This is a genomic window from Serpentinimonas raichei (genome assembly GCF_000828895.1).
Taxonomy (GTDB): Bacteria; Pseudomonadota; Gammaproteobacteria; order Burkholderiales; family Burkholderiaceae_C; genus Serpentinimonas; species Serpentinimonas raichei.
Map to the genome: position 1 here is coordinate 949,084 of NZ_AP014568.1, position 54,953 is coordinate 1,004,036.

At 66.9% G+C, this 54,953-nt stretch carries 53 protein-coding genes and 2 pseudogenes (2 of these 55 only partly in view); 30 read left to right on the plus strand and 25 right to left on the minus strand.

Features of this window, described 5'->3' with window-relative positions:
- Window positions 1–516 carry the 3' end of a YihY family inner membrane protein gene (locus SRAA_RS04500; RefSeq protein WP_231849335.1) on the plus strand. The gene continues 744 nt to the left of window position 1, outside the view, so only the last 516 of its 1,260 coding nucleotides appear in the window; the start codon falls outside the window, past its left edge; the stop codon is at window positions 514–516.
- On the opposite strand, the gene SRAA_RS04505 is transcribed toward SRAA_RS04500, so the two are convergent.
- Both SRAA_RS04505 and SRAA_RS04510 read right to left on the minus strand, forming a co-directional pair.
- The gene (locus SRAA_RS04505) at window positions 517–1,329 is read right to left on the minus strand and encodes an alpha/beta fold hydrolase (RefSeq protein ID WP_045531204.1); all 813 of its coding nucleotides are present in this window, start codon (window positions 1,327–1,329) and stop codon (window positions 517–519) included. It abuts the gene before it with no gap.
- Between the two features lie 4 nt (window positions 1,330–1,333).
- The gene (locus tag SRAA_RS04510; RefSeq protein ID WP_045533269.1) at window positions 1,334–2,635 is read right to left on the minus strand and encodes an O-acetylhomoserine aminocarboxypropyltransferase; all 1,302 of its coding nucleotides are present in this window, start codon (window positions 2,633–2,635) and stop codon (window positions 1,334–1,336) included.
- Window positions 2,636–2,734: 99 nt separating this feature from the next.
- Here SRAA_RS04510 and SRAA_RS04515 point away from each other — a divergent pair, with 99 nt between their 5' ends.
- Window positions 2,735–3,196, plus strand: coding sequence for a CBS domain-containing protein (locus SRAA_RS04515; protein WP_045531205.1), 462 nt, complete (start codon window positions 2,735–2,737; stop codon window positions 3,194–3,196).
- 40 nt (window positions 3,197–3,236) lie between these two features.
- A complete protein-coding gene (gene aroC, locus SRAA_RS04520) occupies window positions 3,237–4,337 on the plus strand; it encodes a chorismate synthase (RefSeq protein ID WP_045531206.1) in 1,101 nt (366 codons plus the stop codon).
- Between the two features lie 25 nt (window positions 4,338–4,362).
- Here the strand turns inward: aroC and aroQ are convergent, their stop codons facing one another.
- From aroQ to SRAA_RS04550, 6 genes are all read right to left on the minus strand, one after another.
- Window positions 4,363–4,818: a type II 3-dehydroquinate dehydratase gene (aroQ, locus tag SRAA_RS04525; RefSeq protein ID WP_045531207.1), complete on the minus strand. Its 456-nt coding sequence runs from the start codon at window positions 4,816–4,818 to the stop codon at window positions 4,363–4,365.
- Complete coding sequence (locus SRAA_RS04530; RefSeq protein ID WP_045531208.1) at window positions 4,815–5,711, minus strand: DMT family transporter; 897 nt, start codon at window positions 5,709–5,711, stop codon at window positions 4,815–4,817. Before SRAA_RS04530 ends, aroQ begins: the two co-directional genes overlap by 4 nt.
- 75 nt (window positions 5,712–5,786) lie before the next feature.
- Window positions 5,787–7,661 carry a glutamine--tRNA ligase/YqeY domain fusion protein gene (locus tag SRAA_RS04535; protein ID WP_045531209.1) on the minus strand — a complete coding sequence of 625 codons (1,875 nt, stop codon included), beginning with the start codon at window positions 7,659–7,661 and terminating at the stop codon, window positions 5,787–5,789.
- Window positions 7,662–7,741: 80 nt separating this feature from the next.
- On the minus strand, window positions 7,742–8,863 hold the full coding sequence (gene lpxK, locus SRAA_RS04540) for a tetraacyldisaccharide 4'-kinase (RefSeq protein ID WP_045533270.1): 1,122 nt from the start codon (window positions 8,861–8,863) through the stop codon (window positions 7,742–7,744).
- A gap of 43 nt (window positions 8,864–8,906) precedes the next feature.
- Complete coding sequence (locus tag SRAA_RS04545; RefSeq protein ID WP_045533272.1) at window positions 8,907–9,326, minus strand: ExbD/TolR family protein; 420 nt, start codon at window positions 9,324–9,326, stop codon at window positions 8,907–8,909.
- Between the two features lie 22 nt (window positions 9,327–9,348).
- Window positions 9,349–9,987: a MotA/TolQ/ExbB proton channel family protein gene (locus SRAA_RS04550; RefSeq protein WP_045531210.1), complete on the minus strand. Its 639-nt coding sequence runs from the start codon at window positions 9,985–9,987 to the stop codon at window positions 9,349–9,351.
- Between SRAA_RS04550 and SRAA_RS12440 the strand changes: the two genes are divergently transcribed.
- From SRAA_RS12440 to SRAA_RS04560, 3 genes are all read left to right on the plus strand, one after another.
- The gene (locus SRAA_RS12440) at window positions 9,974–10,195 is read left to right on the plus strand and encodes a hypothetical protein (protein ID WP_144318704.1); all 222 of its coding nucleotides are present in this window, start codon (window positions 9,974–9,976) and stop codon (window positions 10,193–10,195) included. The two genes, SRAA_RS04550 and SRAA_RS12440, sit on opposite strands and share 14 nt — an antisense overlap.
- Window positions 10,196–10,273: 78 nt before the next feature.
- On the plus strand, window positions 10,274–11,446 hold the full coding sequence (xseA, locus tag SRAA_RS04555; protein WP_045531211.1) for an exodeoxyribonuclease VII large subunit: 1,173 nt from the start codon (window positions 10,274–10,276) through the stop codon (window positions 11,444–11,446).
- A gap of 94 nt (window positions 11,447–11,540) precedes the next feature.
- Window positions 11,541–12,122 carry a superoxide dismutase gene (locus SRAA_RS04560; protein ID WP_045531212.1) on the plus strand — a complete coding sequence of 194 codons (582 nt, stop codon included), beginning with the start codon at window positions 11,541–11,543 and terminating at the stop codon, window positions 12,120–12,122.
- 54 nt (window positions 12,123–12,176) lie between these two features.
- Here the strand turns inward: SRAA_RS04560 and smpB are convergent, their stop codons facing one another.
- Entirely contained in the window at window positions 12,177–12,662 is a 486-nt protein-coding gene (gene smpB, locus SRAA_RS04565; RefSeq protein ID WP_045531213.1) for an SsrA-binding protein SmpB, read from the minus strand.
- 59 nt (window positions 12,663–12,721) lie between these two features.
- Between smpB and SRAA_RS04570 the strand changes: the two genes are divergently transcribed.
- Both SRAA_RS04570 and SRAA_RS04575 read left to right on the plus strand, forming a co-directional pair.
- Entirely contained in the window at window positions 12,722–13,165 is a 444-nt protein-coding gene (locus SRAA_RS04570; RefSeq protein WP_045531214.1) for a type II toxin-antitoxin system RatA family toxin, read from the plus strand.
- An 8-nt stretch (window positions 13,166–13,173) separates the two neighbouring features.
- On the plus strand, window positions 13,174–13,572 hold the full coding sequence (locus SRAA_RS04575; RefSeq protein ID WP_045533274.1) for an RnfH family protein: 399 nt from the start codon (window positions 13,174–13,176) through the stop codon (window positions 13,570–13,572).
- 53 nt (window positions 13,573–13,625) lie between these two features.
- On the opposite strand, the gene SRAA_RS12445 is transcribed toward SRAA_RS04575, so the two are convergent.
- Window positions 13,626–14,219 carry a DUF4124 domain-containing protein gene (locus SRAA_RS12445; protein ID WP_045531215.1) on the minus strand — a complete coding sequence of 198 codons (594 nt, stop codon included), beginning with the start codon at window positions 14,217–14,219 and terminating at the stop codon, window positions 13,626–13,628.
- Window positions 14,220–14,280: 61 nt separating this feature from the next.
- Between SRAA_RS12445 and guaB the strand changes: the two genes are divergently transcribed.
- The 9 genes from guaB to arfB all read left to right on the plus strand — a co-directional run bounded on the left by guaB (window position 14,281) and on the right by arfB (window position 25,454).
- Window positions 14,281–15,750, plus strand: coding sequence for an IMP dehydrogenase (gene guaB / locus SRAA_RS04585; RefSeq protein WP_045531216.1), 1,470 nt, complete (start codon window positions 14,281–14,283; stop codon window positions 15,748–15,750).
- Between the two features lie 11 nt (window positions 15,751–15,761).
- Window positions 15,762–16,052 (plus strand): nucleotidyltransferase family protein, encoded by a 291-nt coding sequence (locus SRAA_RS04590; RefSeq protein WP_045531217.1) that lies wholly within the window; start codon window positions 15,762–15,764, stop codon window positions 16,050–16,052.
- Window positions 16,049–16,387 carry a HepT-like ribonuclease domain-containing protein gene (locus SRAA_RS04595; RefSeq protein ID WP_045531218.1) on the plus strand — a complete coding sequence of 113 codons (339 nt, stop codon included), beginning with the start codon at window positions 16,049–16,051 and terminating at the stop codon, window positions 16,385–16,387. Before SRAA_RS04590 ends, SRAA_RS04595 begins: the two co-directional genes overlap by 4 nt.
- Window positions 16,388–16,411: 24 nt before the next feature.
- A complete protein-coding gene (guaA, locus tag SRAA_RS04600) occupies window positions 16,412–18,028 on the plus strand; it encodes a glutamine-hydrolyzing GMP synthase (protein WP_045531219.1) in 1,617 nt (538 codons plus the stop codon).
- Between the two features lie 104 nt (window positions 18,029–18,132).
- Entirely contained in the window at window positions 18,133–19,605 is a 1,473-nt protein-coding gene (locus SRAA_RS04605; protein ID WP_045533276.1) for a DUF3375 domain-containing protein, read from the plus strand.
- 18 nt (window positions 19,606–19,623) lie between these two features.
- Window positions 19,624–20,328, plus strand: a complete 705-nt coding sequence (locus SRAA_RS04610) for a DUF4194 domain-containing protein (protein ID WP_045531220.1) — start codon at window positions 19,624–19,626, stop codon at window positions 20,326–20,328.
- A complete protein-coding gene (locus SRAA_RS04615; RefSeq protein ID WP_045531221.1) occupies window positions 20,321–23,737 on the plus strand; it encodes an ATP-binding protein in 3,417 nt (1,138 codons plus the stop codon). The genes SRAA_RS04610 and SRAA_RS04615 overlap by 8 nt, the downstream gene beginning before the upstream one ends.
- On the plus strand, window positions 23,734–24,942 hold the full coding sequence (locus SRAA_RS04620) for a DUF3322 domain-containing protein (protein WP_045531222.1): 1,209 nt from the start codon (window positions 23,734–23,736) through the stop codon (window positions 24,940–24,942). Before SRAA_RS04615 ends, SRAA_RS04620 begins: the two co-directional genes overlap by 4 nt.
- Before the next feature lie 113 nt (window positions 24,943–25,055).
- Window positions 25,056–25,454 carry an alternative ribosome rescue aminoacyl-tRNA hydrolase ArfB gene (gene arfB / locus SRAA_RS04625; protein ID WP_045531223.1) on the plus strand — a complete coding sequence of 133 codons (399 nt, stop codon included), beginning with the start codon at window positions 25,056–25,058 and terminating at the stop codon, window positions 25,452–25,454.
- A gap of 39 nt (window positions 25,455–25,493) precedes the next feature.
- On the opposite strand, the gene SRAA_RS04630 is transcribed toward arfB, so the two are convergent.
- The 9 genes from SRAA_RS04630 to SRAA_RS04670 all read right to left on the minus strand — a co-directional run bounded on the left by SRAA_RS04630 (window position 25,494) and on the right by SRAA_RS04670 (window position 37,972).
- On the minus strand, window positions 25,494–26,246 hold the full coding sequence (locus SRAA_RS04630; protein WP_045531224.1) for a glutathione S-transferase family protein: 753 nt from the start codon (window positions 26,244–26,246) through the stop codon (window positions 25,494–25,496).
- A 36-nt stretch (window positions 26,247–26,282) separates the two neighbouring features.
- The gene (gene ppc, locus SRAA_RS04635) at window positions 26,283–29,039 is read right to left on the minus strand and encodes a phosphoenolpyruvate carboxylase (protein WP_045531225.1); all 2,757 of its coding nucleotides are present in this window, start codon (window positions 29,037–29,039) and stop codon (window positions 26,283–26,285) included.
- Window positions 29,040–29,097: 58 nt separating this feature from the next.
- On the minus strand, window positions 29,098–30,732 hold the full coding sequence (pgi, locus tag SRAA_RS04640) for a glucose-6-phosphate isomerase (protein WP_052467485.1): 1,635 nt from the start codon (window positions 30,730–30,732) through the stop codon (window positions 29,098–29,100).
- Window positions 30,733–30,765: 33 nt separating this feature from the next.
- Window positions 30,766–31,479, minus strand: a complete 714-nt coding sequence (gene eda, locus SRAA_RS04645; RefSeq protein ID WP_082039911.1) for a bifunctional 4-hydroxy-2-oxoglutarate aldolase/2-dehydro-3-deoxy-phosphogluconate aldolase — start codon at window positions 31,477–31,479, stop codon at window positions 30,766–30,768.
- A gap of 63 nt (window positions 31,480–31,542) precedes the next feature.
- Complete coding sequence (gene edd / locus SRAA_RS04650) at window positions 31,543–33,381, minus strand: phosphogluconate dehydratase (RefSeq protein WP_045533282.1); 1,839 nt, start codon at window positions 33,379–33,381, stop codon at window positions 31,543–31,545.
- Between the two features lie 2 nt (window positions 33,382–33,383).
- Window positions 33,384–34,202 (minus strand): 6-phosphogluconolactonase, encoded by an 819-nt coding sequence (pgl, locus tag SRAA_RS04655; RefSeq protein ID WP_052467486.1) that lies wholly within the window; start codon window positions 34,200–34,202, stop codon window positions 33,384–33,386.
- Window positions 34,199–35,662 carry a glucose-6-phosphate dehydrogenase gene (zwf, locus tag SRAA_RS04660; RefSeq protein WP_045531226.1) on the minus strand — a complete coding sequence of 488 codons (1,464 nt, stop codon included), beginning with the start codon at window positions 35,660–35,662 and terminating at the stop codon, window positions 34,199–34,201. Before zwf ends, pgl begins: the two co-directional genes overlap by 4 nt.
- Window positions 35,663–35,786: 124 nt before the next feature.
- Window positions 35,787–37,304 carry a sensor histidine kinase gene (locus SRAA_RS04665; protein WP_231849336.1) on the minus strand — a complete coding sequence of 506 codons (1,518 nt, stop codon included), beginning with the start codon at window positions 37,302–37,304 and terminating at the stop codon, window positions 35,787–35,789.
- A complete protein-coding gene (locus SRAA_RS04670; protein ID WP_045531227.1) occupies window positions 37,301–37,972 on the minus strand; it encodes a response regulator transcription factor in 672 nt (223 codons plus the stop codon). Before SRAA_RS04670 ends, SRAA_RS04665 begins: the two co-directional genes overlap by 4 nt.
- 276 nt (window positions 37,973–38,248) lie before the next feature.
- Here SRAA_RS04670 and SRAA_RS04675 point away from each other — a divergent pair, with 276 nt between their 5' ends.
- The 8 genes and pseudogenes from SRAA_RS04675 (at window position 38,249) to glk (ending at window position 46,344) form a co-directional block, all read left to right on the plus strand.
- Window positions 38,249–39,517: an ABC transporter substrate-binding protein gene (locus SRAA_RS04675; protein ID WP_045531228.1), complete on the plus strand. Its 1,269-nt coding sequence runs from the start codon at window positions 38,249–38,251 to the stop codon at window positions 39,515–39,517.
- A 119-nt stretch (window positions 39,518–39,636) separates the two neighbouring features.
- Window positions 39,637–39,993 (plus strand): annotated as a pseudogene (locus tag SRAA_RS04680) (carbohydrate ABC transporter permease); the annotation flags it as partial.
- A gap of 101 nt (window positions 39,994–40,094) precedes the next feature.
- Window positions 40,095–41,468, plus strand: coding sequence for an IS1380 family transposase (locus tag SRAA_RS04685; RefSeq protein WP_045533290.1), 1,374 nt, complete (start codon window positions 40,095–40,097; stop codon window positions 41,466–41,468).
- A gap of 264 nt (window positions 41,469–41,732) precedes the next feature.
- Window positions 41,733–42,263: pseudogene (locus tag SRAA_RS04690) on the plus strand (carbohydrate ABC transporter permease); the annotation flags it as partial.
- On the plus strand, window positions 42,260–43,117 hold the full coding sequence (locus tag SRAA_RS04695) for a carbohydrate ABC transporter permease (protein WP_045531229.1): 858 nt from the start codon (window positions 42,260–42,262) through the stop codon (window positions 43,115–43,117). The pseudogene SRAA_RS04690 and the gene SRAA_RS04695, both read left to right, overlap by 4 nt.
- Before the next feature lie 3 nt (window positions 43,118–43,120).
- Window positions 43,121–44,191, plus strand: coding sequence for an ABC transporter ATP-binding protein (locus SRAA_RS04700; protein ID WP_045531230.1), 1,071 nt, complete (start codon window positions 43,121–43,123; stop codon window positions 44,189–44,191).
- A gap of 4 nt (window positions 44,192–44,195) precedes the next feature.
- Window positions 44,196–45,284, plus strand: a complete 1,089-nt coding sequence (locus SRAA_RS04705; protein ID WP_045531231.1) for an oxidoreductase — start codon at window positions 44,196–44,198, stop codon at window positions 45,282–45,284.
- 58 nt (window positions 45,285–45,342) lie between these two features.
- Window positions 45,343–46,344: a glucokinase gene (gene glk / locus SRAA_RS04710; RefSeq protein ID WP_082039912.1), complete on the plus strand. Its 1,002-nt coding sequence runs from the start codon at window positions 45,343–45,345 to the stop codon at window positions 46,342–46,344.
- 12 nt (window positions 46,345–46,356) lie between these two features.
- On the opposite strand, the gene SRAA_RS04715 is transcribed toward glk, so the two are convergent.
- The 3 genes from SRAA_RS04715 to aroE form a co-directional block, all read right to left on the minus strand.
- On the minus strand, window positions 46,357–47,205 hold the full coding sequence (locus tag SRAA_RS04715; RefSeq protein WP_045531233.1) for a MurR/RpiR family transcriptional regulator: 849 nt from the start codon (window positions 47,203–47,205) through the stop codon (window positions 46,357–46,359).
- Between the two features lie 84 nt (window positions 47,206–47,289).
- A complete protein-coding gene (gene tal / locus SRAA_RS04720; RefSeq protein ID WP_045531234.1) occupies window positions 47,290–48,249 on the minus strand; it encodes a transaldolase in 960 nt (319 codons plus the stop codon).
- 23 nt (window positions 48,250–48,272) lie between these two features.
- A complete protein-coding gene (aroE, locus tag SRAA_RS04725; protein WP_045531235.1) occupies window positions 48,273–49,112 on the minus strand; it encodes a shikimate dehydrogenase in 840 nt (279 codons plus the stop codon).
- A 73-nt stretch (window positions 49,113–49,185) separates the two neighbouring features.
- Between aroE and SRAA_RS04730 the strand changes: the two genes are divergently transcribed.
- The 4 genes from SRAA_RS04730 to SRAA_RS04745 all read left to right on the plus strand — a co-directional run bounded on the left by SRAA_RS04730 (window position 49,186) and on the right by SRAA_RS04745 (window position 51,705).
- Window positions 49,186–49,827, plus strand: a complete 642-nt coding sequence (locus tag SRAA_RS04730) for an HNH endonuclease family protein (RefSeq protein ID WP_052467488.1) — start codon at window positions 49,186–49,188, stop codon at window positions 49,825–49,827.
- A 106-nt stretch (window positions 49,828–49,933) separates the two neighbouring features.
- The gene (vapB, locus tag SRAA_RS04735; RefSeq protein ID WP_082040082.1) at window positions 49,934–50,170 is read left to right on the plus strand and encodes a type II toxin-antitoxin system VapB family antitoxin; all 237 of its coding nucleotides are present in this window, start codon (window positions 49,934–49,936) and stop codon (window positions 50,168–50,170) included.
- Window positions 50,170–50,580 (plus strand): type II toxin-antitoxin system tRNA(fMet)-specific endonuclease VapC, encoded by a 411-nt coding sequence (vapC, locus tag SRAA_RS04740; protein ID WP_045531237.1) that lies wholly within the window; start codon window positions 50,170–50,172, stop codon window positions 50,578–50,580. The genes vapB and vapC overlap by 1 nt, the downstream gene beginning before the upstream one ends.
- A 240-nt stretch (window positions 50,581–50,820) precedes the next feature.
- Complete coding sequence (locus SRAA_RS04745) at window positions 50,821–51,705, plus strand: DODA-type extradiol aromatic ring-opening family dioxygenase (RefSeq protein WP_144318706.1); 885 nt, start codon at window positions 50,821–50,823, stop codon at window positions 51,703–51,705.
- Between the two features lie 52 nt (window positions 51,706–51,757).
- Here SRAA_RS04745 and SRAA_RS04750 read toward each other — a convergent pair whose 3' ends face one another.
- On the minus strand, window positions 51,758–52,168 hold the full coding sequence (locus tag SRAA_RS04750; protein ID WP_045531239.1) for a PaaI family thioesterase: 411 nt from the start codon (window positions 52,166–52,168) through the stop codon (window positions 51,758–51,760).
- Window positions 52,169–52,326: 158 nt separating this feature from the next.
- On the opposite strand from SRAA_RS04750, the gene SRAA_RS04755 reads away from it, so the two are divergent.
- Complete coding sequence (locus SRAA_RS04755; protein ID WP_045531240.1) at window positions 52,327–53,400, plus strand: asparaginase; 1,074 nt, start codon at window positions 52,327–52,329, stop codon at window positions 53,398–53,400.
- 18 nt (window positions 53,401–53,418) lie between these two features.
- Here SRAA_RS04755 and adk read toward each other — a convergent pair whose 3' ends face one another.
- Window positions 53,419–54,075 carry an adenylate kinase gene (gene adk / locus SRAA_RS04760; RefSeq protein ID WP_045531241.1) on the minus strand — a complete coding sequence of 219 codons (657 nt, stop codon included), beginning with the start codon at window positions 54,073–54,075 and terminating at the stop codon, window positions 53,419–53,421.
- Window positions 54,076–54,192: 117 nt separating this feature from the next.
- Window positions 54,193–54,953 carry the 3' portion of a 3-deoxy-manno-octulosonate cytidylyltransferase gene (kdsB, locus tag SRAA_RS04765; RefSeq protein ID WP_034111657.1) on the minus strand. 31 nt of this gene lie beyond the right edge of the window, so only the last 761 of its 792 coding nucleotides appear in the window; its start codon lies beyond the right edge, outside the window; its stop codon occupies window positions 54,193–54,195.

A 54,953-nucleotide genomic window follows, 5' to 3' on the forward strand; every position in this document is an offset into this window, starting at 1 on the left:
GCTTGGTATCTGGTGGCCATGCCCACGCTCTCGCTGCTCTATGGCACGCTGGCCACGCTGCCCATTTTGCTGTTCTGGGTCTATCTGGTGTGGGTGATCGTGCTGCTGGGCGCGGTGGTGGCGGCTTATCTGCCCAGCCTGCTGGCCGGGGTGGCGCGGCGCGGCGACGCACCGGGCTGGCACATGCAACTGGCGCTGGAGGCGCTGGCGCAGCTGCAGCTCGAGCGCCAAGCCGGGGGGCGCGGCCTGCCGCTGGACGCGCTGGCAGCAAGGCTGCGCGTCGATACGCTGCAGCTCGAAGCCCCGCTGGAGGCGCTGCAGGCGCTCGACTGGGTCGGGCGGCTCGACGAAGGCGGTGAGCGCTTCGTATTGTTGGTCGATCCGGTGCAGACCGCTGCCTCGCCGCTGCTGCAAAGCCTGCTGCTGCCGGTCGAGCCCAGCACGCTGGCGCTGTGGCAGCGCAGCCGCTGGAGCGAGGCGCGGCTGGCCGATCTGCTGCCGCAGCACGGTGTCTGATCAGGGTGGCGGCAGGTAGTCGCGCAGGCCTTGCAGCACCGCCTCGGGGGCTTCGCTCATCAGGGCGTGGCCCGCAGCCAAACGCAGCACGCGGCTGCCCGTTGGGGCGGCGTCGATCAAACTTTGCGCCGCTTTGGGTGGCGTCATCTGGTCGTGCTGGCCCAAAATGAACAACACCGGGCGGCTCAGGCGCTGCAGCGCTTGCAGGCCTTGGTCGTAGCGGTCGCAGGCCGCAAAGCCCCGTTGCAGCAGGTTGGTTTGGGGGTTGCTGGCCAGCACGCGGCGCATCAGGGCGCGCGCGCAGCCGCGCAGCCACGTGCCGGGGCCGAGCACCGACGGCCCGCTGGCCAAGCTGCTGTGGCTGTACTGGTTGATGCGCTCGATGGCTTGCAGCGGCTGCTCTTGCGCTTGCTGCAGCAGGGCGGGCGCGACGCGCATGGGGTAGGCGCTGCCCACCAGCGCCAAGTGGCTGATCCGCTGCGGCGCCGTGGCGCTGGCGTGCAGCGCGATCAGCGAGCCCCAGCTGTGCCCGACCAGCGCCGCTTGCTCGATCTGCAGCGCATCCAGCAGCGCCAGCACGCTGGCGGCGGCTTCCTCCACGCTCGCCGGCGCCGCGCCGCCGCTGCGGCCGTGGCCAGGCAGGTCGATGGCCAGCACGTTGAAGCCGTGGTGCGCGAGGTAGCGGCTTTGCAAAATCCAGACGCTGTGGTCGTTGAGCACGCCGTGGATGAAGACCACGGTCGGGCGCTGCGGCGCCAAGGGGCGGCCGCCGGTGTAGGCGTACAGGGGGCCGCTGGGCAGGTCGATCAACATGGTTTTAGCCTCCTGCCTTTTCTGCCACCTTGAGGGCGCGCTTGAGGTCGTCGATCAGGTCGGCTGGGTCTTCGAGCCCGATCGACAGCCGGATGGTGCCGGCGCCGATGCTGGCCGCCGCCAGTTCGGCGTCGTTGAGGCGAAAGTGGGTGGTGCTGGCCGGGTGGATGACGAGGCTGCGGCAGTCGCCCACATTGGCCAGGTGGCTGAATAGCTGCAGCGCCTCGATGAAGGCGCGGCCTTGGGCGCGGCTGCCCTTGAGGTCGAAGCTGAACACGCTGCCAGCCCCGCGTGGCAGCAGCCGCTGGGCCAGCGCGTGGCTGGGGTGCGACTCCAGCAGCGGGTGCCCGACCCGGCCCACAAAGGGGTGGCGCGCCAGAAATTGCACCACTTGTTCGGTGTTGCCCACATGGCGCGCCATGCGCAGCGGCAGGGTTTCGATGCCTTGCAAAATCAGCCAGGCGCTGTGCGGGCTCAGGCAGGCGCCAAAGTCGCGCAGACCCTCGCGGCGCGCGCGCAGCAAGAAGGCACCGACGGTGGCTTCCTCGCTGAACACCATGTCGTGAAAACCGGCGTAGGGCGCGCACAGCTCCGGGTGGCGTCCGGCGCGCTCCCAGTCGAAGCTGCCGCCATCGACCAGCACGCCGCCGATCACGGTGCCGTGGCCGCTGAGGAACTTGGTCGCCGAGTGCAGCACCAAGTCGGCCCCCAGCGCCAGCGGCTGCATCAGCCACGGGGTGGTGAGCGTGCTGTCGAGCAGCAGCGGCAGGCCGGCCTCGTGCGCGATCTGCGCCACGGCGGGCACGTCGAGCACGTCCAGCCCCGGGTTGCCCAGCGTCTCGCCAAACAACAGCCGGGTGTTGGGGCGCACGGCGGCGCGCCAGCCGTCGAGGTCGGCCGGTGCCACAAAGGTGGTTTCGATGCCAAAGCGGCGCAGCGTGTGCTGCAGCAGGTTGTGGCTGCCGCCGTAGAGCGCGCTCGATGCCACCAGGTGCCCGCCGGCCCCCATCAGGGTCGCCACGGCCAGGTGCAGCGCCGCCTGCCCGCTGGCGGTGGCAATGGCCCCCACGCCGCCTTCGAGCGCGGCCACGCGCTGCTCCAGCACCGCGTTGGTGGGGTTGCTGATGCGGCTATAGACATGGCCGGCGCGCTCCAGGTTGAACAGCGCCGCCGCGTGGTCGCACGATTCGAACACGAACGAGGTGCTCAGGTGGATCGGCAGCGCGCGCGCACCGGTGCCGGGGTCGGGGGCGGCACCGGCGTGCAGCGCCAGGGTGTCGAAGCCGGGGTCGGCAAAGCCGCTCATGGGGTGCTCCTGGGGGTCGGGTTTGTGTGGGGTGATAGCGCTGCCATTGTGGGCTATATTTGAGGCCGTCAGCCAGTCGGCCAGCACAGGAGTTTCAGCATGAAGGTCAGCGATATTTTGCGTGTCAAAGGCGGCACGCTCTACACCGTCTCCCCCGATGTCCCCTTGAGCCAGGCGGTGCAGACCATGGCCGAGCTCGACATCGGCTCGCTGGCGGTGATGGAGTACGGCGAATTGGTCGGCATGCTGACCTTTCGCGAGGTGCTGCACACGGTGGCCAAAAACAGCGGCAATTGCGGCGCCGGCAGCGTGCGCGCCGTGATGGACGACCACCCCATGAGCTGCACCAGCCAGACCGACTTGGAGCAGGTGCGCCCGCTCATGCTGCAAAAGCACAGCCGCTACATGCCGGTGATGGACGACCGCATGCTCATGGGCGTGATCAGCTTTTACGACGTGGCCAAGGCGGTGGTGGAGGCGCAGAACTTCGAGAACAAAATGCTCAAAGCCTACATCCGCGACTGGCCCGAGGAAGAGGCGCAGCCGGCCGACAAGGCCTGAGGCAGCTAGGCATAGGGGTGATCTGGGATAATCTGCCCGCATGAGCGGCAACACCTTCGGCACCCTGTTTTGCGTCACCAACTTTGGTGAATCCCACGGCCCGGCCATTGGCTGCGTGATCGACGGCTGCCCGCCCGGGCTGGCCTTGAGCGAGGCCGACATCCAGCCGGAGCTGGACCGGCGCCGCCCCGGCAGCAGCGCCTTCGTGACCCAGCGCAAGGAGCCCGACCAGGTGCAAATCCTCAGCGGCGTCTATCAGGGCCAGACCACCGGCACCCCGATCGCCCTGCTCATCCCCAACACCGACCCGCGCAGCAAAGACTACGGCGACATCGTCCAAACCTTCCGCCCCGGCCACGCCGACTACAGCTACTGGCGCAAATACGGCCTGCGCGACCCGCGCGGTGGCGGGCGCTCCTCGGCGCGCCTGACCGCGCCCACCGTGGCCGCCGGGGCGGTGGCCAAAAAGTGGCTGCAGCAGCAATACGGCATCGGTTTCAAAGGCTGCCTGACGGCGCTGGGCGCGCTCGAAATCCCCTTCGAGGGCTGGGAGCACGTGGAGCGCAACCCCTTCTTTGCCCCGGTGTCCGATGTGGCCGAGCTGGAGCAGTATCTGCTCGACCTGCGCAAGCGCGGCGACTCCTGCGGCGCGCGGCTGCGCGTGCTGGCGCACGGGGTGCCAGCCGGCTTGGGCCAGCCGATCTACGACAAGCTCGATGCCGACATCGCCTACGCCATGATGGGGCTCAACGCCGTCAAGGGGGTGGAGATCGGGGCCGGTTTTGCCTGCGTGGCCGACTTGGGCAGCACGCATGGCGATGCGCTCACGCCGGAAGGCTTCGTGGGCAACAAGGCCGGTGGGGTGCTGGGCGGCATCAGCAGCGGGCAAGACATCGAGGTCGCGCTGGCGATCAAACCCACCAGCTCGATCCTGCTGCCGCGCCCCTCGATCGACCTGCACGGCCAAGCCACCGAGGTCATCACCAAAGGCCGCCACGACCCCTGCGTGGGCCTGCGCGCGGTGCCCATTGCCGAGGCGCTGCTGGCGCTGGTGCTGATGGACCACGCGCTGCGCCAGCGCGCCCAGTGCGGCGATGTGCGGTTGGAACAGGCACCGATTGCGGCGGTGGCACCGGGCTAAAGCCTTGAGGGGTTCAAGCCCCGTGTCAGGCCCTAAATTTGCGCACCAACGCCTCCAGCGCAATCTGGTAGCCCTCTACGCCAAAGCCGATCACAATCCCGGCCGCCGCCGGCGAGAGGTAGGAGTGGTGCCGGAAGGGCTCGCGCGCGTGCACGTTGGAGATGTGGCACTCGATCACCGGCAGCTGCGGCACGCCCTTGACGGCATCGTGCAGCGCCACCGAGGTGTGGGTGTAGGCGCCGGGGTTGAACACACAGCCCAGCGCCAAACCGGCGCGCTGCAACTGCCCGTACTCGTGCAGCTTGTCGATCAGCGCGCCTTCCCAGTTGCTCTGCAGGCATTCGGCGGCGTAGCCCAGCCTGGCGGCGCTGTGCTGGAACGCCGCCTCCACGTCGGCCAGCGTGGTGTGCCCGTACAGCTCGGGCTCGCGTGTGCCGAGCAGGTTCAAATTCGGTCCGTTGAGGAGCAGGATTTTTTTCATGAACCCGATTGTGCGCCGATTTTTTGGCGCGGCCAGCGCAGCGCACCGGTGGCCAGCAGCACCCCGAGCAAGATCACGCCGCCGCCCACGACCATGCTCAGCGTGACCGCCTCATCCAGCAGCAGCGCGCCGTAGAGCAGGGCAAAAACCGGGATGAGGAAGGTTACGGTGAGCGCCTTGCTGGCCCCGGCGCGGGCGATCAGGCGAAAAAACAGCAGATAGGCCAGCGCCGAGCACAGCAGTCCGACCGCCAGCACCGCGCCCCAAGCCCCTAGGCTGGGGGTCTGGGTCGGCCAGAACCAAGCCATCGGCAGCGCCAGCACCAGCGCCGCTCCTACTTGGCTGCCGCCCACGATCACCAGCGGCGGCACATCGCTCAGGTAGCGCCGGTGGTGGCTGGCCGCCAGACCGTAGCACAGCGTGGCACCCAGGCAAGCCAGCACCGCCCAGCCGGTGCCACCGCCACCAAAATCGGCTTTCGGCCATGAGAGCAGCAGCACCCCGGCAAAGCCCACCGCCAGCCCCAGCGCCCGCCCGGCGGGCAGGCGCTCGCGCAGCCACAGCCAAGCCACCACCGCCCCAAACAGCGGCGTGGTGGCGTTCAAAATCGCCGACAAGCCGGTTGAGATCGACAGCAGCGCCCAAGCAAACAGCGCAAACGGCAGCGCCGAACTCAGCAGCCCCGAAACAAAAATCGCCCCGGCGTGCTGGCGCAGCAGGCGCCAGTGCCCGGCCAGGAGCAGCAGCGGCAACAGCGCGGCCGCCGCCACGCTCACGCGCAGGCCGGCGGTGGCCCAAGGCCCAAACTCGGCCGCGCCCAGCATCATGAACAGAAACGAGGAGCCCCACAGGGCGGCCAGGAGCAGGAATTCAGCGGCGATGGGCAGGTGCATCGGTGGGATTGTCGCTCAGCGGGCGTGCGCGGGCGGGGCCAAGCTGCAACACCGGCGACGCGCCCGCCAGCCGCCTCACTTGCCCCAAGAATCTTTGAGCGCGGCGATGCGGTTGAACACCAGCCGCGCCGGGCTGTGGTCGTGCCGGTCGGCCACGAAGTAGCCGTGGCGCTCGAACTGGAAGCGCTGCTCGGGCTGCGCCTGCGCCAGCGTGGGTTCGAGCCAGGCTTGGACGGTCTGCAAGCTGTCTGGGTTGAGGGCTTGCAGAAAGTCGGCCCCGCCGGCCTCGGGCTGGGCGGTGTTGAACAGGCGCTCGTACAGGCGCACCTCGGCAGGCACGGCGTCGGCGGCGGCTACCCAGGTGATGGCGGCCTTGGCCTTGACGCTGTCGGCACCCGGGCTGCCGCTCTTGGTGCCGGGCAGCAGCACGGCGTGCACCTCGGTGATGTGGCCGTTGGCGTCGGCGCGGTAGCCGGTGCATTCGATCACGTAGGCACCCTTGAGGCGCACCCGGTTGCCGGGGCCGCCGTCCGCTTGCGGCGGGTGCAGGCGCTTGTAGCCCTTGGGTGGCACGGCGGCAAAGTCGTCGCGCTCGATCCACAGCTCGCGCCCGAGCAGAAACTGGCGCGGCGGCAGAGCAACATCGCCGCCCTCGGGCGTGTGCGGCAGCGCGGGCAGGGTGCAGCGCTCGGTCGCATCCGGGCTGCCATGAAGCTCGGCCCAGTTTTGCAACACCAGCTTGAGTGGCTCCAGCACCGCCATGGCGCGCGGCGCGCTGTGCTCGAGGTCTTCGCGCAGGCAGCCCTCTAGGGTGGCGTAGTCGATCCAGGAGTCGCTCTTGCTGGCCCCGATGCGCTCGGCAAACAGGCGGATCGCGCTCGGGGTGTAGCCGCGCCGGCGCAGCCCGGCCAGGGTGGGCAGGCGCGGGTCGTCCCAGCCGCTGACGCGGCCTTCGCTCACCAGTTGCGCCAGCTTGCGTTTGCTGGTGAGCACGTAGGTGAGGTTGAGGCGCGCGAACTCGTACTGGCGCGGCAGCGGGTGTTGCAGCAGGCCGCCTTCGGCCAGGCGCTCCAGCAGCCAGTCGTAAAAAGGGCGCTGGTCTTCGAATTCGAGCGTGCAGATGCTGTGCGTGATCTGCTCCAGCGCGTCTTCGATCGGGTGCGCGTAGGTGTACATCGGGTAGATGCACCAGGCGTCGCCGGTTCGGTGGTGGGTGGCGCGCCGGATGCGGTACAGCGCCGGGTCGCGCAGATTTAGGTTGGGGCTGGCCATGTCGATCTTGGCGCGCAGCACCATGGCGCCGTCGGGGTGCAGGCCAGCGCGCATCTGGCGCAGGCGCTCCAGGTTTTCGGCCGGGCTGCGGCTGCGGTCAGGGCTGTTTAGGCCAGGGCGGTTGAAGTCGCCCCGGTTGGCGCGCATGGCTTCGGCGCTTTGCTCATCGACGTAGGCGTGCCCGGCCTGCACCAGGTATTCGGCGGCGCGGTACATGAAGTCGAAGTAGTCGCTGGCAAAGTAGCGGTGCGAATCGCTTGGGCCCGCCACGCCCGATTGCCAGTCGAAGCCGAGCCAGCGCACCGCGGCGTCGATGGCATCGACGTATTCTTGCTCCTCTTTTTCGGGATTCGTGTCGTCAAAGCGCAGGTGGCAGACGCCGCCGTAGTCGCGCGCCAGCCCGAAGTTGAGGCAGATGCTCTTGGCGTGGCCGATGTGCAGGTAGCCGTTGGGCTCGGGCGGAAAGCGGGTGCGGATGCGCGCCGGGTCGGGCGCGCCAGCCGCGTGGTGCGCTGCATCACCGGGGCTGCCGCCCCAGCGCCGGCTGGCGTAGGTGCCGGCTTGCAGATCGGCTTCGATGATCTGGCGCAGGAAGTGGCTGGGCTTGGCCTCGGTTGGGGGGGCAGCCTCGGCTGACGGGGTGCGGTGCGGGGTGGGTGGGGCAGGGCGGGAACTCATGCGCGGATTTTAGGGGTTCGCTTGGCTGGAAGCTGCGCTCCATGACTGCCGATGGCGCTTTCGGCCTGCACCTGCGGGGCTCAGGGCGCAGGGTGGCCCAGCGCGTGTGCCACCGCCGCATAAAAGCCGCTGGGCCCTTCCTGCTCCAGCGCCACAGCAAAAACCTTGAACGCAAGGTCGCTGCGCTGACGCAATTCCCCAAAGAGCTTGACCGCGTCTTTTTCGGTGCAGAGCCAGTCCAGATCGCTCGGGTAGGGTTCGAGTGCCTGCAGCAAGGTGCTGGCGTCGGCGTGGTCGGGCAGCGCCAGCGTGTGTTGAAGCGCAATGCCGCGCTGGCGCAGCAAGGCAAAGAAGGCTTCGGGCTGGGCAATGCCGGCCAGCGCGGCGCAGCGCGCAGCGCCAAGCCCATGCGCCGGCGCAGAAGCCTCAGCCATCCCCGGCTCGACGCAGGCGCGTGCTGGCGTGGACGCCGGCACCCAGCGCTGCAGCGCCACCCGCTGCCCTTGGGCGTCATAAGCCTGATCGGCCAAGCGGCGCGTGGCGGCAAAGGCCGGGGCCCCGGCGGCCAGCGCCGGGTCGGGGTGGGCACCGGCTGCCAGCCCGGTTTGCAGCACGATCAGCGGCCCACCGCCCCAGACCGGCGCTGGCCAAGGCTGGCGCAGCATCCCGGCCGGCAGCAGCCAGCCGTTGCCGCAGCCGCGCGCATCGAATACCAGCACCGTCAGGTCGCGCGCCAGCGCCCAGTGCTGCATGCCGTCGTCGCACAGCAGCAGGTTGACCTCCGGGTGCGCCGCCAGCAGCGCCCGCCCGGCCGCGACGCGGTTGCGGCCCACGGTCACCGGCACCCCGGTACGTTGGGCAATCAGCAGCGGTTCGTCGCCCACCTGCGCGGCGCTGCTGTCTGGCTGCACCGGCAGGCATCCGGTGCTGCGCCGGCCATGGCCGCGCGAGAGCACGCCCGGGCGCCAGCCCAAGGCTTGCAGGTGTTGTACCAGCCCGATCAGCGTGGGGGTTTTACCGCTCCCGCCCACCACCACGTTGCCCACCACCAGCACCGGCACCGGCAGCCTGGTCGAGCCTTTGAGGCCGCTGCGGTAGAGCGCAGAGCGAAGCATCCACACCGCCAGATAAAGCAGGGAAAGCGGCCACAGCAGGCAGGCCAATGGGCCGCGGCCGAGCCAGGCGCGTTGCAGCGTCTGCACCCAGGCACCTTGCGTGCGTGCCGGTGGTGGGTGGCCCTTGCTCTCAGCGCCCACGCGGCTGTTGGGTGGCAAAAGTGATGTGCTGCAAGCCGGCGTTGCGGGCCGCTTCCATCACATGGATGACCGATTGGTGGGTGGCAGCCGCATCGGCGTTGATCACCAGCGTGGGCTCGGTTTGGCCTTCGGCGGCCTGTTGCAGCGCCAGTGTCAGTGCCTGCACACTGGATGCGGCCAGCATTTGTCCAGACACGGCATAGCGGCCATCGGGCCCGACCTCGACCACGATCTCGCGCGCCTGCGCCTGCGCGGCGTCGGCGTCGGCCTCGGGCAGGCGCACCTGCAACTGGGTGTAGCGGCTGAAGGTGGCGGTGAGCATGAGGAAAATCAGCACCACCAGCAGCACGTCGATGAACGGGATCAGGTTGATTTCGGGATCTTCCCGATCGCGGCGCTTGAAGCGGATGGCCATGTTCGGCTCCTGGCCTTTAGGGGCGGCGCAGCGTCAGCAGGTGCTGGGCGAAGCGCTCGGCCGCCACTTCCATCTGCAGCAGCCAAGCCTCGTTGCGGGCGCGAAAATAGCGCCAGAACATCAGGGCCGGAATGGCGATGACCAAGCCAAAAGCGGTGCTGTAGAGCGCAATCGAGATGCCGTGCGCGAGTTGCTCCGGGTTGCCGCCGCCCGGCGTGAGGCCGCCCGGGCCGGCTTGGGAGGCAAAAATATCGATCATACCCACCACCGTGCCCAGCAGGCCCAGCAGCGGCGCCACCGAGGCGATGGTGGCCAGTGCCCCAAGGTATTTTTCCAGCTTGGCCGCCGCAAAACGCCCGGCTGCTTCGAGGCTGGCGCGCAGTTCGGCTTCGGTGCTAGCGGGTTTGTGTTGCAATTGGCGCAAGCCGGCCGCCAGCAGCTCGCCCAGCACCGAGTTGCCGGCCAGTTGTTGCACCACCTGGGCCGTGGGTACGGCTTGGCGCGAGACCGAAATGGCTTCGTCGAGCAACTGTGGCGGCGCCACGCGCACGGCACGCAGGCTCAAAAAACGCTCGATGATCAACGCCAGACCCACTATCGAGCAGGCAATGAGCGGCCAAATGGGCCAGCCGGCGGCTTGTATGATCGAAAACAATGCGGGTCTCCTTGCTGCCGCGACGCGGTGCTTGCGGGCCTCGATTATCACTCAGCAAAACGGCGTGCAACCCCCAACTGGCCTGTGGATAAGTTTGTGGGTAATTGTCTGGCAGCACGGACGCCGCCTGGCTTGGGTGACGCGATATTTTTTTCAAGTCTTTCAATTAAATTTAAAAATCGTTTCAAAACAAAGGATTGAAAAGTGAATGACAGGTGCATCGAGAGCCGCGTCGATTTGAGTCGCGTTGCGCTCCCTTGTGGACAGTTTCAAACCCCGGGGTGGTATGGCTGGCTTTGAGGCGCCCCCAGCGGGCGCGCACGCGGCGCCGTTGTGGGCGGTGGGCGAGCTCTTGGCGGCGCTGGCGCAGGCCTTGCAGGCGCAGTTCAACCCGGTGCGCGTCAAGGGCGAGGTCTCGGGTTTTGTGCGCGCCGCCAGCGGCCACAGCTATTTCACGCTCAAGGACGAGCGCGGCCAACTGCGCTGTGCGCTGTTTCGGCGCGCGGCGGCGGCGGCAGCGCTCGACTGGCGCGACGGGGTGCAGGTCGAGTTGCAAGGGCGCATCGACATCTACGGCGCGCGCGGCGAGTTGCAGTTGATCGTCGAGGCAGCTCGCATGGCGGGCCAAGGCGATCTGTTTGAGCAGTTCATGCGCCTCAAGGCGCAGTTGCAGGGCGAGGGCTGGTTTGACCCGGCGCGCAAGCGCCCGCTGCCGGCTTGGCCCACGCGCATCGGCGTGGTGACTTCGCTCGACGCAGCGGCTTTGCGCGACGTCAGCACCACCTTGAGCCGGCGCGTGCCGCATCTGCCGGTGCGGCTCTACCCAGCCCGGGTACAAGGGGAGGGGGCACCGCAGGCCCTGTGTCAGGCGCTGCAGGCCGCGGCGGCGCAGTTCCATGCCGGCGCTGGCTGCGAGGTGCTGCTGCTGGTGCGTGGGGGCGGATCGCTGGAAGATTTGTGGGCCTTTAACGACCCGGCGCTGGTGCGTCAGATCGCCCAGATGCCCATGCCGCTGATCTGCGGCGTCGGCCACGAGACCGACTTCACGCTGGCCGATTTTGCCGCCGACCTGCGCGCCCCCACCCCCACCGCCGCCGCCGAGCTCTGCGCGCCCGAGCGCGACGCCCAACTGAGCCGCCTCGAGCGCTGCGCGCAGCGTTTGCAGCAAGGCGCGGCGCGCCACTTGGTGCAGCAGCGCACGCAGTTGCAGCGTTGGCAGCAAGACTGGTCGGCCGCTGCGGTGCGCGAGCTCGAACGGCGCCAGCTGCGGCTCGACCACCAGGCGGCACGGCTGCAGGCGCTCGACCCACACAGCGTGTTGCTGCGCGGCTACGCCCTGCTCAGCGACGCCAACGGCCAGCCGGTGCTGCGCTGCCACGGTGTAGCGCCGGGGCAGGCGCTGCGCGCCCGACTGGCCGACGGCCACTTGGATTTGACCGTCACGGCCAAGGGGAACTAGCGCCTCTGCCTACAATGCGCAGGTGGTCGCATCAAGCGCCTAGGCGCACGCTGCGGCACGCGCCTCGTTTACCCTCAACTGGAGCCTTCTGCCCATGCAACACACCCTGCCCCCGCTGCCCTATGCCCTCGATGCCCTGCAGCCGCATTACTCCCAAGAAACCCTCGAGTTTCACCACGGCAAGCACCACAACGCCTACGTGGTCAACCTTAACAACCTGCAAAAGGGCACCGAATTCGAGGCCCTGTCGCTCGAAGAAATCATCAAAAAATCCAGCGGCGGCATCTACAACAACGCGGCCCAAATCTGGAACCACAGCTTTTTCTGGAACTGCATGTGCCCCGGCGGCGGCGCTGAGCCCAGCGGGGCGCTGGCCGCAGCCATCGTGGCCAAGTGGGGCAGCTACGGCGCGTTCCGCGAAGCCTTCGTGAAAAGCGCGGTCGGCAACTTTGGCTCCGGTTGGACCTGGTTGGTGAAAAAGCCGGACGGCTCGGTCGATATCGTCAACACCGGCGCCGCCGGCACGCCCCTGACCACGGCCGACACCGCGCTGCTGACGGTCGATGTGTGGGAGCACGCCTACTACATCGACTACCGCAACCTGCGCCAAAAGTTTGTCGAAACCTTCTTCGACAAGCTGGTGAACTGGCGCTTTGCCGAAGCCAATTTCGCCTGATTCTGGGCTGCGCTGCGGCCGTTTTGCCCAAGGTTCACTTGGGAGCGGGCGGCTTCAGCGCTGGCGCTGCTTCATGGCGCGCTCGACTTCGCGCTTGCCCTCGCGCTCTTTGAGCGTGTCGCGTTTGTCGTGCTCGGCCTTGCCCTTGGCCAGCGCCACTTCGCACTTCACACAGCCGTTTTTCCAGTGCAGGTTCAGCGGCACCAGGGTGTAGCCCTTTTGCTCCACCTTGCCGATCAGGCGCTGGATTTCAGCCTTGTGCATGAGGAGCTTGCGCGTGCGCGCGCTGTCAGCCGGCAGGTGGCTGCTGGTGCTGCGCAGCGGGCTGATGAGGCAGCCGATCAGGAACAGCTCGCCGTCGCGGATGATCACGTAGCCCTCGGTGAGCTGCGCCTTTCCAGCACGCAGCGCCTTCACCTCCCAGCCTTGCAGCACCAGGCCGCACTCGTGGCGTTCCTCGATGGAGTAGTTGAAGGCGGCTTTTTTATTTTCGGCGATGCGGGCATCGCTGGGGGCGGTTTTTTTGCTTGGGATGGACATGGGGCAGGGGCAGACAGGGCGACCAAGACCTCTACAATCCGGGCACGGCCTTGCATTGTATGAAAAGTGTTCACAAGTCGGTTTTGATCTGGCACAGCGCGCACGAAATGTTCGCGCTGGTCAGCGACGTGCCGCGCTACCCCGAATTTTTGCCTTGGTGCAGTGCGGGCGAGGTGCTGGAGCAAACGCCGGGTGGCATGGTGGCCTCGATCGGCATGTCCATGGGCGGCCTGAAAAAAAGCTTCACCACCCGCAATACCCACGTGGAGGATCGGCGCATTCACCTCGACTTGGTCGATGGCCCGTTTTCGCACCTCGAGGGTACGTGGGATTTCAAGCCGGTGGGCGACGGCAGCCAGCGCGCCTGCCGCATCGATTTCACGCTCCAATACGGCTTTGCCAGCAGCACCCTGTCGGCCTTGGTGGGTCCGGTGTTTGACAAGATCGCGGCCAACTTGGTCGATGCCTTTGTCAAGCGCGCCGATCAGGTCTATGGGGCTTGAAGCTGCTCATGACGCTGAAACTCACGCTGGTTTATTCAAGCGCGGCGCGCCAAGTGCGCGAAATTGCGCTGGATTTGCCCGCCGGCAGCACGCTGGCGCAGGCGCTGGAGCAGGCCAAGCGGCATTGGCTTGCCGGGTGCCAGCAAGGTGCCAAGGGCACATGGGCTGCCGGGTCTGCCGGGGCAGATGCCGCCGTCCACGACGATCAGGGCGACGATTGGCCCGCTGCCGCCGTGGCCGCCGCCGAGTTCGGCCTCTGGGGCCGCCCAGCGGCTGCCACAACCGTGCTGCACGATGGTGATCGCATCGAAATCTACCGCCCCTTGCGGGTGGACCCGAAAGTGGCGCGGCGCGAGCGCTACCGGCAGCGCAACACAAAACCGGCCGCCAAGCCCGATCCAGCCTGAATTCGAGGCCATGCCGGGGTCCGCACAGGCGGAGGGTGCCGGGGGGGGTGGCCTCAGGGCCGAGGCGGTGTCGGAGCCGGGCTGGTTGCTGGCGCGCCCGCAGGTGCAGCGGCCCCGGCCCCGGCCCCGGCCCCGGCCCCGGCCTGATTGGCGGCCGCAGGCGGCGCGCAGTTGTCGCGCACGATCTGGCGCAGGCGCACGCTTTCGGCGCGCTTCATGGCCTCGTCCAGCGTCACGCGCTGGCCCTGTTCGTTCACCATGTACAGCGGTTGGCTGGCCCCGGCTTGCAAGCTTTCGAGCGAGGCGCGGGCGCGTTGGCAGTTGTCGGCCCGGATTTGGGCGTTGCGCTGCTCGACTTGCTGGCGCAGTTGCTCGTCGGTCAGGCGGCCCGCTGCCGTGCCGCCCGCAGGGGCAGGGCGAGCCGGGGTGGCCGTTGCTGCTGGTGCGGCAGGGGCGGCGCTGGGCGCTGTGGCCGAGGCCGGGGCAGCGGGCCGGCGCAAAATCCGCTGATCGGGCACTGTGGCGGGCGGCGGCATGTCGCTGGCCACGCGGCGGCCGTTCTCATCGAGCCAGACCCAAGTGGGGCCGGCCTGTGCGGCGCTGGACAGCAGCAGGATCAGGGCCGAAGCAAAGAAAAACTTGTGCATAGTGGATGCGAAATATAACCGTTCGCCCGCCCGCCTACAATAGCGGTTTTGGAGTTTTACCATGCGCCTGCTCGGAAAAGCGCTCACTTTCGACGACGTGTTGTTGGTGCCCGCCTACTCGAATATCCTGCCCAAGGACACCTCGCTGGCCACGCGCCTGACGCGCGACATCGCGCTCAACCTGCCGCTGGTCTCGGCCGCCATGGACACCGTCACCGAAGCCCGGCTGGCGATTGCGCTGGCGCAAGAGGGCGGCATCGGCATCGTACACAAAAACCTGTCGCCGCAAAACCAGGCCGCCCACGTGGCCAAGGTCAAGCGCTACGAGTCCGGGGTGCTGCGCGATCCGGTGGTCATCACGCCCGAGACCACGGTCTATCAGGTGCTGCAACTGTCCGAAGAGCTCGGCATCTCGGGCTTTCCGGTGCTCGACGGCGGCAAGGTGGTGGGCATCGTCACCGGGCGCGATCTGCGCTTCGAGACCCGCACCGAACTGCCGGTGCGCGAGATCATGACGCCGCGCGAGCGCCTGATCACCGTGCCCGACGGCACCACGCCCGAGGAAGCCAAGGCGCTGCTCAACAAGCACAAGCTCGAGCGCCTGCTGGTGGTCAACGAGGCCTTCGAGCTCAAGGGCCTGATCACGGTCAAAGACATTCGCAAACAGCTCAACTTCCCCAACGCCGCGCGCGATGCCGCCGGGCATTTGCGCGTCGGTGCCGCCGTGGGCGTGGGCGCTGGCACCGAGGAGCGCGTCGAGCTGCTGGTGCGCGCCGGCGTCGATGCAATCGTGGTCGATACCGCGCACGGCCACAGCCGGGGCGTGCTGGATCGGGTGCGCTGGGTCAAGCAAAACTATCCGCAGGTGCAGGTGATCGGCGGCAACATCGCCACTGGGGCGGCAGCGCGCGCGCTGGTCGAGGCCGGGGCCGACGGCGTCAAGGTCGGGATCGGGCCGGGCTCGATCTGCACCACGCGCATCGTGGCCGGGGTCGGGGTGCCGCAGATCACCGCCATCGACAACGTGGCCACGGCGCTGCTGGGCACCGGGGTGCCCCTGATCGCCGACGGCGGCGTGCGCTACAGCGGCGACATCGCCAAAGCCATAGCCGCAGGGGCCAGCAGCGTGATGATGGGCGGCGTGTTTGCTGGCACCGAAGAAGCGCCGGGCGAGATCGTGCTGTTCCAAGGCCGCAGCTACAAGAGCTACCGCGGCATGGGCTCGATCGGGGCCATGCAGCAGGGCAGCGCCGACCGCTACTTCCAAGAGTCCAGCACCGGCAACCCGAACGCCGACAAGCTCGTGCCCGAGGGCGTGGAAGGCCGCGTGCCCTACAAGGGTTCGGTGATCTCGATCCTGTTCCAGATGGCCGGTGGCCTGCGCGCCGCCATGGGCTACTGCGGTTGCGCCAGCATCGCCGAGTTGCACGCGCAAGCCGAGTTCGTCGAGATCACCACGGCGGGCGTGCGCGAAAGCCACGTGCACGATGTGCAGATCACCAAGGAGGCGCCGAATTACCGGGCCGAGTGAGGAGTGCCCTTATGCTACTCCAGCAATTGCGAGCCCTGAACCCTGAGTTGCAGCGCCTGGCATCGCGCTATGGCGGCTCGCATTTGCGCGTATTCGGATCGGTCGCACGCGGTGAAGAAAGCCCGCAAAGCGATGTCGATTTTTTGGTGGTGCTGCCGCGTGGATACGACATTTTTTCGCAGCGTCTGCCACTGACTCAAGACCTAAGCGATTTGCTGCAACGCCGTGTCGAGCTGGTGCCAGAGCACGAACTCAGCCCCCACATTCGCTCCCGTGTGCTGGCGGAGGCGGTCGAGTTATGAGCAAGCCTTGGCAACCCTACGCGCTGCACATTTTGGATGCGGCCAAAAAAATCGAGGCGATCAGAAACCGGGGGGATTTGCTCACCGATGAGGTGCTGTATGCGGCCACGCTGCGGCATTTGCAAACCCTCTCTGAGGCCACCCAAGCCTTGCCCCAGCACTTGAAAGACGCCCACACCCAAATACCTTGGCGCGAAATCAGCGGCTTTCGAAATATCCTCGTGCACAACTACCTGGGTGAAATTGATGCGCTGGCGGTGCAGCGCGTGCTTGAAAACCAACTGCCCCAACTGGTGCAAGCCATTCAAGCCATGCTCGCCGAGTCTGGGCACTGACACCCATTTCCCTACAACCCCACCATGCTCCACGACCACATCCTCATCCTCGACTTCGGCTCCCAAGTCACGCAACTGATCGCGCGCCGGGTGCGCGAGGCGCATGTGTATTGCGAGGTGCACCCCTGCGACGTGAGCGACGACTGGCTGCGCCAGCAGGCCGCCAGCGGCCACTTGAAGGGCATCATCCTCTCGGGCAGCCACGCCAGCGTCTATGAAGTCGAGGACCGGGCGCCGCAGGCGGTGTTCGAGCTTGGCCTGCCGGTGCTGGGCATCTGCTACGGCATGCAGACCATGGCGCAGCAGTTGGGCGGCCAGGTGCAGGGCTCGGCGCAGCGCGAGTTTGGCTACGTCGAGGTGCGTGCGCGCGGCCACAGCGCCTTGCTGCGCGACATCGCCGATTTCCACACCCCCGAAGGGCACGGCATGCTCAAGGTCTGGATGAGCCACGGCGACAAAGTTACGGCGCTGCCGCCGGGCTTCAAACTCATGGCCAGCACCGATTCGTGCCCGATTGCCGGCATGGCCGACGAGGCGCGGCGCTTTTACGGCGTGCAGTTTCACCCCGAAGTCACGCACACGGTGCAGGGCCGCGCCCTGCTGGAGCGCTTCGTGCTCGAGATCTGCGCCGCCCGGCCCGACTGGGTGATGCGCGATCACATCGAAGAAGCGGTGCAGCGCATCCGCACCCAAGTGGGCGACGAAGGGGTTATCTTGGGCCTCTCGGGCGGGGTGGATTCCTCGGTGGCGGCGGCGCTGATCCAGCGCGCCATCGGCGATCAGCTCACCTGCGTTTTCGTCGATCACGGGCTGCTGCGCCTGCACGAGGGCGACCAGGTGATGGAGATGTTCGCCGACCGGCTGCACCTGCGCGTGCTGCGCGTCGATGCCAGCGAGTTGTTTTTGCGCGAGCTCGCCGGTGTGTCCGACCCGGAGCAAAAGCGCAAGATCATCGGCCGCCTGTTCGTCGAGGTGTTCAAGGCCGAGGCCGCCAAACTCACTGCAAGTGGTGCATCAAAAACCGCTGCCAAGTGGTTGGCACAAGGCACGATTTACCCAGACGTGATCGAGTCCGGCGGAGCCAAGAGCAAAAAGGCGGTGAGCATCAAGAGCCACCACAACGTGGGCGGCCTGCCCGAGCAGCTCGGCCTCAAGCTGCTGGAGCCGCTGCGCGATTTGTTCAAAGACGAGGTGCGCGAGCTCGGCGTGGCGCTCGGTTTGCCGCCCGCCATGGTCTATCGGCACCCCTTTCCGGGGCCGGGGCTGGGCGTGCGCATACTGGGCGAGGTGCGGCCCGAGTACGCCGACTTGCTGCGCCGCGCCGACGCCATCTTCATCGAAGAACTGCGCTCGACCATCGAGCCGCACAGCGGCAAGAGCTGGTACGAGCTCACCAGCCAGGCCTTCGCCGTGTTTTTGCCGGTCAAGAGCGTGGGCGTGATGGGCGACGGCCGCACCTACGACTACGTGGTGGCGCTGCGCGCGGTGCAGACCAGCGACTTCATGACCGCCGACTGGGCCGAACTGCCCTACAGCCTGCTCAAGCGCGTTTCGGGGCGCATCATCAACGAAGTGCGCGGCATCAACCGCGTCACCTACGATGTGAGCAGCAAACCGCCGGCGACGATCGAGTGGGAGTGACACGGAGCTTGGGGCAGCCGTCGGACCAGGCTGGAAATGCGTTCAGTGCGGCCTTGACGTGATGCGATGAGCCCGTCCGCGCCACGCAGCGCCCTTCGATGACCATGGAACACGCCACCCTTGCAATGTTGCGCGAGCGCCACCCGGCTTGGCGCTTGCTGGCTTCCGCTCATGCGCCGCTGCTGGCGAGCTTTTTGCACCGGGTGTTTGTGGCACCCAACGTGCGGGTGATGAACGAGGCCGACTTGGCCGAGGCGCTGGAGGACGAGTTGTACGCCTTGCGCGAGCAGATCGGTGCCGACGCCTACCCCAAGGCGGCCAGCGAGTACCTGAACGACTGGGCCGCGCCCGACAAGGGTTGGCTGCGCAAGTTTTACAAGCCGGGCACCGACGAGGCGCAGTTCGAGCTCACGCCCGCGACCGAAAAGGCCGTTGCCTGGCTGCTGTCGCTCATCGAGCGGCCGTTTGTGGGCACCGAGTCGCGCTTGCTCACGCTGTTTGCGCTGCTGGAGCAGATCAGCGACGGCACCGAGGCCGACCCAGTCAAGCGCCTGGACGAGCTGCGCAAGAAGCGCGATGCGCTCGACGCCGAGATCGCCCGCGTGCAGGCGGGCGAGCTGCCCCTGCTCGACGACACGGCGGTGAAGGACCGCTTCCAGCAGTTCCAGCAACTGGCGCGCGAGCTGCTGGCCGACTTTCGCGAGGTGGAGCACAACTTCCGCCTGCTCGACCGCAAGGTGCGCGAAAAAATCGCGCTCTGGGACGGCAGCAAAGGGGCCTTGCTGGACCAGATCATGGGCGAGCGCGATGCCATCAGCGATTCGGACCAGGGCCGCAGTTTTCGTGGCTTTTGGGACTTTCTCTTGTCCAGCCGGCGCCAGGAGGAGCTGGCCGAGCGGCTGGATCGGGCGCTGGCGCTGCCTGCGGTGGCGGCGCTCAAGCCCGAGCCGCGCATGCGCCGCGTGCACCACGATTGGCTGGAGGCGGGCGAACACACGCAGCGCACGGTGGCGCAGTTGTCGCAGCAAATGCGCCGCTTTTTGGACGACCGCGCCTTTTTGGAAAACCGCCGCATCCTGGACTTGCTGCGCGGCATCGAGAGCCGGGCGCTGGGCTTGCGCCAGGCCCTGCCTGCGGGCACGGTGATGCACATCGACGCCATGGGCGCAGAGATCGAGCTGCCGCTGGAGCGGCCCTTGCACACGCCGAGCGCCAAGCCGCTGCTGGCCCAACTGGCGCTCGAGGTGGGCGCAGACGAGATCGACACCGCGCGCTTGTTTGACCAGATCGTGGTGGACAAGGCGCGCCTGCGCTCGGCGGTGCAAGGCGCCCTGCGCCGCCAGCCGCAGATCACGCTGCGCGAGCTGTTGCACGCCGAGCCGCTGCGCCAAGGCCTGGCCGAGCTGGTGGCCTACTTGGAGCTGGCCCATGCCGATCCCGGCAGCGACGCCCTGGGTGGCCTGCGCGCCGTGGTGGACGAAGCCGTGCAAGAGCCGATCCGTTGGCAGGCCCACAACGCAGCGGGCGAAACCGTGACGCGCCAGGCGCGCTTGCCGCGTGTGATCTTCACGCGCTGATATCGAGAGCAATTGAGCATGAACGACCCACTCGATCACGATTTGGCCCTGGCCGCCGCGCCCAGCGCAGCGCCCGCAGCGCCTGAACTGTCGCAACTGTTGCTGCATTTGCTCAAGGGCGTGCTCTACCGCGAAGAAGATGAGCGCCTGTGGGCCAGCCTGCTGCGCTTGCAGGCGCGGGTGCGGGAGCAGGCCGCGGTGCTGTTGCTGGACTTGGTGCAAGACGAGGCCGAGGGCCACGCCTTCCTCAAGAGCCGCCCAGACCCGGACGAAGCCGAGGGCGCGCCGCGCCTGCCCAGGCTGGTGGCGCGCCGGCCCTTGTCTTACCCGGTCAGCCTGATGCTGGCCCTGCTCAGAAAGCGCATGGCCGAGTTCGACGCCGGTGCGGGCGACACGCGGCTGGTGCTCTCGCGCGACGAGATCGCCGAGTTGGTGCGCGTGTTCCTGCCCGATGGCACGAACGAGGCGCGCTTGATCGACCAAGTGGACGCGACCCTGAGCAAAGTGGTGGAGCTGGGCTTTTTGCGCCGCCTCAAGCCCACGGCCGGCAGCGGCCAGACCGCGCGGCAGGAGCGCAGCCACTACGAAGTGCGGCGCATCCTAAAAGCCTTTGTCGATGCGCAGTGGCTGGCCGAGTTTGAGGCGCGGCTGGAGGGCTATCGCACGGCCTTGTCGGGCTCAGGCAGCGAGCCCGGTGCAGCACGGGAGGCGACCGATGCTTGAAGCGCCCACAATTGGCCTGGACTTCGTGGCCGACGACAGCCGGGTGGGCTTCAGGCTGCAACGGCTGGAGGTGCTCAATTGGGGCACCTTCGACCAGCGTGTCTGGCGCTACGAGCTCGATGGCCGCAACGGCCTGCTCACGGGCGACATCGGTTCGGGCAAATCGACCTTGGTCGATGCCATCACCACGCTGCTGGTGCCGGCGCAGCGCGTGGCCTACAACAAGGCCGCCGGGGCCGATGCCCGCGAGCGCAGCTTGCGCTCCTACGTGCTGGGCCACTACAAGAGCGAGCGCAACGAGGTCACCGGGAGCAGCAGGCCGGTGGCGCTGCGCGATGCGTCGAGCTACTCGGTCATCCTGGCGGTGTTTCGCAACGAGGGCTATGACCAGGCCGTGACGCTGGCCCAGGTGTTCTGGCTGAAAGACCCGCAGGGCCAGCCCGCGCGCCTGTTCGTGGCGGCCGAGCGGGCGCTGGCCATTGCCGACGACTTCAGCGGCTTTGGCAGCGACATCGCCGGCTTGCGCAAGAAGCTGCGCGGCGCGGGCTGCGAGCTGTTCGAGGGCTTCCCGCCTTACGGGGCCTGGTTTCGCCGCCGCTTCGGCATCGAGCACGAGCAGGCGCTGGAGCTGTTCCATCAGACGGTGTCGATGAAGTCGGTGGGCAACCTCACCGATTTCGTGCGCAGCCACATGCTGGAGCCCTTCGATGTGGCCAGCCGCATCGAGGCCCTGATCCGCCACTTCGACGACCTGGACCGCGCGCACCAGGCCGTGCTCAAGGCCAAGCGCCAAGTCGAGTTGCTGGCGCCGCTGGTTGCCGATGGCCAGCGCCACAAGGCCCTGCTGGCCGAAATCCAGGGCTGGCGCGAGGGGCGCGAGGCGCTGCGGCCCTACTTTGCCCGGCTCAAGGGCGAGCTGCTGGAGCACCGTCTGGCCTTGCTGGCGCAGGATGCCGCCCGGCTCGAAGCCCAGATCGAGCGCCTGGACGCGCAGCGCGAGGCCGAGCGCCTGGAAGTGGGCCAACTGGAGCGCGCCTTGCGCGACAACGGCGGCGACCGGCTGGAGGAACTGGCGGCGCAGATTCGCCGCCTGGAGCAGGACAAGGTGCAGCGGCAAAAGCGGTCTGACCGCTTGCACGAGCTGCTGGCCCGCATCGACGAGGCAGCACCCGGCGATGAAGCCGGTTTTCTGGCGCAGCAGCAGGGCATTGCCCAGCGTGCCGAAGGCTTGCGCGAGCAAATCGCCGACCTCGACAACCGCGAACGCGAGCAGGACTTCGCGTTTCGCAAGGGCCGTGAGGAGCACGCCGCCTTGTCCGACGAGATCGAGAGCCTGGAGCGGCGCAAGAGCAACATCGACGCCGCCCAGGTTCGCATCCGCGAGGCGCTGTGCGCGGCGCTGGCGATCGACGAAGGCGAACTGCCCTTTGCGGGCGAGCTCATGCAGGTGCGCGACGACGAGCGCGATTGGGAAGGCGCTGCCGAGCGCTTGCTGCGCGGCTTTGGCCTGGCGCTGCTGGTGCCCGAGGCCCACTACCCGGCGCTGGCGCAATGGGTGGAGCGCCAGCATCTGGGTGCGCGGCTGGTGTATTTTCATGTGCGGCAGCGGAAGGCCGCGCAGGGCGCGGCCAGCCCGCAGCCGCAATCGCTGCTGCGCAAGCTCCTCATCAAGCCGGATTCGCCGCACGCCGAGTGGCTGGAGCAGGAGCTGCGCAACCGCTTTGACGTGTCCTGCTGCGACTCCGATGAGCAGTTCCGGCGCGAGGCCCGCGCCATCACGCGCGCCGGCCAGATCAAAGACCCAACGGGCCGCCACGAGAAGGACGACCGCCGCCGCATCGACGACCGCAGCCGCTACGTGCTGGGCTGGAGCAACGCCGACAAGCTGCGCGCCTTGCGCGACCAGCGCCAGCGCCTGGAGCAGCAACTCGCCACGCTGGGGCAGGGCATCGCCGCACTGCAGCAGGCGCGCAAAGAACTGCGAGGCCGGCTGGATGCACTCAGCAAGCTGGAGGAGTTCACGCGCTTTGCCGACATCGACTGGATGAGCCTGGCGCGCGAAATGGCCGCGCTCACCGAGGAGCGGGCGCGGCTCGAAGCCGCATCCAACACCCTGCAAGAGTTGGGGCGCCAGTTGCAGGCGGTGCAAGGCCGGCTGACTGATACCGAAAACAAGCGCGCCGAGGCGCTGGACAAGCGCGGGGAGGGCAGAGCCAAGCGTGCGGCGGCGCAAGAGCTGCGCGATCAGGCCCGCGCTGCCAGCCAAGCCATGCCGCTCGAGGCGCAGCAGATCGAGCGCCTGGACGGCTGGCGCGCGCAAGCGCTGGGTGCGCATCAACTGTCGGTAGAGTCCTGCGACAACCGCGAGCAGGAGCTGCGCAAGTGGCTGCAAGACCGCATCGACGCCGAAGACAAGCGCCTGGCGCGCCTGAGCGAGCGCATCATCAACGCCATGCGCGGTGTCAAAGAGGAATTCAAGGCCGAAACCAGCGAGATGGACGTGGCCCTTGCGGCGCTGCCGGAGTACGAGCGCATGCTCAGCGGCCTTAAGGGTGACGACCTGCCGCGCTTCGAGGCGCGCTTCAAGGAACTGCTCAACGTCAACACCATCAACGAGATTGCCCACTTCAACGCCCAACTGGCACGCGAGCGCGAGACCATCAAGGAGCGCGTCAACCTCATCAACCAGTCGCTGCAGGCGATCGACTACAACCCCGGCCGCACCATCAAGCTGCTGGCGCAGCCCAGCCCGGATGCCGAAATCCGCGACTTCCAGCAAGACTTGCGCGCCTGCACCGAAGGCGCGCTGACCGCCGCTGCCGACGAGCAGTATTCGGAAGCCAAGTTTTTGCAGGTCAAGGCCATCATCGACCGCTTCCGTGGCCGGGAGGGGCTGGCGGACGCCGACCGGCGCTGGACCGCCAAGGTCAGCGATGTGCGCAACGGCTTTTTGTTTTCGGCCAGCGAGCGCTGGCGCGCCGACGGGGCCGAGCACGAGCACTACTCGGACTCGGGCGGCAAGTCGGGCGGCCAGAAAGAAAAATTGGCCTACACCGTGCTGGCCGCGAGCCTGGCCTACCAGTTTGGGCTGGAGTGGGGGGCGGTGCGTTCGCGCTCGTTTCGCTTCGTGGTCATCGACGAGGCTTTCGGGCGCGGCTCGGACGAATCGGCGCAGTACGGCTTGCGCCTGTTCCAGCAGCTCAACCTGCAGTTGTTGATCGTCACGCCGCTGCAAAAAATCCACATCATCGAGCCCTACGTGGCCAGCGTGGGCTTCGTACACAACGAGGGCGGGCGCGATTCCAGGCTGCGCTGCCTGTCGATCGAGGAGTACCGGGCGCACAAAGCGGCCGAGACCGCGCCCGGCTTGGGCGACGCCAGCGCGGCCATTGGCGGCGCGCCCGCATGAGCTGGACCCTGCCGGCCGACCTGCGCGCCCAGGTCCAGCGCCTGTGGGAGCGCGGCGATTTGCTGCGCGCGGCGGTGGACGCGGGTGCCGTGGCGTGGCCCCTGCGCCTGAGCCTGAAAGCCCCGAGCGCGGCCGATTTGTCCGAGCGCTTCGAGGCGGTGCGCGACTGGGTGCGCGCCATCTCCGACACGGAGCAGGTGCGCATCGAATGGCGCGATTGGAACCATCGGGTACAGGGCGCGCAGCGGCTGCCGGCGGCGCTGTGGCTCGACTCCCTGCCAGCGGCCTTGGCCTTCATCGGCAAGGCGCGCCAGGCCCAGCGCTTCCAGGCGCTGTGGCAGCAGACGGCCGCTGCGCAACCGGCGCTGCTGGCGTGGTTGCGCAAGCGCCCGCTGCAGGCGCTGGACTTGGCCGAGCGCTGGGAGCGCCTGCTGGCCGTGGTGGCTTGGCTGCAGGCGCACCCGCGCCCGGGCGTTTATCTGCGCCAGGTGGACGCACCGGGGGTGCACAGCAAGTTCATCGAGGCGCACCGGGGCGTGTTGGCCGAGCTGCTGGAGCTGGCCTTGCCGCCCGATTGCATCAACACCCAAGCCAGCGGCGGGGCGCAATTTGCCCGCCGCTTCGGCTTCCTAGACAAGCCGCTGCGCATTCGTTTTCGCTTGCTCGACCCGGCCCTGCCGAGCCTGCTCGGCCTGCCCAACTGCGCGAGCCTGCCCGGCTTGACCGACAGCGCGCTGCTGCCCGACCTCACGCTCGATGCGGCCAGTTTTGCCCGCCTCGCGCTGCCCGTCGAGCGCGTGTTCATCACCGAGAACGAGACCAACTTCCTCGCTTTCCCGCCAGTGGCGCGCGCCCTGGTGGTCTTTGGTGAGGGCTACGGCTGGGAGGCGCTGGCGCGCGCCGAGTGGCTGCAGCGCTGCCCGCTGCACTACTGGGGCGACATCGACACCCACGGTTTTGCCATCTTGGACCAACTCCGGGGCCACTTCCCGCGCGCCGCGTCCTTGCTCATGGACCGCCAGACGCTGCTGGCACACCGCGCGCACTGGGGCGAGGAGCCCGATCCCGTGCGCCACGACTTGCCGCGCCTGACGCCCGAGGAGGCCGCCGTGTATGATGAACTGCGCTTCGAGCGCCTGCAACCCAGGCTGCGGCTGGAGCAGGAGCGAGTGGGTTTTGGGTGCTTGATCGGGCGGCTGCGCTGAGTCAATTCAAGCAAGGACAACGGAAATGAAAGTGCGCAGGCCAGGCAACGGCCACCCAACGTGCTCCACCTAGCTGGTTCGACAAGAGCCGATTTGCACACCAGCCGCCCATCATGCACCCCCTCATCCCCGAATCCGAAGTCGAGTTCAGCGCCATCCGTGCGCAGGGACCGGGTGGTCAGCACGTCAACAAGGCCTCCACGGCCGTGCACCTGCGCTTCGACATCGCGGCCTCCTCGCTGCCCGCAGCAATTAAAGAGCGGCTGCTGGCCCGGTCGGATAGCCGAATCTCTGCCGACGGGGTGCTGGTGATCAAGGCGCAAGGCTCGCGCAGCCTAGAGAGCAACAAGGCCGAGGCCATGGCCCGCCTGCACGCGCTCATCGAGCGCGCCGCGCACGTGCCCAAGCCCCGCAAACCCACCCGGCCCACCTACGGCTCCCAGCAGCGCCGCCTGGAGGGCAAGGCGCAACGGTCATCGCTCAAAATCGGGCGCGGCAAAGTTTCTGAGTAGCCGCAACCCGGCCCCCGCTCCGTTGTTCAACCAGGGGAGCTACCACATCACCGGCCCGCCTTTGGCCAAGGCGCGCTGGTAGGCCGGGCGCGCTTGCACCCGCTCCAGCCAGGCGTGGATGTGAGGCCATTTTTTGCGGGCCGCGCTACCGGGTGCGCCACCCAAGCGCGTGAGCGCGGCTTCTAGGGGATAGCTCATTTGAAAATCGGCCAGGCTCAGGTGTGCGCCGGCAAACCAGGGCCGCTGCGCCAGCTCTTGCTCGATGTAGGGCAGGGCGGTTTGCAGGTTCGGGTCGATCAGCTTGTGCTGCACCTGCTGGCAGACGTAGTGCACGATCGGCTGCACCACGGGGCGCACAAAAAAGGGCATGGGCTGGCGCGGCAGCATCTGGAACACCAGCTTCATGAGCAGCCACGGCATCAGCGAGCCTTCGGCGTAGTGCAGCCAGAAGCGGCACTGCCGGTGCTCGGGCGTGCCGGGTGCGGGCACCAGTTGCGCCAGATCGCCGCTGGCGCGCTCGGGGAAGGTCTCGGCCAGGTATTCCAAAATGGCACCCGATTCGGCCAGCACCAGTTCGCCGTGGCCCAGCACCGGCGATTTACCCAGCGGATGCACGGCCTTGAGCTCGGGCGGCGCCAGCCGGTTGCTGCGCTGGCGGGCATAGGTTTTGAGCTCGTAGGGCAGGCCCATTTCTTCCAGCAGCCAGAGGATGCGCTGCGAGCGCGATTGCTCTAGGTGGTGCAGCACCAGCGGCTGGGTGTGGGGATCGGTGGAATGGGTGGGAGTGTTCATGTGGGGTGATTGTCCTAAGCGGGGTCGGTGGCCGCCTCAACCGGTGTTGCGCAGCCCGGCAGCGATGCCGTTGATGGTCAGGTGGATGCCGCGCTTGACCTTTTCGGCGGTATTGCCGCTGCGGTGGCGCGCGATCAGCTCGACTTGCAGGTGGTGCAGCGGGTCGATGTAGGGGAAGCGCTGCTCGATCGAGCGCGCCAGCGCCGGGTTGTCGGCCAGCCGCTCGCCCTGCCCGGTGATGAGCGTCAGGGCGGCCTGGGTGCGCTGCCATTCGGCCTCGATGCGGCCAAAAATGCGCTGGCGCAGCGCGGCATCGGGCAGCAGCTCGGCGTAGCGGCGCGCGAGCGACAAATCGCTTTTGGCCAGCACCATGTCGATGTTGGAGACCAGGGTGCTGAAAAACGGCCAGTGGCGGTGCATCTGGCGCAGCAGGCGCTGGGCGCGCCCGTGCCCCAGTTCGGCACCTAGGGCCTCGACGGCGCTGCCCAGCCCATACCAGCCCGGCAGCGTGAGGCGGCACTGGCCCCAACTGAATCCCCAGGGGATGGCGCGCAGGTCTTCGATGCGCTGGTTGGCTTTGCGCGAGGCCGGGCGCGAGCCGATGTGGAGCTCGGCGATTTCGCGGATCGGGGTGGCGCTGAAAAAATAATCGGCAAAACCCGGCGTTTCATAGACCAGATCGCGGTAGGCGGCCATGCTGGCATCCGACAGGCGCTGGGCAGCGCGCAAAAACCTCGGCGGCACCGCCAGCCCCGGCGGCAGTAGGGTGGCCTCCAGCGTGGCGGCCACCAGCGTTTCGAGGTTGCGCCGCCCGATGTCGGGGTTAGCGTACTTGGAGCCGATCACCTCGCCTTGTTCGGTCAGGCGGATCTGGCCGCGCACGGTGCCCGGCGGTTGCGCCAATATGGCTTGGTAGCTTGGGCCGCCGCCTCGCCCCACGGTGCCGCCACGGCCATGAAACAGGCGCAGGGCTATGGGCTGGCCGAACTCGGTGCCGAGCCGGTCGAACAGCGCCGCCAGCGCGGTTTCGGCCTGGTACAGCTCCCAGTTGCTGGTGATGATGCCGCCGTCTTTGTTGCTGTCGGAGTAGCCGAGCATGATTTCCTGCTCGCCGTACTCCAGCGCACCGGCGCGGCGCAGCATCGGTTCGATGCCGGGCAGGCGCAGATAGGCCTCCATGATGGCGCTGGCCTGGCGCAGGTCGGGGATGGTCTCGAACAGCGGCACCACGATCAGCTCGGCGCGCGCGGCCCCGTCCAAGGTGCCGTGCAGCAGCCCGGCCTCTTTTTGCAGCAGCAGCACTTCGAGCAGGTCGCTCACGCTCTCGGTGTGGCTGATGATGGCGTGCCGGATCGCGGCCGCCCCGTAGCGCTGGCGCGCCTGGCGTGCGGCCTCGAAGATCGCCAGCTCGCTCAGGGTGTGCGGCTGGTAGCTGGCTTCGGGCAGGCGCAGCGGCCGCACGTCGTTGAGCTGGCGCAGCAGCAGCGCCTGCTTGGCGGCTTCGTCGAGGCCGCTGTAATCGGCCTCGATGCGCGCCTGCGCCAGCAAGTCGGCCAGCGCCGCCTCGTGTTGATCGGAGCTTTGGCGCAAGTCCAGCGTGGCCAGATGAAAGCCAAACACCTCGACGGCGCGCAGCAGCGGGCGCAGGCGCGCTTGGGCCAAGGCGGCGCAACCCTGTTCGCTCAAGGCGGCGTCGAGCAGGCGCAGATCGGCCAAAAAGGCCTCGGCGCTGGGGTAGGGTTGTTGCGGGGCGACGGCGTGGCGCGTGGCGTGGCCGCCGGTGAGCTCGGTCAGGGTGGCGGCCAAGCGGGCATAGACGCCGGTGAGGGCGCGCCGGTAGGGTTCGTCCTGGCGGTGCGCGTTGGTGTCGGGCGAGCGCTCGGCCAGCGCCTGCATGGCGGCGGGCACCGGCAGCAGCATTGCCGAGAGCGAGAGCTCGCTGCCGAGCCAGTGCACCTCGGTCAGGTGGTGGCGCAAGATCAGGTCGGCTTGGCGCTGCAGCGCCAGCCGCAGCGTGCAGTCCGTGACGTTCGGGTTGCCGTCGCGGTCGCCGCCGATCCACTGGCCCAGGCGCAAAAAAGGCGGCACCGGCTGGCCTGCTAGCGCCGCCTCCAGGCTGCGGTAGAGCCGGGGCAGTTCGGGGATGAAGGTGCTTTGGTAGTAGCCGAGCGCGTTTTCGATTTCGTCGGCCACGCTGAGCTTGGTGAAACGCAGCAAGCGGGTGTGCCAGAGCTGCAAGATGCGCGCGCGCATCTGCGCTTCGTTCTCGTCCCGGTTGCGCGCCAGCGCCAGGCCGTCGCGCTGGGCCAGCAGGCGCGCCAGTTCGCGTTCGGCGTCCAGAATGCTCTTGCGCTGCACCTCGGTCGGGTGCGCGGTGAGCACCGGGGCCACGTGCGCGTTTTGCAGCGCCTGTGCCCACTGCGCACGGCCCACGCCGGCTTGCTGCAGGCGGCCCCAGGTGTGCGCCAAGCTGCCGGGCTGGATGCGCCCGGCCTGCTCGTGCACGGCGCGGCGGCGGATGTGGTGCCGGTCTTCGGCCAAGTTGGCCAGGTGGCTGAAGTAGGTGAAGGCGCGGATCACGCTCACCGCTTGGTCGTCGCTCAGGCCCTGCAGCAGGCGCTTGAGCTGGCGGTCGGCAGACTGGTCGGCGTCGCGCCGGAAGGCCACCGCCAACTGGCGGATCTGCTCGATCAGCCCGAAAATTTCGGCACCCTCTTGCTCGCGGATCACGTCGCCGAGCAAGCGGCCGAGCAGGCGGATGTCGTCGATCAGGGGCTGGTCTTTTTTTGCCATCGGGATTCAAAGAGCGCAGCGCCAGCGCTCGCTCGGGAGGGTTCGCAGGAGGTGGTTTTCAGGCGGGGGCGGGGCCTTGCTCCATGGCTTTGGCCAAGGTTTTGCCCAGTTCCACGCCCCACTGATCATAGGCGTTAATGCCCCAGATGGCGGCTTGGCAAAAGACTTTGTGTTCGTACAGCGCCACCAACGCCCCCAGTGCATGCGGTGTGAGTGCGGGCAACCACAGGGTGCTGTTGGGCACGTTGCCGGCAAAGCGGCGGTGTGGCCACAGCGCCTGCACCTGGGGTTCAGACAGGCCGCTGGCGCGCAATTCGGCCTCGGTGTCGGCCCGGTCGCGCCCGACGGCCAGCGCCAGCGCCTGGGCGCGCAGGTTGAGCAGCACCACCCGGTGGTGTTCGGCCGCCAAGGGCAGCGGGGTGTCTTCCTGTTCCACGCCGATGAAATCCACTGGCACCCGGTGGCAGCCTTGGTGCAGCAGTTGAAAGTAGGCGTGTTGGCCGTCGATGCCCAGTCCGCCCCAGACGATCGGCCCGGTGGATACCTGCGCCGCGTCCCCATTCAGATGGGTGGATTTGCCGTTGGATTCCATGTCCAGTTGCTGCACAAAGCGGGTAAAGGCATCGAGCCGGCTCGGGTAGGGGGCCAGCAGGTGGGTGGGGCAATGCAGGAAGTTGCGGTTCCAGATGCCCAGCAACGCCATCAGCAGCGGCATGTTGTGCGCCGCATCAGCCGTCCAAAAGTGCTGGTCCATGGCGTGGCCGCCGCGCAAAAACTCACGAAACGCCTGCGCCCCGATCGCAATCGCCAGCGGCAGGCCGATGGCCGACCAGACCGAATAGCGCCCGCCCACCCAGTCCCAAAAACCAAAGGTGTGATCGCTGCGGTAGCCCTGCTGCGCCGCCATGGCGGGCGCTGCGGTGACGGCAATCAGATGGGGCGCCTGCTGCGCCGGGGTTTGCAGCCCATGCCCGTGCAGCCAGCGCCGCGCCGAGGCGGCCAGCGTGAGCGTCTCTTGGGTGGTGAAGGTTTTGCTCTGGACGATGAAGACGGTGCGCGCCGCATCGAGCGGGCGCAACACCCGGTGCAGGGCCCAAGCGTCGGGGTTGGAGACAAAGTGCACCCGCACCGGCGCGTTGCAAGCAAGGCTTTCGAGCGCGGCCACCGCCATGCGCGGCCCGAGGTCAGAGCCGCCGATGCCGAGGTTGACCACGTCGGTGATGCGCTGCCCGCTGTGGCCCAGCCAGTGGCCGCTGCGCAGGCGTTCGGCGGCCGCCAGAAAGCGGCCCAGTTCGGACTCGATGCGCTGCGCCAGCTCGGCCCCCCAAGGCGGGTTGGGCATGGCGCCCGCGCGCAGGGCGGGGTGCAACACGGCACGGCCTTCGGTGGAGTTGACCGGCTCGCCCCGGCACAGGGCTTGGGCCTGGGTGCCGACTTGGCAATCGGCTGCCAGCTCGAGCAAGGCGTCGAGCACCTCGGGCGTGACAGCCTGGTGCCGGGCGTCGAGCCGCAAGCCGGCGGCCTGCAGTTGCAAGCGCTGGCTGCGCCCGGTGTTGGGGGATGGTGAGGAGGCATCGGCGCGCAGCAGCTCGCGCAGATGCAGCTGGCCTTGTGCGGCCAGGGCTTGCAGGCGTTGCCAACTGGGGTGCCGCGTGGGTGCGGCAGCGGGGAGGGGTGGGTTGAAGGAGGTCAAGGGGGTTCCCGGATCAAAAGCGGCGCCTAGGGATTAGGCCTGTGCCGTGCCCAAGGGCGCTGCCGCAGCCGCGGCCACGGCGCAGGCTTGGCGCGCCAGCGTGGTGATGCGGGCCCAGTCGCCCAAGTCTAGCGCTGCCGCCGGGGTGATCCAGGAGCCGCCCACCAGCGCCACGTTGGGCAGGGACAGAAAGGCCCCGAGTTGCTCCAGCCCGATGCCGCCGGTGGGGCAAAAGCGCAATTCGGGCAAGGGGCCGGCCCATGCCTTGAGCAGCTCCACGCCGCCCAGCGGGACGGCAGGAAAGCACTTGAGCAGCCCAAAACCGGCTTCGTGCGCCAGCATGGCCTCGCTGGCGCTGGCCACACCGGGAATGAAAGGGAGCCGCATGGCCGCTGCCGCCGCCAGCAGGGTCGGGGTGCAACCCGGCGCGAGGGCAAAGCGGGCGCCGGCGTCGCGCACTGCCACCAGATCGGCCGGGCGCAACACGGTGCCTGCCCCCACCACCAACTCGGGCACTTGGCGTGCCAGCGTTTCGATGGCGGCCAGCGCCGCGGGCGTGCGCAGGGTGATCTCGATCGCATCGATCCCGCCCTCGAGCAGCGCATGGGCCAGCCGGACGGCCGCGTCGGCGCGGGCCAAGGCGACCACGGGCAACACGCGGGTACGAAAGGGGGGCAGTTGGCTGCGCTGCGGTTCGGGCGCATGGGGCGCAGCGGTGGCGTGCGCTGGGGCTGGGGTGGCGGTCATGGCTGGGGGCGGCTGGGATTTGAGGGCAGGGGGCTGGATGGGGGTGGCAAAACGCGCTGGCGTTCAGTGGTTGCCAAACAGGGCCGAGCCACCGCATTCGGGCAAGCCAGCGTGGCGCCTAAAGAGCGCAAACAGCTCGCGCCCAAAGCCGTGCTCATTGGCGCCCAAGTCGATGCGCTGGCCGCTGCGCGCGCTCCATTGCTCGGCTTCGACCTCGACTTGCAGCAAGCCCGCTTCGCAGTCGAACAGCACCATGTCGCCGTCGCGCACCTTGGCGATCGGGCCATCGAGCAGCGCTTCGGGGCTGAGGTGGATGGCGGCGGGCACCTTGCCCGAAGCGCCCGACATGCGGCCATCGGTGACCAGCGCCACCTTGAAGCCTCGGTCCAGCAGGCTGCCCAGCACCGGGGTGAGCTTGTGCAGTTCGGGCATGCCATTGGCCTGCGGGCCCTGAAAGCGCAGCACGGCCACAAAATCGCGCTCCAACTGCCCGGCCTTGAACAAATCGAGCAGCGCCTGCTGGCTGTCGAGCACCAGCGCCGGGGCGCGCACGCGCCGGTGTTCGGGCGCCACCGCCGAGTACTTGACCACCGAGCGGCCCAAGTTGCCCTGCAACAGCTTGATCCCGCCGTCCGGGCTGAAGGGCCGGCTGACTGGGCGCAGCACCTGCTCGTCGGCCGATTGCTGCGCCGCCGCCCGCCACGCCAGTTGGCCAGCGTCGAGCCAGGGCTCTTGGGCGCAGCGGTGCAGGCCCGGCCCCATGACGGTTTGCACGTCCTCGTGCAGCAACCCGGCGCCGAGGAGTTGGTCGATCAAGAAACCCATGCCGCCGGCGGCGTGAAAGTGGTTCACGTCGGCCTTGCCGTTCGGGTAGATGCGCGTCAGCAGCGGAATGGCGCTTGAGAGGTCGGCAAAATCGTCCCAGTTGATGAGGATGCCGGCGGCGCGCGCCACCGCCACCAGATGGATCGTGTGGTTGGTCGAACCACCGGTGGCCAGCAGCCCGATGATGCCGTTGACCACCGTTTTTTCGCTCACGATGTCGGCCAGCGTCTGCGGCGCTTCGGCGCGCGCCAGCTCCAGCAGGCGCTGCACCGCATGGCGGTTCAGGGCTTGGCGCAGTTCGGTGCCCGGATGCACGAACGAGGAGCCTGGCAATTGCAGGCCCATGATCTCGAGCAGCATCTGGTTCGAGTTGGCGGTGCCGTAGAAGGTGCAGGTGCCGGGGCCGTGGTAGGCGGCTTCTTCGGCTGCCAGCAAGGTGGCCCGGTCGACCAGGCCTTGGGCGTGCTGCTGGCGCACCTTGGCTTTTTCGTCGTTGGCCAAGCCCGAACTCATGGGGCCAGCGGGCACGAACAGCATCGGCAAATGCCCAAACTGCAAGGCCCCGATCAACAGGCCGGGCACGATCTTGTCGCAAATGCCCAGCAACAAGGCGCCGTCGTAGACGTTGTGCGTCAGGGCCACGGCGGTGCCCAACGCGATCACGTCGCGCGAAAAGAGCGACAACTCCATGCCTTCGTAGCCTTGGGTGACGCCGTCGCACATGGCGGGCACGCCACCCGCAACCTGCGCCGTGGCGCCCAGCTCGCGCGCCCACGCCCGCAACTGGGCCGGGTAGTTTTCATAGGGCTGGTGCGCCGACAGCATGTCGTTGTAGGCGGTGACGATGCCCACATTGGGCTGGCGCTCTTGGTGCAGCACCAGCTTGTCGGATGCGGGCATGGCGGCAAAGGCGTGCGCGACGTTGGCGCAACCCATGCCGGCGCGGTAGCGCTGCGGGCGCTTGGAGGCGACCGTGGTTTGCAAATAGGTGGCGCGGGTGGCGCGGCTGCGCTCGACGATGCGCTGCGTCACGCGCACCAGCGCGTCGTGCAAGGGTGGGGCAGGGGTGGGTTGCATGATCAGGGGGCCATCCAAATATCGATCGGGCCAGCGGCCCGCTCCAACACAAACGAAACCGGCAAAGCGGGCGAAGGGGCTGCCAGGGCGCGCTGGTACACCGCCAGCTTGACCGCACCGGCCAAGGCCAGGTGGCGCTGGCGTGCGGCCAGCACCCAGGCGCGCGTAAGCGTCAGGCGTGGGTGCTCTGCCGTGCGCGGCAGCGTATGCACCACCGGCTGCGTGCCGTGCAGCGCCTCGTGCAAACCGGGGCTGTCGGGGAACCACGAGGCGGTGTGGCCGTCGTCGCCCATGCCCAGCAGCAGCACGTCGAGCACGTCCCCGAGCGCGCGCAGGCGCTGGCTGGCGCGTTCGGCCAAGGCGGGGGCGGCGCGGAGCGCAGCCGCTGTAGGGTCAGCAGGGTCTGCAAGCTCCTCAGCCTGTTCGTTCAAGCCCAATGGCCAAGGAGGTGGGTCAAGCCAAGCCGTGAAGCGCGCCTGCGCCGCCACACCTTGCAGCAAGTGCTTGCGCACCAAGAGGGCGTTGCTGTCGGGGTGCTGTTCGGGTACGCAGCGCTCATCGACCAGCGTGAGGTGCACCCGCGCCCAATCCACGTCTTGCTGGCGCAACTGCTCGAACAAGGCAATGGGCGAACGCCCGCCCGAAACCGCCAGCGTGGCCCGGCCGCGCTGCGCGATGGCCGTCTGCAACTGCCCGGCTATGCACTGTGCCTGCGCCAAGGCCATGGAGGCCGGGCAGGCGCAGCGGTGTTCGCGCACACCCGGTGGGCGCGCAACGGCCGGTTCCGGCGCGGCAAGGGGAGGGGGGTTGGCGGCGCTCATGATTCCTCGAACCAGCTACAGCCCTCGCGGGCCATCAGGGCCGAGGAGGCGGCCGGGCCCCAAGTGCCCGCGGTGTAGGGGCGCGGCTTTTCGCCCAGCGCCTGCCAGCCCTGCAAGATCGGGTCCACCCACTTCCAGGCGGCTTCGAGTTCATCGCGCCGCATGAAGTGGGTCAGCCGTCCCTTGATCACGTCCACCAGCAGCCGCTCGTAGGCGTCGGCGCGCCGGCCTGCGAAGGCGGATTCGAGGTCTAGGTCGAGGAACACCGGCTTCATGTTCAGGCCCGAACCGGGGATTTTGGCCATCATCTGCAACTGGATCGACTCCTCGGGCTGCAAGGTGATGATGAGCCGATTCGGGTGTTCGTTGGGCGGCTGGGTGCCAAAGATGGAAAAGGGCGGCTGCGCAAAATCGATCACGATCTGCGAGCGCCGCGTTTGCAGCCGCTTGCCGGTGCGCAAAAAAAACGGCACCCCGGCCCAGCGCGCGTTGTTGATGTGGGTGCGCAGCGCCACAAAGGTTTCGGTCTGGCTATCGGGTGGGACGTTGGCCTCATCGAGGTAGCCGCACACCGATTCGCCCTGTGCCGCCCCGGCAATGTACTGGCCGCGCACGGTGTGCTGGCGCAGGGCTGCAGCATCGAGCCGTTGCAGGCTGCGCAAGACCTTGAGTTTTTCGTCGCGCACGTCGTCGGGGTCGAGCGATATGGGGGGCTCCATGGCCACGATGCACAGCAGTTGCAACAGGTGGTTTTGCACCATGTCGCGCAGGGCCCCGGTCTGGTCGTAAAAACCGGCACGGCTGCCCACGCCCACCGATTCGGCCACCGTGATTTGCACGCTGCGGATGCTGGGCGCGCGCCATAGCGGTTCGAAAATGGCATTGCCAAAGCGCAGCACCATCAGGTTTTGCACCGTTTCCTTGCCCAAATAGTGGTCGATGCGGTAGATTTGTTGCTCGCCAAAGTGGCGCGCCACCGCTTCGTTGATCACTTTGGCCGAAGGCAGGTCGTGGCCGAGCGGTTTTTCCAGCACCACCCGCGCTTGCGCATCGACCAGCCCGGCGCTGTCCAGGTGCTGGCAAATCTGGGTGAATAGGGTCGGGGCGGTGGCAAGGTAGAACACGCGTTGTGCCTGCGGCGTCAGGCAGGCGGCCAGCCGCGCGTAGTCGGCGGCTTGGGTGGCATCGAGCGGCACGTATTCGAGCCGTTGCAAAAACGCTTGCCACACCTCGGGCTGCATTTCGCTGGTGTCGATGTGTTGGGTGCTGGCCCCTTGCACAAATTCCACGTACTGGGCCGTGCTCCACGCCTGGCGGCCCAGCGCGATGATGCGGGTGGCCGTTGGCAGCCGCTGGTGCGCATGCGCCATGTACAGCGCCGGCAGCAGCTTGCGCCATGAGAGGTCGCCGGCCCCGCCAAAGATGAGCAGGTCGAGCGCTTGTTTCGTTGCTGCGGTCATGGAGGCATTCCGTTTTCTGGTGGGGGGTGACTGCATTGTAACTAAGTTACAAAAACAGGCGCGCGGCGAAACCACCGGTTGCAATCCAAATCTGGGCAAGGCAAAATGCCGGTGCTAGAAGTTTTTAATCCGTGCTGAGCGCTGGCGCTGGCGCTGGCGCTGGCGCCTCCATTGCAGGCAAGCTGATGCGCACCTCCAGCCCGCCTTCGGACGGATGCCGCAACGCCACCTCGCCACCGTGGCGCTGCACGATGTCGCGCACGATGGCCAGCCCCAAGCCGCAGCCATTGCCTTGCTGGGTGCCCCTGAAAAAGCGCTCGAAGGCGCGTTCGCGCAGCTCGGGCGCGATCCCGGGTCCGTTGTCGCGCACCCAGATCTGGAGCGGCTCCGAGGCCGAGTCGAGCCCGACCGTGATTTCGGCCCCCCTGCCTGCGTACAAAATGGCGTTGTCGATCAGGTTTGAGAGGACCTCGCGCAGCAGCGTGGGTTCGGCCCAGACCCAAGCGGCTGCGCCATCGCGGTGTTCCCAACCGAGGTCGATTTGGGCGCGCAAGGCTTTGGGCACCCATTCGGCCACCACGGTTTGCAGCAGCGCCAGCAAGTCGGTGCGCTGCATTTGGGGCAGCGGTGCACCGGGCTCGGAACGCGCCAGGCTCAACAACTGGTTCACGAGGTGGGCGCTGCGGGCGGCGCTCTCGTGCACCTTGGCCAGGCGCTGGCGCAATTCGGCGCGCTCGCTGGTTTCGAGTTGTTGCAGCGCCAGTTCGGTTTGCGCCTTTAGGCCCGCCAAGGGCGTGCGCAACTGGTGCGCGGCATCGCCGATGTAGCGCCGCTGCTGCTCTAGGTGCTGGCGTGCATCGGCCAGTAGGGTGTTGAGCGCCTGCGCCAGCGCGTGCAGCTCCAGCGGCGCGCCGTCGAGCTCGATCGGATCGAGTTTGCTGGCCGCACGGCCCTCGACTTGCTGCGTCAGGCGCCGGATCGGGGCCAGTCCGGCCTGAATCCCGAACCAAACGATCAGGCTCATCAAGACCATCAGGGTTGAAAGGGGCAGCAGCATATCCACCAAAATGCGCTCCACCAGTTGTTGGCGCGTGGTTTTGCTGCGCGCCACCTGAATCAGCACCTGCTGCCGGGCGGCCCCGAACTCGGCGTCGAGCAACTGGTACAAGGCCACTACCCGCACCTGCACCAGGGTGTCGCTGCCCGGCATCGAGGGCATCAGGCCATCGTAGAAAAACGGCTGATCTGGCTGCGGGTTGGCCTGCACCTCGGGCGGCGGAGGCGGCAAGGTGTGGTTGCCCAGGATGAAGCTGCCCGGCGGCGAGCTGACCATGTAAAACTGGCGGTCTTGCGGGTCGGCTTCGAGTATGGCCTGTGCGGCCCGCGGAAAATCGATCAGCAAGCCATCGCCCAGCGGTTTGAGCTGGCGCGCCAAGGCCCGGCTGGATTGCGCCAGCCCCATGTCGAGCGCCTGATCGACGTAGCTGGCGGCCAGCCGGTAGGCGGCGGCACCACCCGCGGCCCAGAGCACGATTTGCGGCAGCAACAGCCACAGCAGCAACTGGCGCGACAAGCGCAAACGGTGTCCCTTCAGGGGCGGCTTTGCAGCGGCCGGGGCAGTGGATGAAGCGGGGGCGCTCAAGGGGTTTCGGCCTCCATCAGATAGCCCAATCCGCGCACGGTTCGTATCAGCACGCTCGCGCCTTCGAGCTTGCGCCGCAAGCGGTGGATGTAAACCTCGATCGTGTTGCCGGGCCCGCTTTCGGCACCTTCGCCGGACCAGGTGGCGGCAATCTGGTCTTTGGTGACCACGTTGCCGCGTTGCTCGATCAGCAGATTGAGCAGCGACCACTCGCGCCCACTGAGTTCGAGCGCCGTGCCGTTGTGGGTGGCGCGCCGGCGCTCGGGTTCCAGCACCAGCCCCTGCCATTGCAGCGCCGTCTGCTGGGGCAGGCTGCGCCGCAGCAAGGCTTGCAAGCGGGCTTGCAATTCGGGCCAGTCAAAGGGTTTGGTCACGTAGTCGTCGGCCCCGGCTTCAAAGCCGGCCACCCGATCATCCAGCGCATCGCGTGCTGACAGCAGCAACACCGGCAGACCCGGATTGCTGCGGCGCAAGCGCTGCAACACGGTCAGGCCATCGACCATGGGCAGGCCAAGGTCGAGCACCGCAATGTCAAACGGTTGGTGCTCTAGCAAATACTCGGCCACTGCACCATTGGGCGCGTGCTGCACCGCATAACCCGCGCGGCCGAGTTGTTGCAGCAAAGCATCTGCCAGGAGGGGGTCGTCTTCGGCCAGCAGGAGCTTCATGGGAGTGGGTGCGATGGAATCAACGGCGCATCGAGACGGGGCATGGCGTATGCGGCTGGCGTTTGGGCCAGCTTGGCGCGCCCCGATGCAGACCCTTCATTGTGCCGTGCTTGCCCCCAAGCCGGCGGGCCCAGAGCGGGCCTTGGCTTCAGGGTTTAACCTGGTATTAATAAATTAATTGTTTGTTAAGATTTCGCCGCTGCCCGGTAACGGGTTCAGCCTCCCTCGGGCAGGCAGCGTCCTTCAAACCCCAAAGCTTCAGGAGACGATCCGATCATGCGCAAACTCATAGACATCAAGAAAACGCTGGTGGCTGCGGCCACCGTGCTGCTGACAGCCACCGCATTTGCCCAGACCACGGGCGGCGAGGTGGAGGTGCTGCACTGGTGGACCAGCGGCGGCGAGGCGCGCGCTGCGGCCGCGCTCAAGCAGCAGATGCAGCAGAAAGGCCACACCTGGCGCGATTTTGCCGTGGCCGGCGGCGGCGGCGACAACGCCATGACGGTGCTCAAGTCGCGCGTGATGGCGGGCAACCCGCCTTCGGCGGCGCAGATCAAAGGACCGTCGTTGCAAGAGTGGGGCGAGCTTGGGGTGCTGACCAACCTGAACGACGTGGCCCGCGCCGGCAACTGGGACAATTTGGTGCCGCGCGTGATCGGCGACATCATGAAACACAACGGCAACTGGATTGCGGTGCCGGTCAACGTGCACCGGGTCAATTGGCTCTGGACCAACCCCGAGGTGTTCAGGCGCGCTGGGGCCCGCGTGCCCACCAACTGGGACGAGTTTTTTGTCGCTGCCGAGGCGCTGCGCCGTGCCGGCGTGATTCCGCTGGCACACGGCGGGCAAAATTGGCAAGACTTCACCTTGTTTGAATCGGTCGCCTTGGGTGTGGGCGGCACCGATTTTTACCGCAGCGCGCAGGTGCAACTCGACCAGACCGCGCTGCGCAGCGCAACCATGACGCGCGTGCTCGAGACTTTTCGCCGCGTCAAGGCGCACACCGACCGCAACGCCCCCGGCCGCGACTGGAACCTGGCCACGGCGATGGTAATTCGGGGTGAAGCCGGCATGCAACTGATGGGCGACTGGGCCAAGGGCGAGTTCATTGCCGCCGGTCGGGTGCCGGGGCGTGACTTTGGCTGCGTGGCAGCGCCCGGCACCGCCAATGCCTTCACCTTCAACGTCGACTCCTTTGCCATGTTCCGCCTGCGCAACGAGGCCAACACCCGGGCCCAGCGCGATTTGGCCAACGCCATTTTGTCGCCGGAGTTCCAAGAGGTGTTCAACCTCAACAAGGGCTCGATCCCGGTGCGGCTGAACATGAACTTGGAGCGCTTCGATGAATGCGCCCGCATGAGCTCGCGCGATTTCGTGGAAACCGCGCGCCGTGGCACCTTGGTGCCCTCGATCGCGCACGGCATGGCGGTGCGTTCGGCGGCCTCGGGCGCCATGCAAGATGTGGTGAGCCAATTCTGGAACGACGACCGCGTGACGGTGCAAAACGCCCAAGAGCGGCTCGCCCGCGCGGCGCAGACGCGCTGATCCACGGCAGCCTTGTGGCTGATTTGGCTGCAATTTTGCAGTCTTGAAAGCGCAGGCGCGCACCCCGATCCGGGTGCCGCCTGCATGCCTGATTCCCAGGCTGGCCAGAGGAGTGGCACATGTTTCGCACCCCCCAAAGCAAGGCAACGGTCTGGTTGCCCAAGCTGGTGGTCGCCCCCAGCTTTTTTCTCTCGTTGCTGTTTATTTACGGCCTGATGGCTTGGAACGGCTATTTGTCGTTCACCGCTTCGCGCATCCTGCCCAACTACGAATTCATCGGGCTGGCCAATTACGAGGCCCTGTGGGTGAACGAGCGCTTCCATGTGGCCATGCGCAACCTGGCCGTTTTTGGTGTGCTCTTCATTGGCGGTTCGATGGCGCTGGGGGTGCTGCTGGCGATATTGTTGGATCAAAAAATCCGCGCCGAGGGCGTGCTGCGCACGATCTACCTGTACCCGATGGCGATTTCCTTCATCCCTGAATCCGTGACCTGAACCCCACAAACCCAACGTTTTTCGATTATAATCAACGCACTACCAACATCCCACCGCGCACCCAGCAGGTGCAAGCGCCGCAAATGACTGACCCAGTCGAGTTCGTTGTCAAAAAGCTGCCCTACGACTTGTCCAGCCACGGTGGCTTGGCCTTGGTGGGGCGCTTGTTCAAGCGCATCAACCTGCCGGCCATGGTCGATCCCAAATACCCGGTTCGTGCTGGCATCGCCAACAGCGACATCCTCAAGTGCTACGTAGCCATGCTCACCTTGGGCAAGAACGACTTCGAAGCCGTCGAAGCCTTTCGCAAGCAGCGCTTTGCCCACCAAGCCTTGGGCCTGCGCGCCGTGCCCTCCAGCGCCACCTTGCGCCAGCGCTTCGACGCCATGGGCTGCGAGTGGAGCGAACTGGCCGACTCGATCAACCGCGCCCTGCTGGGCCTGCACATCGATGGTGCAGCGATCGACTTCGGCACCCTGCCCAGCGGCCACCTGCCACTGGACATCGACACCTTCGTCATGGATCAGAGCGACAGCGCCAAAGAAGGCGTCTCCTACACCTACGCCGGCGTCGATGGCTACTGCCCCATCGCCCTGTACCTGGGCACCCGCGGCTACTGTCTGGAGCTCGATCTGCGAGCGGGCAGCCAGCACAGCGCGCGCGAGAGCGAATACAACATCGAACGGGCCCTGAGCACCGCCTGTGCGGTGGCCCAAGCGCCCTTGCTGCTGCGCGCCGACTCGGGCTTTTGCTCGCAGCACCTGATGGCGCGCACACTGGAACAAGCGGCCAAGCTGGGGCGCCAAGTCGATCTGCTGATCAAATGGAATCCGCGCGCCGCGCCGGTGGAGCAGATTGCCGCCCAGCGCTGCGCCGATGCCCACACCGTCTGGAACCCGCTTCGAGCCGGCAAGCGCGAATGCCTGTGGAGCGAAGCGCTGCTTGGCATTGAAACCCAAGCAGGAAGCAGCCGCGCACTGCGCCGTGTCTATCGCCTGACCGAGCGCACGCTGGACAAGCGGGGCCAGCCCTTGCTCTTTCCCGAGTACGTGCTGGAGGGCTGGAGCACCACGCTGGGGCCAGAAGTCACGCATGAGCAAGTCATCACCCTGTACCGAGACCATGCCACGCACGAGCAGTTTCATGCCGAGTTCAAGACCGACATGGACTTGAACCGACTGCCCTCGGGCAAGTTTGCCACCAACCATCTGGTGTGCTCGCTGGCGGCGCTGGCCATGAACCTGTTGCGCATCGTGGGGCAGTACACGCTGCACGAGAGCGACAGCCCGATGCGCAAGACCGCGCTGCGCCGGCGCATCAAGACCGTGATGCAAGAGCTGATGTACAAGGCCGCGCGCGTCATCAGCCACGCCCGAGGCTGGACCTTGGGCATCTCGGGCTCGGACTCGGGCTTTGCGGTGTTTGAGCGCGCCTTTGGCAAGATGAAGGCGGCTTAGGGCTGCTGGCTGGGCCAGATCGGGCTCAGCGAGTTCACGGATGGCGAAAAACGCAGGGTTCTGCGGGGCTAAGGCTGCGCCGGGGGTGGCGAAAGCGGGCGAAAGCACGGCTAGATGGGCTTGCAAGAGCCTTGTGGGGGCTGTTTGTAAGCACCGCCGGGCCTTCTCACTGCCCTTTGGGCGGGAAAAGTGCGAGAAACCCCTGTTTCGGGCAGCGGTTGGGTGGGCATGAGGGGGTGGCCCAATTGAGGTCACGGATTCAGGTTCATCGTCACCGGTACGGCCTGGAAATGGATGCTCAATCCGGGCATGGGGCTGGAGCACCTGATGCACCAATGGGGCTTCGAGACCTTCAGCTTTGGCTGGTTGGTCGATCCCCAAATGGCGATTTACTGCGTAGTGATTGCCGGCATCTGGCAGTGCGCGGGCTTTGTCATGGCGCTGTTTCTGGCCGCCTTGCGTGGCATCGACGAATCCATCATCAAGGCAGCGCAGGTCGATGGCGCCAGCCTGCCGCGCATTTACTGGAGCATCATCCTGCCCAGCCTGGGTCCGGTTTTTTTTAGCACCTTCATTGTGGTCAGCCATTTGGCGATCAAGAGCTTCGACCTCGTGATGGCGCTTACCGCCGGGGGCCCCGGCTTTGCCACCGACCTGCCGGCGACTTTCATGTATGCCCATGCCTTTACCCGTGGTCAGATTGGGCTCGGCGCAGCCAGCGCCATGGTCATGTTGGCGGTGGTGGCTGCGATCGTGGTGCCCTACCTCTATTCCGAACTGAGGAGCAAGCGATGACGATTCGCCTCTCGATCCACCGCATCGTCCTATGGACCTTGCTGCTGGTGTTTGCGCTGTGGTTTTTGGCGCCTTTGTACGTGATGCTGGTGACCTCGCTCAAAGACGCCGAGCAGTTGCGTGCCGGCAATTTGCTCAGCCTGCCCACCGATCCGACCCTGTACGCCTGGTTCAAAGCCTGGGGTTCGGCCTGCACCGGGGTGCAATGCGAGGGCTTGCAGCCCTTTTTCTGGAACTCGGTGCAGATGGTGGTGCCGGCGGTGCTGATTTCCACCTTCATAGGCGCGCTCAATGGCTATGTGCTTAGCAAATGGCGCTTTCGCGGCAGCGAGCTGCTGTTTGCCTTCATGCTGTTTGGCGTGTTCATGCCGATGCAAGTGGTGCTGCTGCCCATGAGCCAGGTGCTGGGCTGGCTGGGTTTGGCTAGTTCGATCTGGGGCCTGATTCTGGTGCACGTGCTGGCCGGCATTCCCACCACCACCTTGTTTTTCCGCAATTATTACGTGGGCTTGCCGGATGAGCTGATCAAGGCGGCGCAGCTCGATGGGGCCACGTTTTGGCAAATTTTCTGGCTCATCGTGGTGCCGCTCTCGACCCCGATCATCGTGGTGACGCTGATTTGGCAATTCACCAACATCTGGAACGATTTTTTGTATGGCGTGGTATTTTCCGATTCTGGCAGCATGCCGATCACGGTGGGCCTGAACAACTTGGCCAACACCTCGGGCGTGGTCAAGGAATACAACGTGGTAATGGCGGCGGCGCTGATTGCCGCGCTGCCGACGTTGATCATTTACATTGTGGCGGGTAAGTTCTTTTTGCGCGGCTTGACCGCCGGTGCGGTGAAAGGTTGATTCATGGGCGCGTTGAGCATCAAGCAAATTCACAAATCCTTCAATGCCACCACGCAGGTGCTCAAGGGCATCGATCTGGAGATCGAGAAGGGCGAGTTCCTGATTCTGGTCGGGCCTTCGGGCTGCGGCAAATCCACCCTGCTGAGCATGATTGCCGGCCTCGATGCCCCCACCTCGGGCCGAATCTTCATCGGCGAGCGCGATGTCACCGATCTGCCCAGCAAAGACCGCGACATTGCCATGGTGTTCCAGAGCTACGCCCTCTACCCCAACATGACGGTGGCCCGAAACATTGCCTTTGGGCTGGAGATACGCAAAATCCCCAAAGCCGAGCGCGAGGCGGCGGTGCAGCGGGTGGCGCAAATGCTGCAAATCGGGCATTTGCTCGACCGCAAGCCGGGCCAGCTCTCGGGCGGGCAGCGCCAGCGCGTGGCCATGGGGCGTGCTTTGGCGCGCGATCCGGTGCTGTTTTTGTTTGACGAGCCGCTGTCCAACCTCGACGCCAAATTGCGCGTCGAGATGCGCGCCGAAATCAAGCAATTGCACCTGCGCACCCGCACCACCACGGTGTATGTGACGCACGATCAGGTGGAGGCCATGACGCTGGGTGACCGCATTGCCGTCATGAAAGACGGCTTGGTGCAGCAGTTTGGCACCCCGGCGCAAATTTATCGCCAGCCCGCCAACCGCTTCGTGGCTGAATTCATCGGCTCACCGGCGATGAACATGGTCGATGCCACGCGCGTGGGCGATAACCTGACCGCCCATGGCGTGGCGCTCGATCTCGATGCGCAACAGGCCCAAGCGGTGCGCCGGCACGCCCACAGCGAACTGGTGTTTGGGCTGCGCCCAGAAAACCTCAGCTTTGCCAATTCTGGCATGCCCGGTACCCTGACCATGATCGAGCCCACCGGGCCAGAGTCTTACGCCACGCTGGATACCGCGATCGGCGCGCTCACGGCGCGCGTGCCGGGCTTGCTCAACGCCCAGGTGGGCGAGCGCGTTTTTGTGCGTTGGGATCCAAGCGAGGCGCACCTGTTCGACCGCCACAGCGGCCAACGGCTGGCGCTTTAAGGCCATGTCGCATCCAGTCGCCATCGGCGTGGCTCTGGTGGGCTGGGGCTACGCCGGCGCCACCCTGCACGCCCCCCTGATTGCCGCCACCAGTGGCCTCAAACTGGTGGCGGTGGCGAGCAGCCGCCACGCGGGCCCGCCTGCATCCCTGACGCCCGCGCTGGCGGCGGCGCTTTCGGCTTGCGTCTGGTTGCCCGATGTGGCGTCTGTGCTGGCGCTGCCCGAGGTGCAACTGGTGGTGCTGGCCACGCCCAATGAAACCCATTTTCCCTTGGCCCAGATGGCGCTGGCGGCCGGCAAGCATGTGCTGATCGACAAGCCCTTTGCGCTCACCTTGGCGCAGGCCGATGCCCTGATCGCGCAAGCGCAGGCCACGCAGCGCCTGCTGACGGTGTTTCACAACCGGCGCTGGGACAGCGATTTCATCGAGTTGCAACAGGTGCTGGCCGAGGGCCGCCTAGGGCGGGTGACGCATGTGGAGTCGCACCTTGACCGCTTTCGGCCGCAGGTGCGCGTGCGCTGGCGCGAATCCGCCCAGCCCGGGGCCGGCTTGTGGTTTGACTTGGGGCCGCACTTGCTCGATCAGGCCTTGCAGTTGTTTGGCGCGCCCGATTCGATACAGCTCCACACCCAGCGCCAGCGCGACGGCGCCTTGTGCGACGACTGGTTTCACGCCCTGCTGCGCTATCCGCGGCATTGCATGATCTTGCATGCCAGTGTGTTGGCCGCGCAGCCCGCACCGCGCTGGACCGTGCACGGCACCCACGGCAGCTACCTGCGCCAGCAGGGCGACGGACAGGAAGAGGCCCTCAAGGCGGGTCGCATGCCGGCGCTGGATGCGCGCTGGGGCCAAGGCGATGCACCGGGGGCGCTCACGCTGGCGCAGCCCGATGGTGCCCTAGCTGCGGCGGCGCCGCTGCCCGACGGCGCGGGCGATTGGCGCCATTTTTACGCCGGTGTGTGCGCGGCGCTGGCGGGTCGCGTGGCGGCGCCCCCGGTGACGGCGCAGCAGGCCCGCTGCGTGATGGATTGGCTCGAACGCGGTTGGGGCAGCCAGTCGTCAGCCCATGCCGGGCAATCATCGGGTGCCTGATGCCGGGTCTGACGCCTTTTGTGCAAGACTGCTCATGAATTTCGACAGGACCCATCCGATGTCACACGACCCCCACGCCCCGCGGCTGCTGGCCGACATAGGTGGCACCAATGCCCGCTTTGCCTGGCAGGCCCGTTCGGGTGCCACGCCCGAGGCGCTGCAAACCCTGCCCTGTGCCTACTACGCCACGCTGGAACTGGCCATGCAGGCCTATCTGGAGCGGGTGCAGCGGCCACGCCCTGTGTTGGCCGCGCTGGCGATTGCCAACCCGGTGCACGGCGACCGGGTGCGCATGACCAATCACCACTGGTCGTTTTCGATTGCCGATTTGCGCCAGCGCATGGGCTTGCAGCGGCTCGAGGTGCTGAACGACTTTGCCGCGCTGGCCTTGGCCTTGCCCGACCTGTTGCCAAACGAAAAGCGCTTGCTGGCGGGCTGCAACCCTGATCCCGACGCCGATGTTCAGGATGGCCCAGAGAGGGCGGTTGGCCCGTTGGCCCTGATCGGCGCCGGCACCGGTTTGGGGGTATCGGGCCTGCTGCCCTTGCCCAACGGCGGCTGGCTGCCAATTGCAGGCGAAGGCGGGCACGTGACGCTGGCGGCCAGCAACGCCCGCGAACAACAGGTGCTCGAGGCCTTGCAGCAGCGCCACGGCCACGTATCGGCCGAACGCGCCATCAGCGGTGCGGGCTTGGTCGATTTGTACCAGGTACTGTGCCGGGCCGAGACCTGCCGGCCGAACGATTGGGGGGCAGCAGAAATCAGCGCTGCGGCCCTGCAAGGCCACACCCAGGCGCGCGCTGCGCTCGAGCTGTTTTGCGCCTTCCTTGGAACGGTGGCGGGCAATCTGGCACTCACCTTGGGTGCGCGCGGCGGTCTCTACATCGGTGGGGGGATCGTGCCCAAACTCGGGGTGTTTTTTGATCAGACCGCATTTCGCGAGCGCTTTGTTGCCAAGGGGCGCTTTCGGGCCTATCTGGAATCGATACCGGTGTGGGTGATCGTGGCCGAGCAGTCGCCGGCCCTGCGCGGCGCGGCCCGGGTGCTGGAGCGGCTTTGAGGCACAGGGAGCTCAGTGGTAGCGCTTGGCGTGCAGCTGCGCCTTGATGTCCATCAGCATCGGCTGCAAGCGCGCACTGCCAATGCGCAGCGCCAGGCTGGTGGCCAGAATGTCGATGATCAGCAAATGAATCAGGCGCGACGTCATGGGGATGTCTTGCTCGAAGCGCTCGCTGTGGTCGGCCGCCAGATGGATGTCGGTGTGCTCTGCCAAGGGGCTGGCGCTGGCCGTGATCGAGACCGTGGTGGCACCGCGCTGGCGTGCGATTTGCGCGGCATCGAGCAAGTCGCGCGTGCGGCCGGAGTTTGAAATGATCAGCGCCACATCGGTCGGGCCGAGCAGGGCTGCGCTCATGACCTGCAAATGCCCGTCGCAGTGCGACAGCGTGTGAATGCCGAGCCGAAACAGCTTGTGTTGTGCGTCTTGCGCCACAATGCCCGAGTTGCCCACGCCGTAGCAATCGATCCGGCGCCCGTTCTGGTGCGCCCGGTGCATGGCCTGCACCGCTTGCTCCAGCGCCGCACCGGCCAGGGTTTTGCGGTAGGCCAGCAGGGCCGCCATGGTGTTGTCGATTACCTTGAGCGCGAGTTCGGGCACCGCGTCGCACTCATCCACGCTGCGGTGGATGTAGGGCACGCCATCGTTCAAAGTGCCCGCCAGCTTGAGCTTGAAGTCGATCAAGCCCTTGTAGCCCAGGCTGCGGCAAAAGCGCACCACGGTCGGTTTGCTCACCCGCGCTTGCTCGGCAAGTGCGCTCACGGGCAAGAGCGAGAAGCGCTGCGGGTCTTGCAGCACCAATTCCGCCACCCGGCGCTCCGCCGCTGAGAGCGAGGGCAGGCTGGCTTGGATGCGGTCGAGCATCTCAGTGGCGCCCGGCCGTCCGAAGCCACTGAGGCGCCCCCTCGGGGGGCAGCGAACGCAGTGAGCGTGGGGGCATGTTCATACTCAGTGGCGTCCCCGCTGCGCCACGATCAATTGCTCCAGCCGCAGCGAGTCGGCACAAAAAGCGCGGATGCCTTCGGCCAGTTTTTCAGTTGCCAGTGCGTCTTCGTTGAGTGCCAGGCGAAAGCTGGCCTGGTTGAGCTGCACAGCTTGCAGATTAAGGGCGCGTGCGGCGGCGGGGTCGAGCGCGCGCGGCAGCGGCTCGGTGCTGGCCGCCAGTTGGGCCAGCAGCTCGGGGCTGATGGTGAGCAGGTCGCAGCCGGCCAGCGCCACGATCTGGCCGGTGTTGCGAAAGCTGGCACCCATGATCTCGGTGCCTATGCCAAAGTGCTTGTAGTACTCAAAAATGCGCCGCACCGACTGCACGCCGGGGTCGTGGGCGCCGGCGCGGGCGGCTTCATCCCACTGGCTACCGGCTTGTTTTTTGTGCCAGTCGTAAATGCGGCCCACAAAGGGCGAGATAAGTTGCACCCGGGCTTGGGCGCAGGCCAGCGCTTGGCAAAAAGCAAACAGCAGCGTCAGGTTGGTGCGGATGCCGCGCCGCTCCAGGTGCGCCGCCGCCTCGATCCCCTCCCAGGTGGCGGCGATCTTGATCAGCACCCGGTCGATGTGCACCCCTTCGGCCTGGTAGAGCTCGATCAGGCGCTCGGCGCGGGTGATGGTGGCGGCGCTGTCGAAGCTCAGGCGGGCATCGACTTCGGTCGAAACCCGGCCGGGAATCAGGGCCAGAATCTCGCAGCCAAAGCGCACCAGTAGCCGGTCCACGATCTCGTCGGTGTCGCGCGTTCCAAAGCGCGCCACGGTCTGCGCCAGCAGCGGGGCGTAGTCGGGTTTTTGCACCGATTTGAGGATCAGCGAGGGGTTGGTGGTGGCATCCTGCGGCTGAAACTGCGCCAGTTGCAAAAAATCGCCGGTGTCGGCCACCACGGTGCTGTGTTGCTTGAGGGCTTGGAGTTGGTTCATGCTCGGGGCGCTGAAAGGAGCGGTTAAATCAGGGGCAGGCTGAGGCGGCGTATGACATCGGTGGTGGTCGGGCGCACGCCGCGCCACCAGGCAAAGGCCTCGGCGGCTTGCTCGACCAACATGCCCACGCCGTCGGCGAGCTGGCGCACCCCGGCTTGCTGGGCTTGGCGCAAAAAGGGCGTCAGGCCCTTGCCATAGACCATGTCGTAGGCCAAGCCATCGGGCTTGAAGGTGCGTGCGGGAAGCGGCAGCGTTTCGGCGCTCAGGCTGGCCGAGGTGGCGTTGAGCACCAGGTCGAAGCGCACCGACTGCGCCAATTCGTCAAAACCGCCCCCGTGCAACACGGCTGCATCGGCCCCCAGCGCAAGGAACTCGCGCACCAGCGCCTCGGCCTTGGCGGCGCTGCGGTTGAGCACCCACAACTGCGCCGGTCGGGCGCGCAGCAGCGGCAGGATGGCACCCCGGCTGGCCCCGCCGGCCCCGAGCAGCAGCACCGTGCGCCCGGCCAAGCGCAGGCCCAGGTTGTGGCTGAGGTCGCGCACCAGGCCGCTGCCGTCGAAGTTTTCGGCCAGGCAGCGATCGCCCTCGAACTTGAGCGCATTGGCGGCCCCGGCGCAGCGTGCGCTCTCGGCCAGGTGCGTGGCGTAGGCGCAGGCGTCGGGCTTGAAGGGCAGCGTCACGTTCACGCCGCGCCCGCCCTGGGAGCGAAAGCGCTCGACGGTGGCAGCAAACTGGCCCGCCCCCAAGGGGGCTTCGATGGCCTCGTAGCTCAAGATCTGGCCAGTGGCGGCGGCAAAGGCGCTGTGGATGGCGGGCGACTTGCTGTGGCCTATGGGGTGGCCGATGACGGCGTAGCGGTCCATGCGGGGCGGGTAGAAAGGGTGGATTCGGCGTTCAGGCAAACGCCGCATTGTCGCTGATGCGCTGGGCATCGACGTGGCGCAGTTAGAAGCGATTGCGCTGCTGCTGGTTTGCTTCTTCGTTCGACGCAACCTCACTGATACACCGCCCACCCGCGACCTGACGCGCCTGTTCATGGCCACCACCGACAAGGTGGCAGAGCTGTCGGGTGACGCCGTGGTGACGACGATTTGCGGCGAATTGCTGGCGGTGTCGACCAGCGACGAGATTTTCCGCAGCAAGCTGGAAGGCGCCATCTACGAGGAGAACGCCGGGGTCACCCGGTTTGTGCTGTGCGCCTTGGCCGAACAGGGCATGACCAAGGAGACCTGGGTCGATCTATGGAAGTACGAAGGCAAGCTCTTCGTGTGGACCATCGAGCACATCTTCCCTCAGGGCGACAACATTCCCGCGTCTTGGGTGACGATGATGGCGGGCGGAGATGAGAAGAAGGCCAGAGGCATTCAGGAAACGCATGCCCACAAGCTGGGCAACCTGACGGTCTCCGGCTTCAACAGCGCGCTGGGCAACAAGAGATTCAAAGACAAGCGCGACCGCACCGACAGCAAGGGCCGTGAGGTGGGCTACAAGAACGGATTCAAGCTCAACGCTGAAAATTGGCAGTGGCCGAGGCGTGGAGCGTGGCACAGATCGATGTGCGGACTGCCACGCTGGTGAGCCAAGCGATGAAACTATTTTCGCTCTGACAGGTGGTAGGCCATGCTGGCCCCCATTCACCCGTTGCCATATACAATTGCCATATATTCGTGACAAGGAGATGGGCATGTCTATCGGCACTGTGTTTGTCAATAACCGCACCCAAGCCGTGCGCCTCCCATTGGACGTTCGCCTGCCCGAGGGTGTACACAAAGTAGAGATACGGGCCAAGGGTAACGAGCGCATCATCGCGCCCCTAGGTCAAACGTGGGACAGCTTCTTCCTGGGTGGCCCGCCCCAAGTCAGTGAAGACTTCTTGCCTCAACGTGCCACGCAGCACCAGTCGGAGCGGGAAGTGCTCTGATGCTGCGCTACCTGCTTGACACCAACATCGTCATCTACGTGTTGAAACGACGCCCGGTCGAGGTTCTGTCGACCTTCAACGCCAATGCCAGTCGAATAGCCATTTCTTCCATTACCCTGGCCGAACTCTTGCACGGCGCCGAAAAAAGCAGCCGCGTGAGCGAGAACTTGTCTGCCATCGAGGACTTCTGCAGCCGCTTGGCCGTGTTGCCCTATGGCGCCAAGGCCGCACAGCACTATGGTGCCATTCGAGACGCCCTGGAAAAACTCGGTCAACCCATCGGGGTGAATGACCTGCACATTGCCGGCCACGCGCGCAGTGAGGGGATGGTTTTGGTGAGCAATAACGTTTCGGAATTTGCGCGCGTTCCTGCGCTCGAGGTAGAGAATTGGGTCCGCGCCCCAGAGTAAGTTCACGGGTCCGAAATTGGCGGAAATTGGTGGCGGAAATTGGGGTCAGACTACGGTTTCATCCCTGTGGATGGCGGGTGATTTGCTGTGGCCTATGGGGTGGCCGATGACGGCGTAGCGGTCCATGCGGGGCGGATAAAAGGGTGGATTCGGCGTTCAGGCAAACGCCGCATTGTCGCCGATGCGCTGGGCCTGATTCGTGTTGTCTTTGGCCAAAACAGCCGGTTTGCGCTACATTGGATGTCTATGACTGCTGCATCCAAACCCGAATCGGCAACTGCCGGCGCATCCCACGCCGCTCAACGCCCCAGCCCGGCGCTGTTCATTTCGCACGGCTCGCCCATGCTGGCGCTGGAGCCGGGCCAGACCGGCCCGGCGCTGGCGGTTTGGGCGCGCAGCGAATGCGCCGTGCAGCGGCCCAGCGCGGTGCTGGTGTTGTCGCCGCACTGGATGGCCGAATGCGCCGCCGTGATGACGCACCCCCAGCCCGCCACCTGGCACGACTTCGGCGGCTTTCCTGAGCCGCTGTACCGCTTGCAGTACCCGGCCCCGGGCGCCCCGGCGCTGGCGCAGCAGGTGCTGCACCTGCTGCAAGGGGCGGGCATTGCGGCGCGGCCCGATGCACAGCGCCCCTTCGACCACGGGGCTTGGGTGCCGCTGCGCTATCTGCTGCCCGAGGCCGATGTGCCGCTGCTGCAAGTGGCCCTGCCGCACGGCTACGGGCCGGCCGAGGTCTATGCCATGGGGCAGGCGCTGGCCCCCTTGCGCCAGCAGGGTGTGTGGCTGATCGGCTCGGGCAGCATGACGCACAATCTGCACGAATTTTTCACCACCCGCCCGGCGCAGGATGCCGCCCCAGCCGACTACGTGACCGCCTTTGCGCGCTGGGTCGAACAGCGGCTGCTGGCGCACGAGCGCGAGGCGCTGCTGCACTACCGCGAGCGCGCCCCGCACGCCGCGCGCGCCCACCCCACCGACGAGCATTTTTTGCCGCTCTTTTTTGCCCTCGGGGCGGCCGCTTGGGGTCAGCGCACCGGCCCACACACCCCGCCCGCGCAGCCGCACTATCTCACGCGCGAGGTGATGCACAGCCACCTAGCGATGGATGCGCTGGTTTTCCTTTGAGCGACCGCGCTGGGCTCGCCGCTGACTTGCAGGCGCAAGCCTGCGGGCTCGATCAGGCTGGCTTGGGGTAGAGCACCATCTGGGTGCAGCGAAAGAGGGCGATGGTTTTGCCTTCGTGGCTCACGGTGGCGTCCCAGACTTGGGTGGTTTTGCCCAGGTGCACGGCTTGGGCCACGCATTCGATGCGGCCTTGGCGTGCCGTGCCCAAGTGGTTGGATTTGAGTTCAAGGGTGGTAAAACCCGTGGCCGCGGCGGGCAAGCTGGCGATGCAGCCGTAACCGGCGCAGGTGTCGGCCAAGGTCACCACCGTGCCGGCGTGCAAAAAGCCGTTCGGGGCCATCAGTTGCGGGTGTACGTCGAGGTGGGCATGCAACTCGCCGCTGCCCACATGGGTGACGACGATGCCGAGCAAGCCGGGCAAGTGCCCGTGGCTGCGCTGGTTGAAGGATTCGGGGTTGAGCATGGTGGGGCAGCTTGCGATGGGGATGCGGTTTCGGGCTTGCTTCAGGCCTGCCACGGCAGGCGGCCCATTATCATCGTGGCAGGATCTGGTCACTGTCACCGATGCGCGCGGCCTTTGTGGCCCACGGTGGCCCACGGTCGCCCAAAGGAACACTCTAGTTGGCAGCACAACAACCCCTCATCGCCGTCATCGGCACCGGCGGCACCATTGCCGGTTGCGCGCCGCGCCCCGGCGACACCCTAAACTACCAAGCCGCCGTGCTGCCGGTGCAAAATTTGCTGGCGCGGCTGGAGCCGCCGCCGGGTTTTGCCCTCGAGGCGCAGCAACTGGCGCAGATCGACAGCAAGGACGTGGGCGAGGCGCACTGGCGCGCCCTGCTGCTGGCAGTGCAGCAGCAGCTCGAGCGGCCCCAGGTGCAGGGGGTGCTGGTCACCCATGGCACCGACACGCTGGAAGAGAGCGCCTTTTTGCTGCAAACGGTGCTGCAGCCGGCCAAGCCGGTGCTGCTGGTGGGGGCCATGCGCCCGAGCACGGCCTTGCTCAGCGACGGCGCGCAGAACCTGGCCGACGCCCTGTGGCTGGCCGCAGTGCCCGGTGCCTGCGGGGTGCTGGTGCCATGCGCGGGCCGGGTCTATGCCGGGCACGAGGTGCGCAAGCTGCATCCGCATCGGCTCGATGCCTTTGGCGCAGGCGACGCCGGTGCCTTGGCGGCGCTGCAAGGTGGGCGCTTGCAGCGCTGGCGGCCGTGGCCGGGTGAGCATCGGCGCGCACAGCCGTTCCAGCCAACCCTGCTGCAGCGCCTGCTGGCCGATGCGCCTTGGCCGAGGGTGGAGTGGATCAGCAGCCACGGTGCCCAAAGCGGGGCGGTGGTGCGGGCGCTGCTGCTGCAACACGCGCAAGCCGATGGCGCCGAGGCGCCGCTGCGCGGCCTGCTGGTGGCCGGCACCGGCAACGCCACGGTTCACTTGGCGCTGGCGCAGGCCTTGCGCCAAGCTGAACAAGCCGGGGCGGTGGTGTGGCGCTGTTCGCGCATCGGCAGTTGTGTGCCCTCAGGGCCGGATGCGGCGCAGTTTTTGCTAGATGGGGCTGACGCCGGATTGGGTGCGTTGGGCTATGACGCGGCATCGGGCGCTGCATCAACCGAGCGGCCCGCGCTTCCAACGACCGACTTCCCCGTGACCGCACTGCCGCCTGCGCAAGCGCGGTTGGCATTGCAGCTGCATTTGCTCTAGCGCCCAGCCGGCGCGACCTTAGCCCTGCAACGCCGCTAGGGCGCGGGCCGTGATGTCTTCCACCGCACCGGTGCCGCTGATGGAGCGGTATTTGGGGGCCGAGGCCGGCTCGGCGGCCGCCCAGGCCGAGTAGTAATCGACCAGCGGGCGGGTCTGGGCGCTGTAGACCTCGAGCCGCTTGCGCACCGTGTCTTCCTGGTCGTCGGCGCGCTGCACCAGCGGCTCGCCGGTGAGGTCGTCGAGGCCGGCGACCTTGGGTGGGTTGAACTTGAGGTGGTAGGTGCGCCCCGAAGCCGGGTGCGAGCGGCGCCCGCTCATGCGCTCGATGATGGCCTCGAAGGGCACATCGATCTCCAGCACGTAGTCCAGCCGCACGCGAGCGGCCTTGAGGGCGTCGGCCTGCGGCAGGGTGCGCGGAAAGCCATCGAACAAGAAACCCTGGGCGCAGTCGGGCTGCGCAATCCGGTCTTTGACCAAGCCGATGATGAGATCGTCCGAAACCAGCCCGCCGGATTCCATCACCGATTTGGCTTGCAGCCCCAAGGGGGTGCCGGCCTTGACGGCGGCGCGCAGCATGTCGCCGGTGGAGATCTGAGGGATGCCAAATTTCTGACAGATGAAGCTGGCTTGGGTGCCTTTGCCGGCACCGGGGGCGCCCAACAGGATCAGTCTCATGGATGGCCTTTGTTCTGAAGTGGTTGCGATTCGATCGGGCCTGCGCCATAGCCGTGCGCAAGCCTAGCCGTACAAAGCTCAACTAATGAGGATAGCACGGCTCGGCTTGAGCCAAGCTTACAGGGGCGCTGGACTTGCAGCGTCCCAGAGCGCGCGCACCCGCTCTAGGTCGGCTGGCGTGTCCACGCCCGGCCCTGGGGCTTGCTGCGTCACATGGACCGCGATGCGCTCGCCGTGCCAGAGCACGCGCAACTGCTCCAGTGCCTCGCACTGCTCCAGCGGGGCCGCCGGAAGCAGCGGGAAGCGGCGCAAAAAACCGACCCGGTAGCCGTACACGCCGATGTGGCGCAGTGGCGGCGGCTGCTGCGCGCAGGCGGGATCGGCCGTCGGTGCAGCGGGCCGGTCGCGCCAATGCGGGATCGGGGCGCGGCTGAAATACAGCGCCCGCCCATGGGCGTCCAGCACCACCTTGACCACATTTGGATTCAGGAAATCGGCTGCGTTGTGCAAGGGGTGCGCGGCCGTGCTCATCACGCAGTCGGGGTGCTGCTGCAGTTGCTGCGCCACGGCTTGCAGCAGTTCGGGGGCCATGAGGGGTTCGTCGCCCTGCAGGTTGACGACCAAGGCCTCGTCGGGCCAGCCCAGCAGGGCGCAGGCTTCGGCCAAGCGGTCGCTGCCGCTGGCGTGGTCGGGCCGCGTCAGCAGCGCGGCTATGCCGTGGCGTTGGCAGGCCTGCACGATGGCGGGGTCGTCGGCGGCCACCGTGACCGACAGCGCCTGGCTGGCCAAGGCGCGCTGCGCCACCCGCACCACCATCGGCGCACCGCCGATGTCGGCCAAGGGCTTGCGCGGCAGCCGGGTCGAGCCCAAGCGGGCGG

Excerpts from the sequence above, each read along its gene's own strand:
- SRAA_RS04505 (WP_045531204.1), bottom strand. The coding sequence starts at position 1,329 with ATGTTGATCGACCTGCCCAGCGGCCCCCTGTACGCCTACACCGGCGGC.
- SRAA_RS04510 (WP_045533269.1), bottom strand. The coding sequence starts at position 2,635 with ATGAGCGGCTTTGCCGACCCCGGCTTCGACACCCTGGCGCTGCACGCC.
- SRAA_RS04515 (WP_045531205.1), top strand. The coding sequence starts at position 2,735 with ATGAAGGTCAGCGATATTTTGCGTGTCAAAGGCGGCACGCTCTACACC.
- aroC (WP_045531206.1), top strand. The coding sequence starts at position 3,237 with ATGAGCGGCAACACCTTCGGCACCCTGTTTTGCGTCACCAACTTTGGT.
- aroQ (WP_045531207.1), bottom strand. The coding sequence starts at position 4,818 with ATGAAAAAAATCCTGCTCCTCAACGGACCGAATTTGAACCTGCTCGGC.
- SRAA_RS04530 (WP_045531208.1), bottom strand. The coding sequence starts at position 5,711 with ATGCACCTGCCCATCGCCGCTGAATTCCTGCTCCTGGCCGCCCTGTGG.
- SRAA_RS04535 (WP_045531209.1), bottom strand. The coding sequence starts at position 7,661 with ATGAGTTCCCGCCCTGCCCCACCCACCCCGCACCGCACCCCGTCAGCC.
- SRAA_RS12440 (WP_144318704.1), top strand. The coding sequence starts at position 9,974 with ATGATCGAAAACAATGCGGGTCTCCTTGCTGCCGCGACGCGGTGCTTG.
- xseA (WP_045531211.1), top strand. The coding sequence starts at position 10,274 with ATGGCTGGCTTTGAGGCGCCCCCAGCGGGCGCGCACGCGGCGCCGTTG.
- SRAA_RS04560 (WP_045531212.1), top strand. The coding sequence starts at position 11,541 with ATGCAACACACCCTGCCCCCGCTGCCCTATGCCCTCGATGCCCTGCAG.
- smpB (WP_045531213.1), bottom strand. The coding sequence starts at position 12,662 with ATGTCCATCCCAAGCAAAAAAACCGCCCCCAGCGATGCCCGCATCGCC.
- SRAA_RS04570 (WP_045531214.1), top strand. The coding sequence starts at position 12,722 with ATGAAAAGTGTTCACAAGTCGGTTTTGATCTGGCACAGCGCGCACGAA.
- SRAA_RS04575 (WP_045533274.1), top strand. The coding sequence starts at position 13,174 with ATGACGCTGAAACTCACGCTGGTTTATTCAAGCGCGGCGCGCCAAGTG.
- SRAA_RS12445 (WP_045531215.1), bottom strand. The coding sequence starts at position 14,219 with ATGCACAAGTTTTTCTTTGCTTCGGCCCTGATCCTGCTGCTGTCCAGC.
- guaB (WP_045531216.1), top strand. The coding sequence starts at position 14,281 with ATGCGCCTGCTCGGAAAAGCGCTCACTTTCGACGACGTGTTGTTGGTG.
- SRAA_RS04590 (WP_045531217.1), top strand. The coding sequence starts at position 15,762 with ATGCTACTCCAGCAATTGCGAGCCCTGAACCCTGAGTTGCAGCGCCTG.
- SRAA_RS04595 (WP_045531218.1), top strand. The coding sequence starts at position 16,049 with ATGAGCAAGCCTTGGCAACCCTACGCGCTGCACATTTTGGATGCGGCC.
- guaA (WP_045531219.1), top strand. The coding sequence starts at position 16,412 with ATGCTCCACGACCACATCCTCATCCTCGACTTCGGCTCCCAAGTCACG.
- SRAA_RS04605 (WP_045533276.1), top strand. The coding sequence starts at position 18,133 with ATGGAACACGCCACCCTTGCAATGTTGCGCGAGCGCCACCCGGCTTGG.
- SRAA_RS04610 (WP_045531220.1), top strand. The coding sequence starts at position 19,624 with ATGAACGACCCACTCGATCACGATTTGGCCCTGGCCGCCGCGCCCAGC.
- SRAA_RS04615 (WP_045531221.1), top strand. The coding sequence starts at position 20,321 with ATGCTTGAAGCGCCCACAATTGGCCTGGACTTCGTGGCCGACGACAGC.
- SRAA_RS04620 (WP_045531222.1), top strand. The coding sequence starts at position 23,734 with ATGAGCTGGACCCTGCCGGCCGACCTGCGCGCCCAGGTCCAGCGCCTG.
- arfB (WP_045531223.1), top strand. The coding sequence starts at position 25,056 with ATGCACCCCCTCATCCCCGAATCCGAAGTCGAGTTCAGCGCCATCCGT.
- SRAA_RS04630 (WP_045531224.1), bottom strand. The coding sequence starts at position 26,246 with ATGAACACTCCCACCCATTCCACCGATCCCCACACCCAGCCGCTGGTG.
- ppc (WP_045531225.1), bottom strand. The coding sequence starts at position 29,039 with ATGGCAAAAAAAGACCAGCCCCTGATCGACGACATCCGCCTGCTCGGC.
- eda (WP_082039911.1), bottom strand. The coding sequence starts at position 31,479 with ATGACCGCCACCCCAGCCCCAGCGCACGCCACCGCTGCGCCCCATGCG.
- edd (WP_045533282.1), bottom strand. The coding sequence starts at position 33,381 with ATGCAACCCACCCCTGCCCCACCCTTGCACGACGCGCTGGTGCGCGTG.
- pgl (WP_052467486.1), bottom strand. The coding sequence starts at position 34,202 with ATGAGCGCCGCCAACCCCCCTCCCCTTGCCGCGCCGGAACCGGCCGTT.
- zwf (WP_045531226.1), bottom strand. The coding sequence starts at position 35,662 with ATGACCGCAGCAACGAAACAAGCGCTCGACCTGCTCATCTTTGGCGGG.
- SRAA_RS04670 (WP_045531227.1), bottom strand. The coding sequence starts at position 37,972 with ATGAAGCTCCTGCTGGCCGAAGACGACCCCCTCCTGGCAGATGCTTTG.
- SRAA_RS04675 (WP_045531228.1), top strand. The coding sequence starts at position 38,249 with ATGCGCAAACTCATAGACATCAAGAAAACGCTGGTGGCTGCGGCCACC.
- SRAA_RS04685 (WP_045533290.1), top strand. The coding sequence starts at position 40,095 with ATGACTGACCCAGTCGAGTTCGTTGTCAAAAAGCTGCCCTACGACTTG.
- SRAA_RS04695 (WP_045531229.1), top strand. The coding sequence starts at position 42,260 with ATGACGATTCGCCTCTCGATCCACCGCATCGTCCTATGGACCTTGCTG.
- SRAA_RS04700 (WP_045531230.1), top strand. The coding sequence starts at position 43,121 with ATGGGCGCGTTGAGCATCAAGCAAATTCACAAATCCTTCAATGCCACC.
- SRAA_RS04705 (WP_045531231.1), top strand. The coding sequence starts at position 44,196 with ATGTCGCATCCAGTCGCCATCGGCGTGGCTCTGGTGGGCTGGGGCTAC.
- glk (WP_082039912.1), top strand. The coding sequence starts at position 45,343 with ATGTCACACGACCCCCACGCCCCGCGGCTGCTGGCCGACATAGGTGGC.
- SRAA_RS04715 (WP_045531233.1), bottom strand. The coding sequence starts at position 47,205 with ATGCTCGACCGCATCCAAGCCAGCCTGCCCTCGCTCTCAGCGGCGGAG.
- tal (WP_045531234.1), bottom strand. The coding sequence starts at position 48,249 with ATGAACCAACTCCAAGCCCTCAAGCAACACAGCACCGTGGTGGCCGAC.
- aroE (WP_045531235.1), bottom strand. The coding sequence starts at position 49,112 with ATGGACCGCTACGCCGTCATCGGCCACCCCATAGGCCACAGCAAGTCG.
- vapB (WP_082040082.1), top strand. The coding sequence starts at position 49,934 with ATGTCTATCGGCACTGTGTTTGTCAATAACCGCACCCAAGCCGTGCGC.
- vapC (WP_045531237.1), top strand. The coding sequence starts at position 50,170 with ATGCTGCGCTACCTGCTTGACACCAACATCGTCATCTACGTGTTGAAA.
- SRAA_RS04745 (WP_144318706.1), top strand. The coding sequence starts at position 50,821 with ATGTCTATGACTGCTGCATCCAAACCCGAATCGGCAACTGCCGGCGCA.
- SRAA_RS04750 (WP_045531239.1), bottom strand. The coding sequence starts at position 52,168 with ATGCTCAACCCCGAATCCTTCAACCAGCGCAGCCACGGGCACTTGCCC.
- adk (WP_045531241.1), bottom strand. The coding sequence starts at position 54,075 with ATGAGACTGATCCTGTTGGGCGCCCCCGGTGCCGGCAAAGGCACCCAA.